Source organism: Phragmitibacter flavus, from assembly GCF_005780165.1.
Taxonomy (GTDB): Bacteria; Verrucomicrobiota; Verrucomicrobiia; order Verrucomicrobiales; family Verrucomicrobiaceae; genus Phragmitibacter; species Phragmitibacter flavus.
On sequence record NZ_VAUV01000004.1, the window covers coordinates 115343 to 173013 of the forward strand.

The following is a 57671-nucleotide window of genomic DNA, read 5'->3' on the forward strand; positions in this document are numbered from 1 at the left end:
GCGCCCCCTGCTCCACCACCAAAAACTCTGTCGGACATTCCATCTCCACCCAAATTCCCTTGGAAAACACCGCCAGCAGCTCCCCATAGAGTCCCCCCACGCTCACACTCGTATAAAAATCCCCCGACCGTCCAATCCGCCGCACTCCCCGCCGATAATATCCCACCCCTGGCGCATACAAAGCCTGATCCATCACCTCCACCCACGGCAATCGCCCGTCTGGCGACAACCGTAGACGTTCCAACAGCCACTCAGGCCCAATCATGTTTGCATTCGCCATCCCTTGAAACCTTGCTATAGTCCCGGCCTCGCAAAACGTAAATAAAGTAAACCCACAAGATGTCCGATCCTGACGTCAATCCTATCGCCAAAAAACTCACCAATCAGCCCCGCCCCACCGGCGAACGGCACAATGTGAGACGCCGCCGCAGCCGCCGTTTTTTCCTTTCCAAATGGTTCGCCATTTTCGCCATGTTGGTGCTGCTCGGCGGAGTCGCGACCTTTGGCATCGTCATGGCCTACGTCAAACCCCTGCGCGAACAGGCCGCCACGTTTGACCTCGAAGCGCTTCACAAAATCGAGAAAGCCAGCCTCATTCTCGACCGCCGTGGTGCCGAAGTCGGCCGCATCTACATGCTCAACCGCACCCCCATTCCCATCAATCAGGTGCCCCAAAACACCATCGACGCCCTCGTTGCCCAGGAAGACGAACGATTCTTCCAGCACAGCGGCGTCGACTTCATCGGCATCGTCCGCGCCATCTGGCTCAACTACCGGGCCGGCTCCGAAACCCAGGGCGCCAGCACCATCACCCAGCAGCTCGCCCGCGAAGCCTTCAAACTCAAGGACCTCGAAACCGGCGAAAAAAATTCCCGCTACAACCGCAAGATCGTCGAATGGTTCCTTGCTGAACGCATCGAGAAAAATTACACCAAGTCCGAGATCCTCGAACTCTACCTCAACCGCATTTATTTTGGAGGCGGCTTCTACGGCATCCAGGCTGCCGCCCAGGGATTTTTCGGCAAAAACGCCACCCAGCTCACCGTCACCGAAAGCGCCACCATCGTCGGCATCATCAAGAGCCCCAACAACCTTCAACCGCTCCGCCATCCCGAACGCGCCACCGCCGCCCGCAACCACGTGCTCAACCGCATGGTCACCGAAGGCACCCTTTCAAAAGGCGAACTCGAGACCCTCAGCGCCCAGCCCATTGTCACCGTCGAACGCATGACGAACCCCCAGGACAGCTACGTCTACGAAGCCGTCAGACAGGAAGCCGCCAAAATCATCGGCGGTGAAGCCGCCCTGCTCGGCGGATTCAACATCCACACCACCATCGACGCCAAACTGCAAAAAGTCGCCGAAGCCTCCGTCCGCAAACACCTTGCCGAAGTCGAAAAACGCGACGCCTACCCCCACCAAACCTACGAAAAATACCGCGCCCTCGTCCAGCTCTACGACGAAAAACGCAAGGCCGGCAAAAACACCATTTCGCCTCCCCTCCCCAAACCCGAATACCTTCAGGCCTCCGTCCTCGCCATCGACAACGAAAATGGCGGCATCCTCGCCATGGTCGGCGGACGCGATTTCGCCGACAGCGAATACAACCGCGCCCTCCAGTCCAGCCGCCCCCCCGGCACCGCCTTCACCCCCTTCGTTTTCGCCACCGCCTTCCAAAGCTCCGATTACTACCCGCCTCTCCAAATCGAAGACCGACCCATCGACAACCGTCGCGTCATGATCGGCGGCCTCCAAGGCATCCTTGGCGAATGGGGCACCGAAACCATGGAACGGACCGTCTTCAAAGGCACCGTCACCGCCCGCGATGCCCTCGCCCAAGGCCGCAACTCCGCCACCGCCGAACTCGGCGAACGCATCGGACGGGGCCCGGTGATTGAACTCGCCAAAAAAGTCGGCTTCCAGTCCACCATCAAGGACTACCCCAGCAGCTTCCTCGGAGCCAGCGAGGTCCGCCTCGACGAACTCTGCCTTGCCTACAGCACCTTTGCCAACAGCGGCAAACGCCCCCAGCAGGTCACCCTCATCAAACGCATCACCGACTACGAAGGCAAGATCATTTACGAGGTCAAGGAGGACACCCAGACCACAGTCGAAGCCATCGACGAAATCGCCGCCTTTCAGACCCACTCCTGCCTCACCGACGCCCTCGCCACCGGCACGGGCAGCGTCGCCTACTCCGAATACGGCCTTGAAAAATTCCCCGCCGCCGGCAAAACCGGCACCCATTACGAATTTAAAGACCTCTGGTTCATGGGCTACACCAGCGCCATCACCTGCGGCGTCTGGTCCGGATTCGACCAGCAAAAAACCATCTACGAAGGCGCCTTCAGCAACCGCATCACCCTGCCCATCTGGGTGGACATCATGAATGCCTCCAGGAAAGACTATAAACCCGAGGAAATCACCCCTCCCAAAAACGCCGAACTCATCGAAGTCTGCCGCACCAGCGGACAACGCGCCACCGACGGCTGCTACGTCAATGTCACCAAAAACGGCAACACCCAGTCCGTGCGCAACACCTCACTCGAAGTTCTGCGACCCGACAGTCACTTCGACAGCTACTGCACCGAGCACCCCCACTCCGGCCTCGACCTCATGCCCCCCCGCATGCGCAGTCCGCTGGCACAAAACTCCGCCAGCTTCAGCGGCAGCGAATCCACCAACGCCTCCCCCGTCCGCATGCAAGGCCTCACCCTCGTTGGCAATGACCCTTACAACACGGTGCTCCCCGTCCTCAAAGCCGAGCCCGTCAATCCCGACGGCTCCCGCGTCATCAAAGCCGAGCCCGTCGAAGAGCCCGAAGCCACCCAGTCCCCCATCAAACTCGCCCCCCCACCGCGCCTTGAGTTGGAGTAGTAGAAGGGAGCCCGGACATTCTTGTCCGCTGAACTAGACGGTCGGCCCAGCGCCAAACATTCGTAGTGGACAGAAGTGTCCGCATTCCTTGTCAGCCGAAACCAGCTACTCCAGCTTCACCCGCGGACGGATCTTCTGAAACGTCTTCTCGCCGATTCCTCTCACTTTCTTAAGGTCTTCCACCGACTCATACGGCCGTCCATTGACGATGTCCTGCGCGGTCACCGGACCCACCTCCGGCAAATACTGCAACTGCTCCATGCTCGCCTTGTTGATGTCGACGATCATCGTGTCCGGATTGTTTTTCATCCGCCACCAAAGAACGCCGAGCACCACGACCACCAGCAGAATCACCATCAGCACCGTCAACCAGCGTTGACCCTTCACCTGCTGCTGCAACGCCTGCTCACGCTTCTTAAAAAAATCTTCGTCAATCAGCTCGCCCATGGTGCCAACATAACCACCGACCAAAAAAAGTCGAGTCCGAGCCTGACTCAAGTCACTTCCCCTCCAACGCCTTCAGTCGATACCACGCCGCTTCCACGGGGAAAAACTGCGAATAATAAAGCTTCGCATAGTCATAGTGGCCCAACACTTTCTGAATCGCACCCGCCTGCTGCTTCACCAAGTCCGCATCTGGACACATCGTCACGATCCACGCCGCATACGCTGGCTCGCGCACCCAGGTAAACTCCTGATGCCGGCGCGGAGAAAGTTTGCCCAGTTCCTTCACCTGCAAAATCGCCAGATCCACCGCCTCCTGCTCGCTGTGCTGCGGTTTCCACCACTGATTCAACACCCGCCAGTCCGCCAGGAAAGTCTTGTTCTCCTCCGGTTTGAACTCCGCATACAAAGGCAAACTCGCCGACGCCAGCTTCGCACTTGCCACCAACCCCTCCGCATAAGCCGATTTCAATGCCGGATCTTTCTCAAGCTCCCACAATCCACGCAAACAAATCACCCCCGAAGCACAGGTCCAGGAATGACGCTTTTCGTGCTCAAACAACATCCCAATCCGGCAAACTTCCAGTCGCGTTTTGCCACTCAACGGACTGAACTCCTGCAACGCCTTGCCATAATAATCCACCCACTTTTGGTCCCCGGTCAGCTCATGCATGACCTTCAGCACGAACAAAAACCGCGGCGAAAACTCCCAGCCAATTCCCGCAAACGTTCCGCGATACGGCGACGGAGCCCCTTCATTGCAGGGCATCCGCCAGTCACTCGCCTCCAACGCTTCCGCCACTTCCACCATCTTCGCCACGATCTCCTCGCGCTCCGACTCATCGGCCAATCCCGTCTCCAAATAACGCCACAAGCCAAAAAACCATGGAGCCGTCTGGTCATTCGAACCCATCGTGTAGGGCGTTTTCCCATCGGTTGCCACATTTCGCGCAATGAACCCCTTCGTCTTCCCCACCGAGGCCAGCAACATCAACCCACGCATCAACCGCTGCGCCTTCTCCTTGTCCTCCACCGACTGCGTCAGCCGCCACCGCTGGCAAATCGCATCCATGTAAGTCCCGTTGAACATCGCCCCGTTCTCCGTCGGCGTCCACCAAGCCAGCGCATTCGGCTTGCCCGCCACGCACTCCTCAGGTGTCGGACGCGGAAACTTCCCTTCCATGTCCGTGTAATCCCCCACCAGCCCATACTCATCCACAAACCGCGACCACATCTGTTGGTGAGCGCTCGCCATCTTCGCATCCACCTCCGCCCAAGCAACCCCACCCAACACCATCAGCAGCCATGCCACCCCAGCAACCTTTCGAATCATCATAAAAAAACAAACCGAAATTACACCGCATTTCTTTCGCCAATCCAGGAGCTAAGAACCAAGAACCAACAACCAAGAACAGGAAACCCTACAAACTCCACTCCACTGCCACCACCTGCTCCCGGTGATTCCGATCCAGATACCTCACCTCGCCATATTCCACCCCGTGCTCATACAGACACTTCGTCACCTTCACATCGTAACAGCAATATTCCGCAATCTCCGCCACCTTGCCCTGCTGCCACCAGCGAATCGCATCCAAACCGTCCGCCGTCTTCCCTGCGCCCAAAGTGGCACTCGCCAGCGCCTCCAGCTTCAACCGGTGACCAATCTTTTTCTCCACCTCCACAAGGATGTCCAGACTCCGCAACTGCTCCGCCAGATCAAACGGATAATACCCTGCCAGCACCGAGTAATCAAAACTCACATGGTTGAACCCCACCACCAGATCCGCCCGCAGCAACTGGTCGATCAATTCCTTCACCGTCTGCTCCGTAAAAATGTGATACTGCCCCGTTTTGGTGCTGAACGTGCAACCCACCGACACCCCCATTTGATGTTTGTTCTGCCATCCGCCCACATCATTCGCAGTGCGCTGCGTCTCCAAATCAAAATACACAATGTCTCGTGGCATCCCGCTCTCTAAAACAGGACCACTTCCCATTCAAGCCCCACCGCCGCTTCTCTTATTTATCCCTTATCCTTTATCCTTTATCCTTTATCCTTTATCCTTTCAGAGTCCCCCCTGCGCCTTCATCGCTTCGACGAGCTCAGGTCGCAGAATGAAACCCATCGCCGTCAGCACCGCCAGCCCCAACACCATCGCTCCCAACAACACCAGACGCCACCGCTGCGGAGGTTCACTCGTGACGGCTGTCCCGCAATCCACATCCCACGAGGTCTGACCACGGCGCAACAACTGCACCCGCGACCACGACATCACCAGCAACGAAACCAGCGGCAGCCAAAGCCCCACCCCTTTCACATAAACCTGCACCGAACGCACCAGCGCCTGTTGAAAAGTCAACCTTCCCCCGGTCACCGAAACCACTTCCAGACGCAACAACGCCCGCCCCGGGGTCTTGCCAAATCGCGCCAGGCACCACGCCTCCACCGGCACATAACAAAGGATCAGCAGCGACTCGATCGGAATGTAATGCTGCGACGCCCACATCATCCACTGCACTGATGACACCGGCAGAATCGCCGCCAGGATAAAGACCACCACACCGGTGAACCACATGTAATCCACCATCCGCGCCCAAAACCGCAACCATGGCCTCGGCTTCTGCATTTCCACAAAATCAGAATCCAAGCCATCGATCTCCATGGGAGCCGATTTGACCGCTTTGGGTTCGGCGCGTTCCAGGCTTTTGGCTCTGGCAAGCCTCCCCTTCTCCGCTCTCGTCGGCGTATCCTCCTCCCCCTTCGCCACCTTCCAGTAACCCTCAAATTCCTCCACATCACCAACCCGACGCCATGCATCAAATCCCTGACGCCAGATCATCATGTCGGGCGTCACCGATCCATCCCGAATACGGTCGATGATCGTAAACTGCGAATGTGGCCCGCCAGGCTCCCCCGCGATGTTTAAATGGTATTGCATTTCTTTGGCCGCGCCCGGGAATTTATCACAAAACCCCGGCCTTTCGGCAAACCGACCTGTTAGAGTCGGTAAACAATACGAGCTTTTTCCGTGTCGTATTGCGACATCTCAAGCTTCACCTGATCACCAATCACCAGACGAATGAACCGTTTGCGCATTTTACCGGAGATATGCGCCAGCACCTCGTGCCCGTTGCGCAACTTCACCCGAAACATCGTTCCCGCCAAAACCGCCGAAACCACGCCATCCAGCTCAACCGCCTGCTCTTTGTCTTCCGGCACATCGCTGACAATTCCTGATCCACCCGGAGGACGGGCACCGCCACGAGGACCTCCACGCGGACCACCTCCACGACGACCACCACCTTGCGGGCGGCCTCTTCCACGATTCTGATCCAAATGGCCCGGGCCAGATGGGGTTTGGTTGGGTCTGGAAAAACGATCTTGGTCAGGAGTCATAAGGCAGGGCAGTCCCATTTTAGGACGACACGAACGTCAAAATGTCCCCAAAAGCGCAAGAAACAAGGGGAAACTTGCATTATTCCCCCTTCCGGCGTTTCAATAACCCCCATTGCTGCACCCAATTCGGGTGTCACAGATCGCCGATTTTCTCCAAACCATCATCGCATGTCCCCGAACCTCAAGTCCCTCCATCTCGCCCTCCAGCACTCTCCGGACAACGTCCCCCTGCTGCTGCACTTCGCCAACTCGTGTCTCGACGAATTTCTCGTCCCCGAAGCACGCGAAACCTTTCTCAAGGTCACCAACCTCCAACCCGGCCACACCGACGCCCGCCTCGGCCTCGCCCAGGTCGTCCACCTCGAAGGCAAAACCTCCGAAGCCATTGTCCGCCTCGACCAGCTCGTCGAAGAACAACCCCACTCCGCCACCGCCCACCTTGCCCTCAGCCGCCTTCTTGCCGGAGAAAACGAAATCGACCGCGCCCGCATCCTCTACCAGCGCGCCCTCGAACTCAATCCCGCCCTCACCGACAGCTCCCTGGAAAAACAGCTCGCCGAATCGCCGCCCTCGTCTTCATCCCATTCCAATTCCCAGCGCCGCAAAGCCGGCCTCACCTCCGACGGCGACTACTTCCAGGCCGACGACGAAAGCGATGACAACCCCGACTCCGATGACGAAGACTCCCGTCCACGCGGCGGCACCGCCTTCGACCTCGGCCTCGCCGACTTCGAAAAACCCAAACTCAGCTTCGCCGACGTCGGCGGCATGGACGAAGTCAAAGACGCCATCCGGATGAAAATCATCCACCCCCTCCAGCACGCCGACCTCTTCCGCGCCTACAACAAAAAAGTTGGCGGCGGCGTCCTTCTCTACGGCCCTCCCGGTTGCGGCAAAACTCTCCTTAGCAAAGCCACCGCCGGCGAAATCAAGGCCAACTTCATCGCCCTCGGCCTCCACCAAATCCTCGACATGTGGATCGGCAATTCCGAGAAAAACATGCACGAAGTCTTCGAACTCGCCCGCCAGCACGCCCCCTGCATCCTGTTCTTTGACGAAGTCGACGCCCTCGCTGCCGATCGACGCGATCTCCGCCAAAGCGCCGGACGCAACCTCATCAACCAGTTCCTCAGCGAAATGGACGGTGCTCAATCCGACAACGACGGCGTCCTCATCCTCGGTGCCACCAACGCCCCCTGGCACATCGACCCCGCTTTTCGCCGTCCCGGCCGGTTCGACCGCACCCTCTTCGTTCCCCCACCTGATCAGCCCGCCCGCGCCGCCATCGCCGAAGTCATGGCCAAAAACAGACCCATCGGCGAACTCGACCCCATCGCCCTCGCAAAAAAAACCGAAGGTTTCAGCGGAGCCGACCTCAAAGCCGTCTTTGATCTCGCCACCGAAAGCGTCCTCGAAGAAGCCATGAAGAGCGGCAAAGTTGTCCCCCTCAACACCAAAGACCTCATCAAAGCGGCCGGACGTCACAAGCCCACCACCAAAGCCTGGTTCGACAGCGCCCGCAATTACGCCATGTATTCCAACCAAAGCGGCTATTACGACGACGTCCTCAAATACCTCGGCCTGCTGAAATAGTGGATGGCCAGCCCAAGAGGGACCGCGAAGTTTTACTTCGCCCCGAAACCCAAGCCATCTGCTCCAAAACGATCCATCATCCATCAACCACCCATGGAAACCACCACCTTCGATTCCGCCTACCAGCGCGCCCAGATGCTCTACGAACGCAGCCGCTGGTCCGAAGCCGCCGAGTGGTTCCAACGAGCCCTCGAAGCCGAACCCAACCACCCCCACTCCCACGCCATGCTCGCCATGTGCTGGATTCAGGATCCGACCACCCTCGACCGCGCCGTCGGTGCCGCCCAACGCGCCGTCGCCCTTGATCCCGAAGACTCCCACCTTTTTGCCATCCTCTCCATCGTGCAGATGGACAGCAGCAAACCCGGCCAATACCTCAAACGCAAGGAAGCCCTCGCCTCCGCCAAAACCGCCGTCCAGCTCGATCCCGATTCCGACTTCGCCCACGCCGCCCAGGCCCACGCTCATCTCCGACTCGACCAGCCCCGCGAAGCCGAAACCGCCGCCCGCACCGCCCTTTCCCTGAATCCCGACAACACCATGGCCACCCAGGCCCTCTCTGCAGCCCTTCTCCAGCTCGGTAAACGGGAGGACCACCGCCATCTGATTCAAAACCAGCTCACCGAAAATCCCGACGACGACCAGGCCCATGTCAGCGCCGGCTGGCAGGCCCTCGCCGATGGCCGACATCAGGACGCCAACAATCACTTTCGCGAAGCGCTCCGGCTCGATCCCATGAACGAAGTCGCCCGCTCCGGCCTCGTCGAAAGTTTCCGCGCCCGCTCTTTCATCTACCGTTGGTATGTTCAATACTGCCAGTGGATCGCCCGCATCAGCGGCGGTCGCACGACTGCCATCATGATCGGCGGTTTCATCGCCTACAAAATCCTCGGCACCACCCTCAAACAATTCTCTCCCGGCCTCGCCACCGCCCTCATGGTCCTCTGGCTGACCCTGGTGCTGTGGAGTTTCCTCGCCCGCGGCATCGGCTCTGCCCTCATGTTAAAAGACCGCTTTGCCCGCCTTGCCCTCCAACCCAAGGAAAAATGGGAAGGCATCTGCCTTGGCCTGCTCATTCTCCTCGCCCTCACCTTTGCTGGCCTCACCTTCGTTCCCAACGTGGTCGCCGAACCCATGCACGCCCTCGTGCTGTTCCTCGCTGCCGTGCCCGTTGCGAGCGCCTTCTCCAACGACCACCACATCGGCCGTTGGATCTACGCCGCCCTCGCCATCATCGCCGCCGGTTGTGCCCTCATCGCCACTCCCAGTGCCCTCGTCATGTTCCAAGACGCCCCCGGCGCCTCCCTCGCCGCCGTCGCCCTCCTGATCGGCGTCGCCACCACCTGGCTCACCAGCCTGCGCATCCTCTTCGCCTGAACGCGTTCCGTGAGCGCACGCCGTCCCGTGCGGCTTTCACCTGACTATCGCGAAGCGACACAACGGCTCACACTAGGGGGGAGCCAGCGATTAGCATGGCATGAATGACTCATGTGGTGCGCCCCGGCTATTTTGCCCTCTCAATCGCAAGCCGACAGATGCGTTCACAAAGTTCGGTAAAACTGATCCCCACCGCCGCCGCTGATTGCGGCAACAAACTGGTCGCCGTCATGCCTGGCAACGTGTTTGCCTCCAGACAGTAAAGCTGATCGTCGTCCGTCAGCCGGAAATCGACGCGGCTGTAACAATCCAGCTTCAGCGCCCGATGCGTCAGCACCCCTAGTCGTTGCACTTCCAAAGTTAGCTCAGCCGAAAGAGGTGCCGGAAAAATTTCCTCTGCGCCACCCGCCTGATATTTGCTCGCATAGTCAAAAATCTCCGCGTTCAAAGGCCGGATCTCGCCCACCGCCAGCGCCTGTCCATCAAGAATGCCAACCGTCAGTTCCCGACCCGCAATGAACCTCTCAATCATCACCTCATCATCGTATTTGTTGGCTTCAGCAATGGCCGACTCCAACAAGCCCGGCTCACGCACAATCGTCAGTCCCACCGTTGATCCTTGTTTGTTGGGTTTCACCACCACCGGAAAACCCAACGCATTCTCCACCTGTTCCGCGCTTGCCGGAGCCATCAGCCATTCCGCCGTTGGAACCCCGGCCGCACGCAGCAAATGCTTCGACATGTCCTTGTCCATCGCCACCGCACTCCCCCGGTGTCCGCTTCCGGTATAAGGAATCCCCAGCATCTTCAAAAACGCCTGCACGCTCCCATCCTCCCCCGAGCCTCCGTGCAACGCCAGCATCACCACATCCACCGCTGCCAGATCAGGAGCATTGGCAATGGCCAGGGCCTGATTCTGCATCGTCGCCAACGCCTTTTCATCAGGAGGCAGCGGATCCACCTTCGCCGCGATCAACGCCTCCACTTCTGGTGCGGACAAAAATCCACGCGCCGTATCAATGGCGAGCACCTCATGCCCCGCCACCCGCAGTGCCTGGATGATCTGTCCACCACTTGCCAGTGAGACATCCCGCTCCTCGCTGGTGCCACCAAATAGAACTGCCACTTTCATCATGGCCACCCCATCGCGGAGCCGCCATAAAATTCAAGCCCAAGCCTCAACTAATTAAAATCTCCCCGCCAGCAACTCGCGTTGATACACCAACTCCTTCGGCAAGTAGTCGTAGAGGTCCAGATACAACTCCTCCGTTTTTAGCAAATCCTGACGCAGTTCCTTGTGGTCCACCTTCATGAGCTCATCAAAATGCTCACGTGACATCTCCAAACCATCAAGATTGATCTCGCTAAACCGCGGCATCCATCCCAACTGGCTCTCATGACCACGCCCCTGTCCGCGACAGCGATTCACGATCCACTCCAGCACCCGCATGTTCTCGCCAAAACCCGGCCACAAGAACTTGCCTTCGCTGCTCTTGCGGAACCAGTTCACATGGAAAATTCTTGGTAACTCACGGATGCTGCGGCGCATGTGCAGCCAATGTTTAAAATAGTCGCCCATGTTGTAACCACAGAAGGGCAACACCGCCAGCGGACCACGACGCCCCTGCCCAATCGTGCCCGCCGCTGCCGCCGTCATCTCGCTGCCCATGTTCGCCCCGACGAACACCCCGTGCACCCAGTTGAAAGCCTGAAACACCAAGGGCATCGTGGTCGCCCTCCGACCGCCAAAAATCAGCGCATCAATCGGCACGCCCTCAGGATTCTCCCAATCTGGATCAATCGTCGGACACTGGCTTGCTGGAGCAGTAAAACGTGAATTCGCATGCGCCGCCTTGCGTCCGCAATCCGGCGTCCAATCCTGACCCGTCCAGTCGATCAAGTGAGCGGGCGGCTCATCGGTCATTCCCTCCCACCACACATCGCCATCATCTGTCAGCGCCACGTTGGTAAAGATCGCATTCTCCATCATTGAAGCCATCGCATTCGGATTGCTCTGCCACGAAGTCCCCGGTGCCACACCAAAATAGCCCGCTTCCGGATTGATCGCGTGCAGCTTGCCCGTCGACCCGGGCCGCAACCAGGCAATGTCATCGCCCACGGTCGTCACCTTCCAACCCACATAACTCGCGGGCGGCACCAGCATGGCAAAATTGGTTTTCCCACAAGCACTCGGAAACGCCGCCGCCACATAGGTCTTTTTGCCGTCCGGCGATTCCACCCCGCTGATCAACATGTGCTCCGCCATCCAGCCCTCATCGCGACCAATCGCACTCGCAATCCTCAACGCCAGGCACTTTTTGCCCAGCAACGCGTTGCCACCGTATCCGCTTCCATAACTCCAGATCGACCGCTCCTCCGGAAAATGAACAATGTATTTGGTCGTGCTGCAAGGCCATGAAACATCCGCTTCACCTTCCGCCAGCGGCTTGCCGACACTGTGCAGACACGGCACAAATGCCCCGTCTTCCCCCAGCTGCTCCAGCACCGCCGTCCCCATGCGGGTCATGATTTTCATGCTCACCACCACATACGGCGAATCGGTCAACTGCACCCCGATCACACTGAACGGCGAGCCCACCGGCCCCATGCTGAACGGCACCACATAAAGCGTGCGACCTTTCATGCATCCCGCAAACAACCCCTTCAAGAGCGTCTTCATCTGCTCCGGTTCCATCCAATGATTGGTCGGACCCGCATCCTGCTGACGCTTCGAACAGATGTAAGTCCGATCCTCCACCCGCGCCACATCCCCTTGATCGCTCAACGCCAGAAAGCTGTTCGGCCTTTTCTCTGGATTCAATCGTTTGAATGTGCCCGCCGCCACCAGTTCCTCGCATAGGCGCTCCCATTCGGCATCCGAACCATCGCACCAGTGAATCTGCTCCGCTCCCACATGCGCGGCCGTTTCATCAATCCATTGTTTCAAAAGGGGGTGATTCGTCATAAAATTGAAGTGTCCTGAATGGTGAAAACTTCCTCTTCCGACTCACGGGTTGGACCAGCAGTTTTCGATGTTCTACGATGCAGCCCACTTGGTCAGTTCGCCAGCGATATACCTGTAAACTTCGCGATTTAATCCCCCTTTCCAAACAGGCCAACTACCACAAGATCCGCCCAACTTTTCGCAATCTCGCCCCCGCTAGACTTTTTATTGGATATTTAATGATTATGGAATATCAATATTCACATGATTTCTGCGGAACTCCCCGTTTCCAACCCCCTGTCTTTTGTCTACCCGACGCATCTGAATTTGGGAGAACAGACCTCCGAAGGTTTTCATCAGGAATTGCTGCGTGGTCTTACCCACAAGCTCAACAACATGCTCGCCATCATCCAAGGATTCAGCAGCCTGATCCTGATGAACAAGGCGCTCGACGAATCCGGCCTCGAGAACATGCAGCACATCAAGGAGGCATCGCTCAACATCTCCGCGCTCAGCGAACGCATTCGTGCCGCCGGTGGTTGTGCCAAGGTCAGTCTGCAATCCCTTCAGGTCGAAGACTATTTTAATGTCATTCAAGCCTCGTTTCGCGAACCCTTCCTGAAAAACGACGTCGAATTCGATCTCGAAATCGCCAGCCACCTTCCCTCCATCAAGGTCGATCCCACCAAGTTGAAGGATCTGCTTTTGGAGATCCTCAAAAACGCCGCCGAAGCCGCCAGCAAGGGCGGAGGTCGTGCCCTCATGCAAGTCACCGGACCCGGCGTCGCCAGTCCTGCCACCGACAACCGCGTCGACATCCTCATCACCAACACCGGCTCCCAAATTGCCGCCAACAAGTTGGAAGAAATTTTTAAACCCTTCAGTGGCACCAAAAACAGCCATCATCTCGGCCTTGGCCTTACCATCGCCGCCATGCTCGCCCATCAGATGGACATCCGTCTCGGCGTCAACTCCCAAGACCACACCACCACCTTCTGGGTCAGCGTGCCAGTGGCGTGAGTTGAAGGACAAACTGGCGGTGCCCGTTGGTGGGAGACCTGCAAAACGCAAGCGTAACGCTGTCTACGCTGCTGCTGTATCTGAACAGCCGCATGAGTCAAGCATAGCGGCAAGCATGTCCTAACCCAAGGACGCAATAGCCGTGGACTGCGGAGGCTTGCCGCCGCTGTGGGGAGCGCAGCTCGCTGCGCTGAGGCGGGATTTGCGGCGCCGATGGGGCGAAGGAGGACACTGCGGCTTGCACCTGTAGCTGACAAAAACCGGCAGGCCGGTTCGGGAACAGCGGCGACAAGCCTCCGCAGTCCATGGCGCTACGCGCGAAAAACGGCTTATCAAGACGATCTCTGAGCTTTGAGATGCAGGAGGAGTTAACAGCAGTGAAAGTGGCACGACGATGGGCTGCAACAAGCAACAAGCGCTCGATCAGGAATTGCCGATCATACAAAAAACGCGAACCCATAACAGGATTCGCGTTCTTCAACAGACCGCATGAAGCGGCCTCGATTAATTAACAAGGATCAATCTCACTCGTAGCTGGCTTGGGAGCCGCCGAGTTCGCGTTTTTTGACCCAGCTCATCAGGCTGCGAAGGCGGCCACCAACTTCTTCGATCGGGTGGTTTTTGCTTTCTTCACGGAGACGGTTGAAGTTGGGCTGGCCAGCGTTGTATTCGTCCGTCCACTCCTTGGCGAATTCGCCTGTCTGAATGCGCACGAGGGCGGCTTTCATGTTGGCTTTGACGTGGTCATCAATGATTTTCGGTCCAACAGAAACGTCGCCATATTCAGCGGTTTCGGAGATGGAGAAACGCATGCCGGCGATGCCGGATTCGAACATGAGGTCAACGATGAGCTTCAGTTCGTGCAAGCACTCAAAGTAAGCCATTTCTGGCTGGTAACCGGCTTCAACCAAGGTCTCGAAACCTGCTTTGACGAGGGCGGTGGTGCCGCCGCAAAGAACGACCTGCTCACCGAACAAGTCGGTTTCGGTTTCTTCCTTGAAGGTGGTTTCAAACACGCCGCCGCGGGTGCCGCCGATGCCTTTGGCCCAGGCGAGCGCGACGTCTTTGGCTTTGCCGGATTTGTCCTGATAAATGGCGATCAAGGTAGGAACGCCTTTGCCTTCGGTGTATTGACGACGGACCAGGTGACCAGGGCCTTTGGGAGCGACCATGATAATGTCGACTTCCGTGGGAGGAACGATGGTTTTGAAATGGATGGCGAAACCGTGGCTGAACAAAAGGGTTTTGCCTTCGACGAGGTTCGGAGCGATGTCGGCGTTGTAGACTTTCGGGATGACGGTGTCAGGAACGGCGACCATGATCACGTCGGCAGCTTTGACGGCTTCGGCGGTGTCGAGAACTTTAAAGCCGCGCTCTTCGGCGACTTTGCGGGACTTGGACTCAGGGTAAAGGCCGATGATGACGTTGACTCCGCTTTCCTTAAGGTTGAGGGCGTGGGCGTGGCCTTGGGAACCGAAGCCGATGACGGCGCAGGTCTTGCCTTGCAAAGGAGCGAGGCTGGCGTCGTTTTCCGTGTAGATTGTAGCTGCCATGGTAAGTGTTTGGTTTAGAAGGGTGCGAAGCTTGCCGCATGGGGGGCCGGACGTCAAACGGAAAGCCGGGGGTTTGCAAAGCAGCAATTTGTGGGGGGCGGTTGATTGCCGTTTATGTCCTGAAGGGACATCTCATAAAAGCCCGGCACCAGGTTCCGGGTCAGATGGGAAGAGGCACCGCGTCCTGTCAGGACGCTTCATGGACAAGTCGGTTTCGTCGGCCCTTGAGACGCCCATTCAGGACGCAACTTCATCCGTATGCCGAAACCCGGCACCATGTGTCGGGCTATGATGAGGCGTCCCGCCTGGACGCGAATTCGGCCATAAATTGTCCATGGTCGCGAATGTAATCTTCGTCCTTGAAGGCACAGGACGACAGGATCAAACAAACGGCCCCTGCGGAAAAATCGCTCAAGTGATGCCAGTGCATGGGTCCAAAGAGAAGGCCCTGATGCGGATTGCCCAGCGGAATACTCGCCTTCTGACCCAACCCGTTGTCGATATGCACGGTAAATTCACCGCTGAGGGCGATGATGATCTGCTCCTGCGCCCGATGGGCATGATGCCCACGGGTGGCCCCGGGGGCAACGTCGAGAATGTAATAAACTCGCTTAATCTTGAAGGGAAGCGGCTCAAGGTGTTCAATGAACGTCATGCTGCCGCGCGAGTCCCGCGCATGGGGCAGGTCGATTAAATTCCAACCACCGGGATCGGGTCGGGAGTCGGATTCGCTGTTGGCTTGGTCTGGAGTTGGGACATTCATCGGCTGGATTCCCCCAAATATCAGCCTCTCCGCCGGGTTGGGCATCGATTTCTTCCTTTTTTCTTCTTTGACGCGCCCTCCCTGCCGTGTGTAGGCTGTCTGCCCTATGAAATTCCGTTTCCTGTTCCCCCTTGTCGCCATTGCATTCTCGCCCGCATTGAAGGCGCAGGAAGCTGCCGCACCGGCCCAACCTGCTGAGGCCGCTCCGGCTCCGGCTCCTCCAGCTGAATTGACGCCTGAGTTGCTGGACAAAGTCAGCTACTTCTATGGCACCCGCATCGCCGGCGAGTTTGTCCAAAACCAACTTCCTGTGAACCTGGAAGCGTTCACCGCTGGCTTGAAGGACACCCTCGACAAAAAGGAGCCCAAGTTTCAGGAAAAAGACATCGAAGAGTTCATGACGCAATTTTCGCAGATCATGATGGCCAAGCAGGAAGCCGCTGCCAAAGAAGCCGGCGGCAAAAACACCGCTGAAGGCGAAAAATTCCTCACAGAAAACGGCAAGCGCGAGGGCGTGAAAACGACCGCCAGCGGTTTGCAATATGAAGTGGTCAAAGAAGGCGACGGCGCAGTGCCCAAGGCCGAAGACACCGTGAGCGTTCACTACCACGGAACTTTGATCAATGGCACCGTTTTCGACAGCTCGATCGGCAATGACCCTGCCACCTTCCCGGTCGGCGGCGTGATCCCAGGCTGGACCGAAGCGCTGCAACTGATGAAAGTCGGCAGCAAATACAAGTTGTTCATCCCTTCCGCCCTTGCTTATGGCGACAAGGCCGTGAGCCCTGAAATCGGACCCAACACCACCTTGATCTTTGAAGTGGAGTTGTTGAAAATCGACGACAAAAACGCGGCTCCTGCTCCTGCTCCAGCGAACTAAGCCTTTACGGCTCTGACATCAACGTTTGATGACTGCGGGTGGGGCTCTGGCTCCATCCGTTGTTGTTTAGCTAACCTCACCTCATTTCATCTGACCATGGCCAACCTTTTCCGCTGGCTGGCCAACGTGCCGTTCAAGCTGCATTGGTTTTTTGTATTGTTTCTGGCGTTCGTGCTGCCTTGGGCAACGCGCAAAACGCCCAATCCGGGAGAGTGGTTTCCGTTTTCCAACTTCCCGATGTATTCGAACTTCGCGGAGACGGCCTATTACGTGTTCATCTCGGATTTGGATGACAATCCGCTGCCGATGGCGGGTCTTTTTGCGGTTCCTTCAGGAGTCAAAAAAGCCTACGATCAAAAGCTGAAGGAGCGCGTGGAAGAACTAAAAGACGAAGCGAAATCGCGCGGGGAAAGATACCGCAAACGCATCGTTCAAATGGACGGGGAAGAGTGCCGGCCCGCCGGGGACGCGACTTTGCAGCAGTTGCTTGATTCACGTCGCGACAAGGGGCCGCTGGCGGGATATGCGGGTTTCCGACTGTATCAAGTGGACATCACGCTTGACGATGAAGGCCAGATTGTAAAAAGAACCAAACTGGTTGGGGAGGTGCGCCAATGACGGGAGCCAAACTCAAATCGCAAACCTTCGTGCAACGGGCGTGGCATTTTCTGTTCGCCCATGAGCCGATGCGGCATGCGTGGTGGGAGATGGTGCTGATGCGTTTTGGCGTCGCGATGGTGACCTGGTCATCCATGAAGTTCTTGCCGTCGCCTCTGCATTCCCAGCCGGTGCCCCATGGGTTGGCGGCATGGGGGGTGGATTTCACCTGGCTGAGCGATCCAGAGCTGTGCGCGTGGTTCGTGCCTTTTTGCGGGGTGAGTTTGCTGTTGTATATCGTGGGTGTCTGGCCAGTGCTGACACTGATCGCCCCATTGCTGGCCATCGTTGGTCAGGGCGTGTTGAGCAACTCTCAGGGTGCGATTCATCACACCAGTCAGGTCATTGCGGTCGCGCTTCTCGCAGGCTGGCTGGCCGGGGTGTGGTCGGTGGTAGCAAGGCGGTCTAACAAGCCCTTGCCAGGTGCATTCAACCCGCAGCAATTGGGCCTGGACTGGATGCGACAGATCCTGATCGCGGGTTATGTGGTTTCAGCCTTGATGAAGCTCATCGACAGCGGTGGCGACTGGCTGGGCAACACGCCGTATTTCGGCCTGCAGATTGAGAAATCGACTGGCATGGCTTTTCACGCCAATCTCGAACCACCGGAAAATGCCGCCTGGCTGGCCCAATATTTTATTGATCACCCGCTGATGGCGAAGATCACCATTGGTTTTGGTCTTCCTCTGGAACTGTTCGCCTTTCTGGCACTGTTGAACCGCCGCATGGCGTTGTTTTTTGGACTGGCCTTGTATGCTTTCCACACCATCATCACAGAGGTCATGCACCTGGGTTTTGCCTACAATCGGATGCTGCTGCTGTTTTTGTTCATCAATCCGGTTTGGTGGTTGGTGGAATTCGCACGCGCGATTCTTCGCCGATTTTCCCGTCCCCGCAAGTTCGATGCCGATGCTGCTGGCGTTCCATAAACCGTTTGGCGTGCTGTCGCAGTTCAGCAAGGAACATCCCTCGCACCGCACCCTCGCGGAGTTCGGATTTCCAAAGAACGTGTATCCGATCGGCAGGCTGGATGCGGATTCGGAGGGGTTGCTGCTGCTGAGCGATGAGGCAAGTTGGAACGACCGGTTGTTGCATCCGCGTCATGCGCACGAACGGACCTACCACGCGCAGGTTGAAAAGGTGATGACCGAGGAGGCTCTGGCGAGTTTGCGCAAGGGGGTGAAGTTGCCGGATTTCCAAACGCTGCCCTGCAAGGCAGAATTGCTGGCGGAGCAGCCTGCCCACGGACCACGAATTCCGCCGATTCGGGAACGCAAATCGATTCCGACCAGTTGGGTCGCGCTGACTTTGATCGAAGGAAAGAACCGTCAGGTCAGGCGGATGACGGCAGCCGTCGGATTTCCCACCTTGCGATTGATCCGCGTATCGATCGGTGGACTGAAATTGGAGGCGCTTCGGCTTGGCCCGGGAGAATGGAAGGAGCTTGGGAAGCCAGAGCTGGATAGAATTTTCTGATATCCGGCAGACAAAAACAAGGCGAATCTTTTTGCGATCCCCGTCCCGTTGGGACGGATGTTAACTTCTCTTTGGGCTTCGGCTCGTTTTTGAATCGCTCTCACCCCGTCTTGTGCCGAAACCCGGTGGGCGTCTCCCCGTGCTCGCGCACGAACGCCCTCGTGAATGCACTGAAACTGGTATACCCCACCGCCAACGACACTTCGCTCACCCCCAATCGCGTGGAGTGCAACAACGCAGCCGCCCGTTCCATTCGCTTGCGGCGAAGATACTGAGGCATGCTGCAACCGACCTCAGCAGAAAAGAACCGGCTCAATTGAAACGCATTGCAGCCCAACTCCTCCGCCAAAATTTCCAGCCCGGGAGGATTCTCCAAATCCCGCTCCAATAGAAACGTAGCCCGCTGCACCAATTCCCGGGCCGATCTTTCTCGATCCATCGATCCATTGCCTTCGTTTCCCATCTTCTGCTCGCCAAGGCAATAAAAGGACAACGCCGCCAGTTCCATCACCTTGGCCCGATACCACACCGGCAAAGAAACCAGATGGGATGGCGGTTGCGTCAGTTGCTGGGCCAACGACAGCACATCCTGCCCCACCTCAAATGGCCCCAACATCTGGCCATCGGCAGCCTCCAACAATCCCTCCACCTCCGTCCGCAAGGGCATCCCGCCACCCATTATTTTGATCGCCTCCTGGGTGACCTCCAAAATCAATAACCGATGCCCTCCGCTGGCCAACCAGACCGGTCGCGCCGCCCCGTTTAGCATCAACGCCTGCTCTGCTCCCAGGATCTTTTCGTCGTCAGCAATAATCCCTCCAAGCTTCGTCGCTCCAGCCAGGCTCAAAGCAAACACCGCAGCCGATCTGCTCAAATCAACATCAAGTCGCTGGTCCCGCCTACACCGCCCACGCCAGATCGACAAACAATAACCATCGTCTGCAAGGTCGCCCGCCATGCGATGCAAAGATAAAGAAGAATGTGACGGCGGGTGCATTCTTGCGATTGAGTCGCATGTGCATACCGATGTCAACAGGAATGCCTTCTTTTCCTCCGCTGAATTCTCCTCAAGCCAATCTAGCGCTTGCGCCAAAAGGCCACCCCTATTCCCGCAAGCATCAGCAACATCGCTCTCGATGGCTCGGGAATCACCGTCGTCGTCACCTCTATGCTGCCCATGCTAAACGACTTGAAACCGGTGAGCGGAGCGACCGCACCGGCATTCTGCACCGCCAGCAGCAAAGCCGAATTTCCCACGTTGGCCGTCCCAGTTCCCCACTCAGCCGCTGTGCCCAAGGACCAGGCTCCCTCGCCTTCATACAAAATTCCGCTGTCCGAATACAAAATCAGTTCCCAGGAATCAAAATCCACCACCAAATCAAAACCGGTGATTGCCGAAGCCAGCCCGCTCAAATTCACCGCTGAAGAATTTGGATCGGCCGAAGGCGCATTCAACTTCGTTCCCAGTCTTGCCCCAAGTCCGTTGTTGTTGATTTCCAACGCAAAACCGTCATTCGCTCCAAAAAACGATCCGTTTTCTGAAACCAGGCCCAGGCGAAACCTGCCCGCCGTCGCCGGCTCATAACTCCCCGTTCCAAACAGGTCAAATTCGCGCACCGAAATCTGCACGGTGGAAGTGAATGGATTCAACCCGGACGTGGTGTTGATCCGCAAATTGTTGGAAGTAGACGCCGTGCTGTTTTGAGTTCCTACCGTCAAAATTCCACCTGCCTCTGAAGCATTGGTCGCCGAATCCAATGACCAGTTTCCAACGGTCGAAAAATCTGGTGTGCTAATCGTCCCGTTGTTAAACCCATCCTGCAAAACCACCGCCCCGTTTGCGCCCCAAGCCACCATCACAACACAGGCACCAATCAAAGTTCCCAAGCGGAACCCCATGCAAAAACGACGCTTCATGATCAACTAATACGTTATCCAGCAACTCGGTGCATGCATAAATCGTTGATATTGAGGCAAAATCTCTCACCGCCTTGAGCCCAAGAGCCATCAACCGTTCCAACAATTTCTCTCCCAGCTTCCATTGCACTTGGCAACCGCCTCCCGTTCCGCCAGACTCGCGCCATGAATTCTTCGCCTCTCTCGCGTCGCCGACTTCTCCAGTCCAGCGCCTTTGCTGCCGTTGCCACCTCCCTCCACCACCGACTCTCCGCCGCCGACGTCGCTGCGGGTTCCGAGTTGAAGGGCCGAATCAATCATTCCGTCTGCAAATGGTGTTACTCCAAAATTCCGCTCGATGACCTCTGCACCGCCGGCAAAGCCATGGGCCTCAGTTCCGTCGAACTGGTTGATCCCCCCGATTTCCCCACGCTGAAAAAACACGGGCTCACCGCCGCCATGGTCAGCTTCCCAACCATTGCCGGGCCTTCTGATCCAAAAGTCGGCCGCATAGAAAACGCCTTCAACGACCCCGCCAATCACGACCTGCTCATCCAGGCCTACGAACCCCTCATCAAAGCAAGTGCCGAGTTCGGAGCCAAACAAGTCATCTGCTTCTCCGGCAACCGCAATGGCATGGATGACGAAGTCGGGCTGAAAAACTGCGCCGAAGGCCTCAAAAAACTGCTGCCCATCGCCGAGAAACACAAGATCACCCTCGTCATGGAACTCCTCAACAGCCGCGTGAACCACAAGGATTACATGTGCGACAAAAGCGCCTGGGGCGTCGCCCTCTGCAAAGAAATTGGCTCCGAAAACTTCAAACTCCTCTTCGACATTTACCACATGCAGATCATGGAGGGCGACATCATCGCCACCATCAAACGCGACCACCAATACTTTGCCCACTACCACACCGGCGGCGTTCCCGGCCGCGCTGAAATCGACGAAACCCAGGAACTTCATTACCCCGCCATCATGCGTGCGATCGTCGAAACTGGTTACAAGGGCCACGTCGGCCAGGAGTTCATCCCCAAACGCGAAGACAAACTGGCCTCCCTCAAACAAGGGGTGCAGATCTGCGACGTTTAAACCAAAGTTCTTGGTTCTTCGTTCTTGGTTCTTGGTTCTCAAACAGAACTCAATTCCAAACGCACCAATAGTTCCAACAACCCCCGCATCATCCTGCGTCCACATAACCAAGAACCAAGAACCAAGAACAGTATTTATCGAATGATCACCGCCACCGCCCTGCGCAAACGCTTCACCAGCGAACGCCTGGCGCTGGATGACGTCAGCTTCTCTGTCGAAAAAGGGCAAATCGTCGGCCTGCTCGGACACAACGGAGCTGGCAAAAGCACCATCGTCGGCATCATGCTGGGCATGGTCCGACCCGACCACGGCGAAGTCATCCTTGGCGGCATCTCCGTGCAACGCCACCGCACCCAGGCCCTCCGTCAGGTTGGGGCCATCTTCGAAGCGCCCAGCTTCTACGAATACATGACCGGCTGGCAGAATCTCCGCGCTCTCTGTGCCTTGAGCGGCTGGTGGATCGATGCCGAAGTCCATCGCGTGCTCGAACTCGTGCGACTCAGTGATCGCATCCACCACAAGGTCGCCACTTACAGCCATGGCATGCGTCAGAGGCTCGCCCTCGCCCAAGCACTGCTGCCCATGCCACGCATCCTGCTGCTCGACGAACCGACCGACGGACTCGACCCCGAAGGCATTCACGAATTTCGCTCCACCATCCTGAAGCTGCGTGAAGAACAAAACCTCACCATCCTGATGAATTCCCACCTTCTCAGCGAGGTCGAGCTGATGTGCGATCGCTGCGTCGTCCTGCATGGCGGTCGCAAGATTTACGAAGGCGAAGTCCCTTCCGATGGCGGACTCTCCGCCGCCCAACCTCGCTACCAACTCCTCACTCCCAACCCCAACCTCGCCGCCGCAACGCTGAAAGCCCTCGGTGCCCCCTACGATCCATCCAGCCACCTCGTTTCTTTGCCCGGAGGAGTCAGCGGTCCCCAGCTCCTCGCGCGCCTCGTTCAGGCAGGCGTTCCCATCGATTCATGGAGCCCCTTTCGCCAGACGCTGGAAGACTGGTATCTGCAACTCACCCATTCCGATCCTGCTTCAAACCAACAACCGCCTTCCCCATCCTCATGAAGCAATTCCTCTGGCAATGGGGTGCCGAACTCCGCAAAATGCTCGCCCGTAAACGCACCTTCCTCGGGTTCGGCGCGTTTCTGGCCCTTGAGGCCATCCTTCTGGTCGTGTTCCAACTCGATGGCGTGGAAAGATTCTTCCGGCGCATGATCTCAACCCAGGGCGAGTCCTTTGATTCCTACTTCTCCGCCCTCACCCTCGCCTATCTGGTGGTGCGCATGGCCATCTTTCTCCTCGGCGGCATCTATCTGACCCTCGTCGCCGGCGACGTCGTTGCCAAGGAAAGCGAAGACGGCAACCTGCGCCTGCTTCTTACCCGACCCATCAGCCGCACCCGACTGCTCGCCATCAAGTTCGCCAGTTGCCTCGTCTACTGCTTCGTTCTCATCCAGTTCATCGCCTGGAGCGCCCTGTTGCTCGGCGTCATCGTGCGCGGCTGGGGCGGCGGCCTGTTTGCCTTTGCCCCTGAGCAGGAATTCATGGCCTTTTACGATGCCCGCGAGGGTCTCTGGCGGTATGCCCTAAGCACCATAACGCTCTCGGTCAGCATGAGCATGGCGTGCTGCATCGCGTTCTTTTTCTCCTGCTGGCGCATCAAACCCTCCGCCGCCACCATCACCGCCCTTTCCTACCTCTTTCTCGACATGATCCTGCGCGAAAGCGGTTTCATGCACAACTACCGCCACCTGCTCATCACCCACTACATGAACGTGTGGAGCATGGTGCTGTTTGAAAACATCCCCTGGGCGGTGATCCTGCGTCATTACGCCATCCTCGCCGGCATCGGGCTCACCCTTTTCGTCGCCGGAGCCGCCATCTTTGAAAGCCGCGATCTAAAATCCTGACGCATCGACAACCACACTTTCCGAATTTCCCGCTGGCCAAGCCCGCAACCTCCGCCTACAACTTGAACGTTAGCAGATCTCAAAAAGCCGTTGTGGCGAAATGGTAGACGCAACGGACTTAAAATCCGTTGATGAGCGATCATCGTGTGGGTTCGAGTCCCACCAGCGGTATTTTAATTAGTTGATATTGAGCGACTTGCGCATCCTATCCCCGTGAGGGGTGGTCGTCGGATGCGAACCAACGCGAACTGAAAAGCATCAAAACGAACGGATTTAAGCGGACAATAAGCGGATGGTTTTTTCAAAGGTGCACAGACAGCGACCCCCAATCAATTTTTCGGTCACCGACGTCTCCAACCTCATTTCTCGCCTTGGAATGCTGTGAGGCTGTTGTGGCAGTAGGGATCTTGTTCTCAGAATTCGAATCGCTGAGCCTAAAGATCAGCTCGTCACCTTCAAATCCATATCTTTGCGCAAATCACGCAAGGAGCACAGACCACCAAAATCCGCTCCACGCATGGCCCGCGCCCCATCAGCACGCTTCGATCCAAATCGATCCCGCTGTGCATTGAACACCCGATCCACAAATCCCCGGCTGCCAATCACCGCCCCATCCACAAAATACCTCACCCGGCAGCGCAACATTTCCCCTCGTGTCAGACACCCCTTTCTTGCACGTTCCGCTTCCACTACCACACGATCAAATCCCTTCCGATTGCCTTTCGCTCCTTTTCCCAACGCCGATTGCATCACACGCGACTTCTCATCCCCCGTGTCGGCCGATCCGTAGATCTCCACTCGGTAAAGGGCCATTGCCTTCAAACCCTTCGGTAATCGCAAGTCTGCATGTGCCATCACCTTCTCGATGCCCCGCACCGCCACCTTCACCCCGGCCACGGCCGCTCCATAGCCACACCAGCGATAGTCCTTGGGATCGTCCACCAACCCCGCTCGCACCGGATTCAAATCGATATACGCCCCCACCATCGCCAAGGCATTCAAATCGCCTTCCACCAGCGTGCTGCGATAACGGTCTTCCCACAACGTTCCCCGCCGACCATGTCGCTTGTTATACCACTGCGTAAAACGCTGTTTTAGCGTCTTCATGAACTGGCTGATGTCCCACATGCGCGACAACCACCCATCGATCACCCTCTGTGCTGCTTCATGCGCACCTGCTGCACGGAACTGCCGAATCTGCTCCTCAATCATCCACGCCCGTTGTTTGCCGTGACACCCAGCAATCAGCTTTAACAAAGCCTCTTCTGACATTCCCTCCTCAGGCCGCTTTCGCACCTCCACCAAAAGATGGAAGTGATTGGACATGAGGCAATAAGTCAGCACCCGCACTTGGCAAACCCCTTCATAAAGCCGCATCAGCGACACAAATTCCGCCCTTTCTTCATCGCCAAGCACAAACTGCCGATCCACCACTCGCGAAACGCAGTGGTAATGGGCAACCTCCCACTCCTTGGGAGCTTTGAGCCGGGATTGACGCATGACGTGAGCGTAGCCAGATCAAACATTAAGGCAAGCGCTCTCTTATTAAGGGACAGACACTTACTTTCGGGCGAGAGTAGCGGTAGTGGGCATAAAAAAATTTACATCCTTGCCACACCGTCAAGTGATAACTTCAACTAAGTGTGCTGCACGGCATCGCCTCAGTTAGTTGGAGTGTTTTGAATCCCTGATGCAGCGACCCGCCTGCGCCTTCAAGAGTCCTCAAAAACCCCCGGTTGGCAGGAAATCGTTCCCAATATTGGACACTGTTCCATTTCTTATTAAGGGACAGACACTCTATTTTCAGCATAAAATACTCACCCAATATAGAGAACAGCGCATTTATTCGTCTGAAATAACGATGCGGGCAAGTAAGTCGCTGAAGGTGTCTGCAACTTTTCGGGAAGTTGTTCGCCCTCCATAATAGTTGATGAAGTGAAGGGAGTTTTCGCGATCGATCACATAAAGGTTACCCAACTCACAATCTGCGATAGGCAACACGCAGTCCCCTCTCAAATCAGCATGTATTTCTAATTTGGAGATCACTACATCGGCTCCGAAGAAAGCTAGAATAGGTAGCTCCACGTTGCCATCAACCAAGCCACCTACAAATGCGCCTCCATACTCACAAGCGAAGACTCGGTAGTCCTCTGGCAGTGTGCGTCCCAAAAACTGTTCGATACTAGTGATGTCTGTTTGAGTAAACGGAGTGGCTGGTTCAATTCGCGGGTCTAACATTAGGTTCCTCCTCGTAGTTGTTGTGCTCCTCCTGAGTGGTGAAGGCTATGAATGGGAGCGGGCACGATCTGAACTTCTTCTCCACCAGCATGGTGTAGGCGAACTTTTTGGGTCGAAAGCCACTCCTTCAGAGCTCGCTGCGTCATTTTGGCCTGAGATGCCATCTGCTGCAACATCAATGTTCGATCACCACCAGGATCTCCGGTTAGCCCGGGAACCCTAAATGTGCTCGAGATCCCACCCGGCCCTGGAACGGCGTAATCTCTAAAGTCGGGAATGCCATTTCGCCATGGGACAGTAGAACCGCGCGGAACTCCCATAACTGCAGCAATATTGTCCGACAACGCAAAAGCAGAGTTTCCAACATCTCCGACAAATCGACCATTGCCGACTGCTGGCATCTGGAATCCAGGGGGCGGGGTCCACCTTGCAGCACTATTTGCCGTAGTCATAGAGCTGGCAACTGTAGGGCCTCTTATTGCCCCGCTGTATGCAACCGCAGTGCCCATAACGGCGTCTCTTAGCCCAGTGGACACACCAGCACCTACATCGTAATACCCGTATCCAGCATAATGATTTTTAAGGGTTTCCAGGTCTTTAATACCCTGAGCACTTGACGTGTAGCTGCTGCCGTGCACTGCTTTATCTGCCCAATGAGTAATCTGCAACACTCCCTGAGCTCCGCCCACGGCAGTATTGATTACACCGTCACTCAGGTATGCTGCTGTTGCATTAAGATCACGCCAAGTGCCATATGCGAAATCGGCTGCCGAAGTCTTAACATTTCCCCAAAGGCCGCCACCCGAGGACAGACTGCTCTGAGTCGGTGGTTTATACGAAAAAGTCGGGATTTGCGGTGCTTCGTTTAAAAAGCGCTGATACCTCCCAGTAGGATCTACAAAATTCACCGGATCACCACCTGAGAACGAATAAAGATCCATGCTGGCACTATGTCCCAGCGGATCCGGCGACAAGAATCGACCGCCCGTTGCATCATAATACCGGGTGCCCATGTGGTAGTAGCCCGTTACATCCATCCTTCTGCATTGCCAGCCGAGGGTGTGAATGACAGCGGCCCCACTATTCAGAGTGTAGGTGGAACTGCCCGCAGCAGGTCCATACGCCTGCGAACGTGTCATGCTCCAGCGGGCCGTCATGGTGGCGACTTCTACATGAGCCGTGATGTGACCATAATAATTATCGATCACGGCGGTCTTGGCTCCATCGGTTTCTTCCACCAATGCCTCGAGTCCGCCTATGCCATGCAATCCCCCATAAGTTCCATTGGCATCCGGACCATGCACCTTCCAAGTTCGACGCTCACTGCCTGTCACCCCGATCTGCCGGGTCTCCACAGCGATTTCTAGGAACTCGACCAATGGGTCATACCATGAGCCTTCCTCAAATGCAGCTCCCTGAGCGACATTGGCTCGAACAATCTGAGTGATCGTGTTTACTCGGCGGCCTAGGCCATCATACCTGGCGGTCCAATCATAGCCGTGACTGTTCAAGTCACGCTCCAACACTTGGATCAGGCGTCCTTGACCATCCCAGGTCAGGCTCTGTGTGCGCACCGTGGTAGAGCCAGTGGTCCAGATTCGCTCAATGAGATTGCCCTCTTCGTCATATTGGTTTTGCACCTCAAGCAGATTCCGCTGCAGTGTGAAGGCGGTCTGTGTGCTGGTGCTAAAGTTTCCACTGGGATGATCCGCCCTGGCATGCAACTTGTAATTGCCCGGCCACAAGCGCATCGGCGCGCGCCACGCCCCCTGCTCATCTAATGGGCCCGGGTGGCTCACCGGACCGACGGAGGCTCGTGACGATTCCGAATTCGCATGTTCCAATGCGAGGCTGACCTTGAGCGCCCCCAGAGAAATTCCCTCTGCATCAAAATCGCTGGCTTGGTGGTTCGACTGCTCACGCAGGATTCGCGCGAAATTATTGGTGGCGCCGTTGTCCGAAACATTCACAAAGGATTTAAAATCCGCTGGTGCCGCTGCGCCCTGAATTGCGCTGGTTCGAATGCCCAGGCCAGGATGTCCTTGATCATAGGCATAACTCAGGCTGCTAGATCCACCTTGAGCAAGCGCAAATCCTTCATTAACCAACCGGCGGCGACCCAGATCATAATTATAGGAACGTCCATCGGTCCAGGCAGCCATTGCATCGTTCGGCAACAAACCGTGCTGTGCTGAGTAGGAAGCCTGACGGTCATCGTCCAACCATGTAAGCCCCTCCGCAAGCACCGTGCCCGTGACACCCGTTATCTGAGTAGTGGTCGAAGTCACACGACCGCGGACATCCCGACTGGTGACATTATAGTCCCGCCACGCGTTGTTGCGGGAACTGATAAGACCATTGGTCTGGTAACTGTAATTAAAATTGTTCCCGGCAGAGGTGACGCTTTTCAGCATGCCATTTGCCTGCCATCCAAAGGTGTAGCTCCCACCTGCTGCACTCCCCAGACGGGGAACGCCATTGCCAACTGCAAGTGAATCACGCCGTCCAGCAGCGTTGTAACCATTGGTCAAATGGCGCTGAACCGTGCCATCTAAGCTGACTTTCTCATCGCCAACGCGGCCTTGTTCATCGTAGACACGATTGATAATGGAATAGCCAGCTACCGTGTCCTCCCGCAATGCCGTCACGAGGCTGCGAGGATCATCATAGGCAAAAGTGCGTTTGACATAATCGCTCTGACCCGCAGTGCCGACAGTGTAGGTGTCTGGTCTGCGCCAGTCATCATAAGCATAGGTATGATGACGGTAGGCAGATGAAGTGACCTGCTGCTCAAAGTAATGGAGTAGACCTCCATCCTTGCCGACATTTGCCGGATGATAGTGATACACATAATTTCGCGTGCTGGAACTGCCTGATTTGAGTGATTTTTCTATAATGCGGCCTGCTGCATCAAACTTTTGGTGTTCCACCAGGCCACCTACAACCGGTGGCTGCGAACCTCCTGCTGCGGCCCCGGGCATTCGTCGTTCAACAATGTATCCCACAATATTGTTGGAGCCATCGCGGACATAGTCATAGAACATCGCCACCTTGGCTCCGTCCGGCATGGTAGTTCCCAGCGGGCGCCCCAAGCCGTCAAAAGTGCTCTTAGCCAGAGTGCTGTCAGCACCGCCGATACCGTCCAGATTCCCGGTGGTAAAAGTCCGAATTTCATTGGCCAACATGTCATATTCGTTTCGCACGTAGCCGCCTCCCTGTTTTATTTCCAGCACAGTGGCACCAGCAGTGTCTGTGAAGACGACCGAAGACTTGATGGCCTCGCCACCCACTCCTGAAACGGTCTGAACTGCATTTTGACCTTTGATCCTGCTGGAACCACCGGGGACAATAGGCTCATAGTCCGTGGTTAGCTGACTCACCACGGCACCCGCGGAATCTAGGGTTTGTGACAACACTGGACGCCCCAGTGCATCATGAGTGGTCACCGTTTTCTCATTCAAGGCATTGTAGGTCATGGCCACCACACCCGCCGCATCATAAATGTGCCCGACCGCAAGGGCAGGGTTAGGCGCTCCAGGAGTGTGCGGCTGCGTCGTCTGCAATACGCGCCCGAGTTTGTCGTAGGCGCTGGTTATCTGATAACCGGCTGCATCTGTAGCGCTCACCACTTGTCCACGGGCATTTGCAGCAACAACCTGAGGAAGTCCCAACGTTGCGCCTGTGACATTTTTGGTCGTCTTGGTTGCCGTGCGAGCCGCATCGTCATAGGTATGAAGCACATAAGTATGCGAAGTTAGTGGCTCCTTCTTCAAACGCCCGTCCAGATAATATTCCCAATACAGCACGGTGCCGTCTGGGTTCTCCTGCTTCCAAGGGCTTCCCGTCTGCGTATGGAAAGTTTTGGTGATGCCCCCCGTCGGGCTGGTCACAGTGACTGATTTGTCACGTGGAATATTGTTCCCATCCAGCTCATAATTAAAGCTGGCAAACGTTGACGCCAGCACAGTCCCGGCGGCCTGCCAGTCACCCTGATAGGCATGAACCTCTATATTACGACCCGCACCGTCATATTTCATGCGAGTGGTGTTCCCATGCGGATCAGTGACTTTAACCAGATCACCAAACAGGCTGTATGCTTTCTTGGTGGTGGCATACAGTTCTGGCCCGGGCACTTCTTCAACGCCCGTCCCATCCGCTTTGGCGCGGCTACGCCACATGACTTCCTCCACCACGCGACCCATGCCGTCATAGCGAGCAAAAGTGTAGTCTTCAGGGGCAAAACGCGGTCCGTCGGTCCACTCTACCTCACCGTTCTGGTTGTAATAAACGTAGTTCCAGCCCACCTGTTTACCGGCAGCGTCCAGACGCTCCTCCCAAATGCGGCGGCCCATGTTGTCATAAGAGTAACGTGTCTTTCTGCCAGCGGCGTCTTCGCTCTCCAATATTTCTTTGCGTTGGTTGTAACGATAGCGAGTCACCACGTTCGGAGCCACACTGCTGTCGGAGCCACTATAGGCAATCTGTTGGATCGGCAGACCTGAGCGGTCATAGGACCAACTAGTAACCGCCACGTCTCCATCGACCCCAGAACTGGTGGAGATGGTTAGTCCTCGACCAAAAGGCACAACTCCCCCCCCAACTTCGCCATAGGTGTTAACTGACTTCGTGATCACTGTTGAACCGAGCGAAATCGTCGTTTCGGTTGGCAGATATGGATCTAGCGCGTAGCCATAGATGACATTTGTAACTTTACCCGTAGCAGCGCCCGTGATTGGGTCCGGTGCTGTTTGGCGGAATGGCAGGTGTAGACTGTTGTATTCTGTGGTCGAAACGGCAGTTTCGGTGGTGGCTGGGTTGCCATCCAGATCACCTGTGACAGAAGTCTCAACAGGGTTCCCGCTGGCGTCGTATTTGTAGTTAGTGATCAATCCACGTTGGTCAATTGTGCGCTTAATGCTGCGACGATAGCCACCTGGCTCGGTTTGCGACACGGTGTCAGGATAGTATTCCGTAGTGGTAGTGTATCCCATGGGGTCCACCACCTTGGTCAGCCTGTTATCCACATAGTGATATTCCGTCTTGCGATCATAGGCATCGAAGACCTCCACATAACCGGTGCTGAGCTTGGTGGTGGTATCGGTCACCAGGTTGGAATAGTTGAACCGGGCACTGAGGCGAGGTTCATAGGATTCCGCCACCGGGTCATTGGCATTGGCCACCGGAACAGGCTGGTCCACTGCAGTGCCGGTGCCAGGTTTGCCGACGTTACTGAATTGGCGGAGCACCCGACGGGACTCAGCATATTTGGTCGGATCTGAAGCCTTTCGCTCGTATTCATTGATGAGGACACGGCCTTCCGGCTTGATTTCCTTCACCAAGAGGTGGGTCGAGATCTTCTCGGTCCGCACAGGAGAACTATTGGCTACCGTTTCATCCTGGAGAGCATACTCATAGACCTCTTTTGAGCCATCCGGACGCTGGACTTCAATGAGATCACCGTAGTTATTGTATCGGTAGTGTATTCGTCGACCATCGCTGGCGAAAGCTTCAGTGACGCAACCCGAGACATTATAATAGAAACCAACGAAACTTCCACTGCTACTCAAGATACGCTTGAGCATTCCATAATCTGAAGTGTTTGGGGTGGTGTAATAGCTAAACTCGTAATAGTTGCCGGAATGATCGTGCCAACGGTTTAAATAAGGACGCTGTCTTTGAACAGTAGTGCTACCGCTAGTGACAGGGAACGACCTCACTTCATACTCGCGCAGGCTGCCGTCATGGCCTTTCAATCGATAAAGCGTCTTACCGTTGGCTGTGCTCAATTCAATGAAATTGTGATGAAGTCGCCCGTTTTCGGTATTCTGCAATTCTGGGTTGTCCTCCCATCTGACCACCCATTTGTTGCTGGAACCGACACGGGTGTAGGCTACGACGTTTCCGTCCATTTCGGCGGCGTAGATGTTTGCCCCGGTTTCATCAACCAAGAGATACGGCATCAGCGACGATTTCCATCCGTATCCAAAGTCATTTCTCGTGGTATTGCGACTGCCATAGTTTCTCCGAATCTGCAGCGGCATGCCTCCCGCCAACGTAAGATCAACCGTGTCATGATAAAACTCACCTGTCAGCACGTTGACTGGATCGCTCACCATGTTGGATGCGGTGTTCACAATCCCTTTCAAGAAGTTGCCATGATTTGTCACATATCCTGCAATGGTTTGCTGCGCGGCAGCCGTAATGGAACCAACGGATTTATGAAACACCGATTGGGCATAGGATTGAACAACAACTGGGTCCAAGAGCGCGGCATAGTTAGCAAAGAACGGAAAATAGGAAATGAAACTTTTGACCGTCGCCACAGCGCTTACGATCTGTGGTATCGAGGGCGTTGGTGGCTCTTTATAAGTTACAACCAAGTTCCCCAAGCCCGTGAAGTGCATCACCGTGTTGACAACCTTAACGGCTGCCGCGGCCACATTCAAATATGCAGCAAACGCACCGTTGAGCGATTGACCAATCAGCGCCCCTCCTTCCGATCTGCTTAGAATCAACGTTCCTACTCCATTCCATTCAGACACACCAGATGCATTCTCAGCCCCATTCACCGGGCCGGGGGTCATATAAATCGTCGTGAAATCACGGTCGTTATTCAACGTTGAAAACGCTGACTGAACACTTTGCCACTGGGGACCCGCCCAGTCTTTTAGTGACTTTGTGGTTCCTTTGAATGTGATTTGTGTATTGCCTTTGGTGATGTAATCCTCAGGTCTCAATTCGATGATATTCGCAACAGGCGTTCTCCGAAGCAGATCGAGAGTCGAAATTGCATTGGCTTTCTGATCTGGAAAGAACCGGTTAATCGTTAAGTGCTCCTGAGCTGAAATTTCACTGATGATGAATGGAGTAAACCAATCAGCAATCATCTTATTCTGGCCACCTGAATCTGGCCTCAAGTCACTTCCGCCCGCAGCCACGTTTCTTACAAAAGACATGTCTAGGATTGGATAACCCTGCTCGTAAGTGACGGGGTTGGTGTTCACTAGCTTCGCCCCAAGAGTCCCAAATCCAAAGGCCCGAGTTGACACATGTGTCACTTTGAAGAGTTTCGAGGCCTGATCCCAGGCGCGCGCCATGTTCTGATAATAACTTAGGCCCATGGTGTAAGCTATATTGTTTCTTGCCACTTCGGCACTAGGGGACGAAGCAATATTGTTAGCCCAGCTTTCCTCAGCATGAACGCGCAGCATATGAGGAGTCACTCTACCTGCATTCAGGCACCAAGCATTGAGGTCATGCCGTTTGAAACTAAGAGTCTGCTGTTCAGAAAATTCGCTTACATTTAAGAAGCTTTCACCCAGCGGGGCTCCGGCAACATAACGATGCCTTTTTGAGGTGATTTGCACCTCGAATGCCGCATAGGTCGCTGCTGCGGCCGGCACAGTGATGATTTGATCCTGCCCTAGATCTCCCGCGACACTATACGTGCCTGTGCCTGTTATACCAGAATGGAAAGACTTGGTGCTAATAGTCAAGTTATTCGCGTCCGAACGGAAAATAGTGCGGCGGTTGTGCAGGTCCAGCAGGCGCAAGGGTCCCACCTTCTGCAAATCTGTCTTCACTCCACTTGCATTGATCCCTCTGAATTGGAACTCCACGGTGTCAAACATGCCTGGTCGCTGGCTGAGACGAGCAATGACCGTTGGAGTTTTGGCGGGATCAATATGCCACGGCTGGGGGAAATCCTCCCACATGGCAAAATTATGCTTCCGGTCAACAGCAGAATATCCAAAGTCTGAGATGTCTTTGCCAGGATGGTTAACGCTGATGTGGACCTGGAATTTCCGGATCAGCGTTTCCAATGGCGATTCATCAGCGGCCTGCGTATCGTAGACGGAGGGGTCACGCTTGATATACTTCTGGATCCACGCCATGGGATTGTTGATGTTTTCTGGCATATACTGCCAGAAGTTCAATCCTTCCTTAATCTCGGTATCTTTGAGCCAAGGGAACAGATGAACCCATTTTCCATCTACATATGCCGCCACCCATGGATAGTTCGTCGGGATTTCATGCGGAACATTGGAGGTTCCGTCAGCTTGGAGTGCTCCTTTCACCTGCATCCGTAGCATCTTCGAAAGTGTGCTATCCAATAGCGTCATGCTGTTGGTTTCAGGGAAGATGTAGGCGGCAGGATAGCCCGCGCGGCGCAGCAAATAAACCAACAACGCACATTGCTCTGCAGGCGATCCCTGTCTTTCCTGGAAGGTAGCAAGGGCCCCCCGGTTCATGCCACCCGCATTTACTGAAGCTTCCTGAAACTCGCCACGTTCGTTGTATCCGAGAGCGTCGGTCAACTCGATCTCGTTGAATACGAAGTTGGCTAGGGCCATAGGGTTGCGCCCCATGTCCGCCACAAAACCATCAAGAATAGGATGAACGCGTAGTTCAGGGGAATCTCCTAGCGTTAACAGTTCGGTGGTCGCCTGTTCCGATTGACTCAGATAGTCCAAAGCGGCATTCTCACTCACCCCACCCTCCAGGCGACATTCAGCTATTGTGCCGTTGGCACTATTTATCGCGGCGTCCGCGAAAAGCGTAGCGTTGCATGGCGTCAACGACTGATAAAACCGAACGTTATTCTTCCAGTAGCTCACGATCCCGCTCGACTGATCGCGTTGAATCTCAAGGATGTCATCTGCTGAATAGGAACCGAATTCCCCTAAATCCACGCCAGATTCGAATACGCGCAGCTTGCCAGCATTGTCCCCCGCGATTGCGTAATCAATGTCCGTCCGTTTGGTGCTCACTTTGTCAGCCTCGTCCTTGCTCAATCCCACAGATACATGAAGGTTAGATTGAGCAAATCGGAACCACAGTCGTCCTGTGTCCGACAACAGTTTCTGGCTTATGGCTCCAGAATATTGATTGCTAGAGTCTCCTGCAGCATTGGGGTTGCCACTACGCCACAGTGAGCCTGCAACTCCTTTGGTAGCACCGTTAAGATTGATCCAGTTTACTGGTTCCAACCATCCATTTGCAACCCCCTCACCGGTGTTTGTTGGGAGAGTAGCCCCATGAACAGCGCACATGGATACCCCCGCCCCCATGCTGTAGATAGCAGCGTCTGCTACTAAACCACCAAAACTTGGAACTGGTGATGTGTAAATTTTCACTCCATTCTTCCAGTAGGAAATCACAGAGCCTATTCTTCTAATCTGGAACTCATCTGACGGAACATAACTTCCAAATGCACCACGGTCTGCGCCACTCTCGTAAATACGGATCGTATTATTATCCCTAGCGGACATTCCGTATTCAATGTCTTCCCAAAAAGTGGAACGATCATTGACACCCAATCCAATGTTAACAAACTTTCCGGCTGAGTCAAAGCTGAACTTCATTCCTCCATCACCCAAGATGACCTTATCACCGACAGCACCTGAATGACTCAGTGTTGGATCGCCCTCTGCAGAAGGTGCACTGATTTTAATTAAACGTCCATTGGGACCCTCCTGGACACCATTTTCACGAATCCATACTACTGATTCAAAAAAACTTTCGATGTTATTCGGATTCGTTCCATCGCGATATTCTTGTAAATTTGACATTCCATCCCCATCCGCGTCCCCAGTGCCAAGAAAGTCTTCCAAATCGGACAACGTCGCTTCACTTCCTAACTGCGCTATTTCCCATGTGTCTGGCATACCGTCATTGTCCACATCGCCATTGATAATTCTCGCTTTAGAAATAACTGAGTTCACATGATAGAAAGCTGTGTCTATAATTACTGTCCCAGTTGATGACGACGTTGACGTATAAACCAATTGACCGTTTTTTAGGTATTTTACAGTGCTGCCAACTCGCTTGATGGTAGCAACAGTGTCAGCATTCCATGTGCCTAGATTGACTTTAAAAACTCCCTGCTCCCACACTTCAAAGGCACCTGTAGAGTGGAAGAAAATAGCGTGCTCTAATTCTTCAAAAGCCCGTGTCGTGTTCAAGTTGTTCAACCCTACAAGTAAACGGCTACCAGGAATTCCTTGGAAAGTCACACTCCCATCGCCAGGTATCAACTGTATACTCACAGCATCTGCGTCATACGCATTTCCACCAAACGTCTTCTTCAGCCCACCTTCAGCGCCTTGTGATTCCGTATTGATGTGTGAGGTCCACACAATTGATGACGATTTCGATAGATTACTAAGTGGATCGGTTTCATCCAAATATTCCTGCAGATTGGATACCCCATCCCCATCCGCATCCCCTGTGGCAATGAAGTCTTCCAGATCGGACAGCGTTACTTCAATTCCTAGCTGCGCAATTTCCCATATGTCTGGCATCCCATCATCATCCAGATCTCCCGTGATATAATATGCCTCCGTGAGCTCAGCATTTGTTGAGTCTAACGCTGCATCGACCAACAGGGGGCTGGTCGTTTTTGTTGCCGACACGTAAACGATTAATCCATCTTTCCAATATCTTATGGTGTCGCCAATTCGCTCAATGGCTAGAACTGTGTTTGCGTTCCAGTTGCCAACATTAAATTTGTGCGAACCGTTCTCATAAATGCCTAGTGTGCCTGAACTTTGTGGATGCCAGGCATAATCAAGATCTTGCCAAGTGTTGTCTAAATTGACCGCATTGAAACCTAATGCTAGGTGAGATCCGGCTAAACTTTTGAATCTGACTTTGCCATCACCCAAAATCTTCGTTCTCCCGACGGCTCCGCCGTTCCAACCGCCGCCACCTGAAATTTTCTTGAGCCCCCCTAAACTACCTTGGGCGCTATTGACGTGGGAAGTCCAAACAATGGGCTGGAACTGGGATAGATTACTTGATGGATCTGTTCCATCGCGATACTCTTGTAAATTTGACATCCCATCCCCATCCGCGTCCCCAGTGCCAAGGAATCCTTCCAAATCGGACAACGTCGCTCCACTTCCCAGCTGCGCCAGTTCCCAAGAGTCAAGCAACTCGTCACCATCCAGATCCCCCGTCACATAATACGCTTCAGTAGCACTGCTGTTAAGCGTATAGAATGCGGTGTCAACAATCAAAGGCCCTGTGGACTTCGTTGTTGACACATGAACCATATCCCCGTTCTTCCAATACCGCACTGTATCCCCCACTCGTTCAATGGACAGAACTGTATTTGCATCCCAAGTTCCGACTGTCCTAATGGTCGCTCCCGATTCATAGATAGATAGCATGGTTCCACCGTTCTGCGGATGCCAGGCATAATCAATATCTTGATATCCTTGATTCGTGTTCAACACGTTAAATCCCAGCAGAAAGTGGGACCCTGCCGATGCTTTAAATGTAACCCTTCCATCCCCAATGATCTTTTTCACGCTGATCGCGTCGGCATTGTATGTGTTATTGGCTCCACTTGTCTTCATCAGTCCACCTTCGATGCCCTGGCTTGATGTGTTCACGTGAGAACTCCAAACTATAGTCTCCACTTTTGATAGGGCGTTGGCAGGGTCTGATCCGTCCAAAAATTCTTCAAGATCACTGCGACCGTCTCCGTCGGCATCTGTCGACGGCAAATAAGCAACCACGTCGTCATATCCTGATCCCACGGGCAACTGTGCAAGCTCCCATTCATCGGCCAGGCCGTCGTTATCCGCGTCACCAGTGGAGTATCGGCACTGCAAGATTGTGGTGTTCACACTGATTAGAGAACAATCTACCCTAAGTGGCACTGCTGTTTTCTTGGGTGATGTAAACACTAAACGCTTGTCCAAATAGAATTTCACCACTTCATCTACTCGCTCTATCCGAAATTTGGAGGTGGCTGTGTAGGGACCTACGTTGATCACATTATTTCCATTCTCATAGACATAGGCTATGCCTGAGGATGCGGCATGTAGAGCGTATTCGATATCGGTAGTGGAAGCATTATCATTCGCTGGGGTAAGGCCGACAACGAAGCTGGCATTGGTTTGGCCAAAAACACACTCGATTGCCCCATCTCCTATAATTCTCTTGGATGACATCGCGTCTGCATCCCATGCACCAGAACCCGCACTTTTTCTCAGGCCTCCGTTAGTTCCGACGTTTTGCGTATTGCGATGATTAATCCAAACAACGGGCTCCATTTTGCTTAGAGCATTCAATGGCAATGTGCCGTCTTGAAACTCTTGAAGGTTGGACGATCCATCACTGTCAGGATCAGATGTCGGAAGAAACCCGAGAACATCCAGCGGGGTCGCATTCAAACCCAAGTAAGATGCCTCCCAAGCGTCTAGCATTTCATCGCCATCATTATCACCAGTAACGTATCGGCACTCGGCCACTTCACTTCCCGAAGTATAGAATGCTGTATCCACGATGATCGTTTGGAAGTTTTTGGCTGTCGAGGTGTGAACATGAACGTCATCTTTCCAGTAGCTAATGGTATCTCCGACACGCTGAATGGTAAAAACCGTATTGGCATTCCATGAGCCATAGGTCCCTACTGCCGTGGATCCCTCATAAATTTGAAGTGTCCCGTCTGACTTTGGATGCCATGCGTAGTTTAAATCAGAATAGTCTCGGTTGGTATTCACAATGTTGAATCCCACAAGCAAGTGACTTCCGGGTTTCACGCGAAAAGTGACTTTCCCATCTCCAATCAGCTTAAGGGTTCCAATTGCATCCGCGTCATAAGTGTTGTTGGAACCGGATGTTTTGCTCAAGGCACCAGTGGAATCATTGGAGGTAGTATTGACTTTTGAGGTCCAAACAACGGGAAGCGACTTGGAGAATGGATCTGCCGCGTCCGTTTTGTCTATATACTCCTGCAGATTTGTCGAGCCGTCATTGTCATAGTCTGCGCTTGGAGCAAATAGTTCAATATCGGTGATCTCATCCGATAAATCCGAGTTCACAAGGGCAAGCTCCCAAACATCTTCCATCCCATCATTATCGAGATCGGGATTCACTGCACCTTTATATCTTGCGGCTTGCAATATGGAACCCAACGATCTTGCAAATGCGTTTATATAAAGCTTGCCAATACTTGGGTTTAAGGATGAATAGATTGGTTCACCGTTCTTATAGAAGCGGACCAATACTCCGATCCTCTGAATGGAGAAAACATCATTCTCATTGTATGGCACAGCAGCAAGCCCGGGAACAGCAGTTCCATTTTGAATAACATACACTTGGTTTGAGGCGATATTCAAACCATGCACTTGTGTGACTGGTGCAGGCCCCAACGCAAGTGTTCCTGAAGCTCCGGCACGAAACCGGAATTGAACGATCCCGTCTCCATAAAAGACTTTTTCTGCATTCGCTGTTGCGTCCCATGTGCCAGAGACACCGGGAACAACTTTGGTTAACTCCGTTCCGCCTGACCCACCCCCCATCGACGAGAAGTTCCTTAGCTCGTTCCAACGAATTCCCTCGAAAAGATCACCAAAATCAAAATCCACCTCGGGAGCTTGGCTCTCAATCTCCTCAGGAGTTTTGCCATGGTAGGAAGGAGGTAGCGGTTTGCCGTTGAAGTGAGGTGTGTGCACCAGCGTCGAATGCCATGGCTGCGGACTATCGAAGTCCATTGCGTAGAGGTATCCATGCGCCCTCGAATAGACATCAAGGCCGCTTGTATTCTGTGATATGCTAGCGGAAAATGGGTAACTCGCTGTCTCCCCTACCGTTAATGTGCTATTGTAGGCAACGACAAAGCCGTATTCGTCACTCAAGGCTCGATGCGTGATGAAAAGCGGGTAGGTAGTGACATTTCCAAAGGGGCTAGTAGGGGAACCCCATTTTTCCCATTCCACACCGGTAGGGACATATTGAACGGTTGTCTCCAAGATGCCGGCTATCGTATCTTGCTTTTGGTATCCAGCATCCGCAAAGGCTTTCCAATCGGCCGCACGGGCCTCAGAATCAATACCGGGCGTAGCCGCTGGAATATTGGGTAATTGAATTACACTCTCAGAGACATATTGGCCTGTCGACTTATTGTATATTTTAATCACAAGCTCGTCGGCGGTCCAAGCGGGGGATTGACTACCTGCTACCGCCGCAAATCGATAAGCTTGTCCGACATACATAGGCGTGCCTCCAGAAGAGGCGCCGAATGCGGCGATCGGATACCGATATTTATGATAATCCAAGGTCCAAGTGCTCTCGTTGATTTTTTTATATGCGCGCGCCTGTGCCCTTTCAGGCAAACCACCGGCGACAACTGCCTTGCGATACCAAGGTTCGGGACCTTGAGGAATTACGTCTCGAGAGAGGTCCCACCCATTCTGAGCATCCAACGGCATCACGCTCCATGCGCCCACTGGGTTATCTTGAGATGGACTAAAAAGTGTGAAGACAAACACATTGCCCGGCGCAGGCATTCCTGAAGCGTTAATTTGCGGAACATCAACGTTTTCGTATTGCCCTCCAAAGGCAACGGTGAAAACAGGATTGGGACTTGCCGCCTCCTGAACCACGACGATGTCGCCCGGATCAATGTTATTCAGATTCTCTAGCGCACTTCGCATTGTGGATGCCGACGCTGTAACCAAAATTGGCGGAGTAGATTGGCCACCAAAGGAGAGAACAAATGTGCTTGTTGCAGAGCTGTTCCCGAAAACCTCAATATACTGTTTCTCATTTATAGCAGGAATGCCGGTTACGAGTTCAGCTTTCTCGATTGGTGGATCGCCATTCCAACGAGAAAACCACTTCGAGCCTGACTGTTGCGCAGTGGCACTGCTCACCCATAAAACGGCAAACAACGCTATTCTAATTCCCAAATGCTTAAGTGCTTTCATGCGTGGAGGATCAACTGGCTAAAATTATTGCTGGCGTGATTGTTTGAACTTGGACAGCGCATCACGTCGGGCTGCATCACGAGTGATGGGAGTCTCAATTTCTTCCTTAGGTTCAGCTGACTTATTCGAATCTGAAGCGGGCGGCGCTGCTGGAGGTGTGTCAGTCGGTTTGGAAGGCGCGACGCTCACCACCGTGCTGTGTTTCTCTTTGGTCGATTCAGCTGTGCTGTCTGAGTCTTTCTCACTCTTGTTAAGGCTTTTCTCTTCAGTGCATGCGGTCAGTGTTAGGATCAACGCCACCATGCAGGCAAACCGGATTATGATAATATTCATAGAAGGGCGTGTGGAGTCCTAAGGCAGGATAGTCCCAGCAGTCGGAAATGTAATAATAATTCCAAGCTCACCCACGCCCGGATCTCCCGGTCTTGCATCCTCGTTATCCGGGCTTCCATCGCCATCAGAGTCGGCTAACGTTGGGTTGCCCAACAACGAATACTCCCACCCGTCATTGAGACCGTCGTTGTCAAAGTCGCTACCTGCATTCTGCGTGAGACCGCCGAAATGCCGACTTTCCCACCAGTCAGGAAGTTTATCATCGTCGTGGTCGTAGGGAACCGTAATCACCACAGGCTCCGAACGCGCTGAATACGCCCCGTTACTGTCCACACCGATGGCGGTGATTTCAAAATCCCCCCATGTCCAAGGATTGAAGTTAAATTCAAAGGGCGCGGTATCATCCTGCCCCATTAGCACGTCATGATGGTAGAAATACACCGTGCCAGAGCCACCTGACGTAGAGGCAACAATGGTTTGAGAATTTTCCAAGGGAATCGTTGTGGTCGAAGTTGGGGCGGTAACAATGACTTGAGGCGAGGCTCCAAGGAGATTGAGACCCAAAACGCGTTTTGGCGTGTGATTAGCAAATATTTCGCTTAATTGATTGTCATTTGACGATCCCCACGTTATGATATGGCCATCCTCTTTGAGTGCTACACTAAATAGCGAAAACTCATACGATCCTCCAGCCGCGATTTGCAATGCGCTATACAGGCCCTGCACCTGCACCGGCGCGTTTTGTTGGTCATGAGAACCATCCCCTAACTGTCCATACCAGTTGTTCCCCCAGGCCCATGCCGTCCCGTCTTCCTTTAAGGCCAATGTGTGTGTGGCCCCTGCGTCCACCGCCACCACACCACTCAATCCGCTAATGAGTGTGGGTGTAGATTGATTATCATGCGTCCCATCGCCCAATTGACCAGCTCCATTGTTCCCCCAAGCCCATACCTTTCCATAGTTATCCAAGGCGAGTGTGTAATAATCTCCCGCAACCACCGCAACCACTTCGCTTAATCCAATTACTTGTACCGGCGTGGTTTGATCATCATGCGTCCCATTACCCAATTGGCCGTCCCCGTTCCCCCCCCATGCCCATACCGTCCCGTCGGTAGCCAATGCCACCGTATGAGAGTATCCCGCAGCAACTGCCACCGCATTGTCTATCCCAGTCACCTTCACCGGCGCATTATGATTGCTCGTATCACCATTCCCCAGTTGTCCATGCCAATTGGCCCCCCACGCCCATATCGTGCCATCGCTCTTCACCCCAACCGTGTGCGCTCCACCTGCAGCAACCGCCACCACATCACTCAATCCACTCACCTGGACGGGCGTATTTCGACTATTCGTCGTGCCATCGCCTAACTGCCCAGACCCGTTTGCCCCCCATCCCCATACGGTTTCGTCACGTCTCAAGACCACTGAATGGTAATGACCTGCCGCCACCGATCCAACTTCATTCAATCCAGTGACGGGAATGGGCGTGCTTCTATCATTTTGCGTGCCATCGCCCAATTGACCAACCTTATTGCTCCCCCATGCCCATGCTATCCCATTACTATCCACGGCCACGATGTGAGAATCTCCTGCGGCAACAGCGACTAAGCTGCTCAATCTACTCACCTGCATAGGTGCACTCCTATTCGCCACCTTCCCAACTCCTAATTGACCATGTCCGTTATCACCCCATGCCCACAATGTTCCGTCGCTCCTCAATGCGAATGTTTGAAAAAGGCCTGCAGCCACCGCCACTACATCACTTAATCCACTCACCTGGACGGGCGTGTATCGTTGCTCAGTCGTTTCATCTCCCAACTGACCATACCAGTTGCCCCCCCAAGCCCATACAGTCCCGTCACTTTTCGAAACCACGGTGTGATAACCTCCAGCTGCCAGTCCCGTTACATCAGCTAATCCACTCACCTGAATGGGTGTTGTCCCATTTCCCATTTGGCTCGAAATATAGGTTCCAAACTCCCAAACCGTGCCGTCGCTCTTTAATGCAACCGTTTGGTAATCTCCCGCATTAACTGCGATCACGTCGCTTAAGCCACTCACCTGCGTTGGCACCAATATCTGACCCGTAGCCGCAACGGACACATTCCCCCAAGCGAACACAGTCCCATCGTTTTTCACCGCCACTGTGTGGGATTCTCCAGCGGTGACCGCTACCACATTGTTCAAACCACTGACCTGCATAGGTGTCGCCCGCGGCGTCGTTGTCCCATCTCCTAGTTGGCCCGAACTATTGCTTCCGAACGCCCAAACAGTGCCGTCGCTCCTCAATGCAACCGTATGAGACCCGCCTGAGCACACATCTACCACCTCTGTCATTCCACTCACAATCCCCGGGAGGCTCCTTTGGAACGTTGTCCCGTCTCCCAACTGGCCGAATCCATTACTTCCGAACGTCCATAATGTGCCGTCACTCTTTAACGCTACCGTGTGGAAATCTCCAGCCGCCACAACCACAATATCGCTCAATCCACTAACTAACGCAGGCGACGGGCAATCTGCTGTCGTTCCATTGCCCAATTGGCCTGCATTATTGCGCCCAAACGTCCACACATTTCCATCGGCCTTCAATGTTACAGCATGGAATTTCCCCATTCCAATATTTCCACTACCCAGCGTTTGAGCATCTGCATTCGAAGTGCAGAAAAAGACAATTCCAACCAACACAAAAACAAGCCGGTTCAATCGCCTGCTCAGGGATTTACCCTTCAATCCAATACGCCATTCACCCCGATAGCCCCCCATTGCGAACCTTTTGCCCCCCCCAAAACCTTCGTCGTAAACCCAACGTGAATTGCCTTTGTGATCGTCAGATCGGCATTGATCTGCCAATCCGTGTTGAGGAGCGTTTTTCATATCCGGGTTCTTTTTATCAGCCCATAAGAACATACGCAAATTTAAATTTTCCAGCACCTCATCTCGCGGTGGTCGAGCTCGATGGTCATTGATGTTAATCAACGTTTTTCCAACTTATTACGCATCAAAGGTGTTCAAAAAGAAACTTGGACTAAATAGAAAAAATTCTTTTAACGTAATTTTTGGTGTATGCACATAAGAACAATATTCCACGATTTCAATTTGCTGCTGCTTATATAGTCTGTAATAATTCGTATTTTTCTGGGTACTACCGTTGCTCGGAGAGCACGATCCTTCATAAACCGATGGATCAGACGGACCATAGGCGTCTAGTCCTTGAGTGCTGAGATGATAGCACATGGAACAACTTCGGTCGGCCAGTGAGTAAAGTGAGCAAAACTTTCGTCAGATCGTGTTGCCAGTATGAGTTCATTTGAACCGTTGCAACCTATACAAGTCTGAGCCGCTTTGTCTGATAATTCCCCAATGCTATTCGTCAATCACGGCATGGTGTTTGAGTAGTTGTAGTAGTGTGATCGTTCCAGTAATCAGACTTCTATTTATGGGGGATTGCGGTCGGTTTTCGCGCTCTTGCTATCTCTAACGGCGAAGTTCTGGTTGGGAAAGTGCGATGATCTTTGCTGACTACACAAATGAACTGAGACTGTCCGTCGCCAATAATTTTAAATGATATCGTTGGCCCAGGGCGTCGCAGGCGATTCGAATGGGTCATGAATTTGGTCGATCGGCCATTGTGCAGCACCCCAGCCACCTGCGCCGATCTTTTGAAGTGCATCTTCGACCGATTCAATCCCGGCCTGTGGCGAGAAGTCGAGGAGCCTCGGAGTTGCTGCGATCACGGTTCTGGTGCGATGCCTTCCGCCGTTACAATAAACGGCCACTCCTCCCCCGTCCCGCAGAACTGCTGCAACACAGTTTGCAGCGTGCCAAATGTGTTCGCGATCTCTCTCCGGTTGTTCCGGAACTTCCTCGTCTGAAATGTCTTCGATTACGCAGGGTATTGTAGCCGCAACCTGATCTAGATGCACCCAACGAAACTTTTAGGGATGACCAAGGTTATGGGATGGGCAAGCACCGCAGGTCATTTCTTCGGTGCCCCACCAGCCTGATTCGGCTGTCTGCATAGTGGCACCATGCCTATATGTTGATCGTTGAAATGGACTTCTGATTTGTGTTATATAAAGTTGAACTACTGAATGATCGGTAGCTCATCACTCCTAACTCTTAAATGCCAAGACCACGACACTACGTGCCCTGCATTGCGCGGAACGTGGTGTGTGCCCTCTATCACGAAGCCAGACACCGACAGATGCCGATGACTAAGCTCGTGAATGAACTCCTTACTGCTGCCCTCAATGGGCGTGCCAGTTGGCAGACCGCACACGCCACGTCACCGCCACAGGACCAAAATGACAGCGGCTACCGTGCTCAACCACTGTAGTCATCACATCCTCCCTCTCCAGTTCACAGACCCGGCCTCGTGCCGGGTTTTGTCGTTTCTGGGGGCGGAGGTCTCACCAATACAAACCAGACAAACGAAAGGAACATCACATCATGGCAGTCAAACTATCCGCCAACTACAGCAAGAAGATCGGCCTCCCCAATTACAGCTCCCACAGCTTCATGGCCTCTGTCGAAATCGAACTGACCGACCTCTCCCAGGTGGAGAGCGAATGTCAGCGCCTCTACGAACTGCTCCAGCAGTCCGTGGACCGTGAGATCCAGCAGGTGGGCTTCCTCCCGGATACCAAAGGCCACGCCAAGAACGGTGTCAGCAATGGCAATGGCCACGTCAACGGCTCCGGGTATCGTAACGGCAGCAACGGTCATACCAACGGCAATGGATCCAATGGTCACCACCGCCCTGCCACCAACGGCAATGGGAATAGCAATGGAGACCGCTGGGTCTGCACCGAGGGACAGCGTGGGTTCATCCTGCGCATCATCAACGAGCAGCAGCTCGACAAGCAGGAGGTCGAAGACCTGGCTGGGCAAATGTTCGGCCTCGGGGTCAAGCAGCTCAACAAGATGCAGGCTTCCCAGTTGATTGACGAGCTGCTGGCCAAAGCCGGTAAACCTCGTCAGTCACGCTGGAGCAACACCGCGACCCAACCCGCATGAACACGCTCGCCCCATCCCCACCTGCTCTCCAGGTGACGGAACGCAGCGAGCACGAAGTTCTTCAGCGGCTACAGGAAACCGTATCCGCCTCCCGGTTGAACTGTTTCCTGCAATGCCGTTTGAAGTTCTACTTCCGCTACGTTCGGGCCATTCCCAAGGCGAAGACACCAGCCCTCCATGTCGGCAACTCGGTTCACGCCGCGTTGAAGGCATGGCACAAGGCGCGGTGGCTCACCAAACCGCTCACCCTGAAACAGCTCCACGAGGAGTTCGTTGAAGCGTGGGTGGAGCCGGACGACGGCAAGTTGCTTCCCGTGCAGTGGGACGGAGAAGAGGAATCAGCCAAACTCACTGGCTGGCGACTCTGCGAAGTCTACCTGCGCGAAAGTGGCATCGACTTGGGCGAAAAGCCCGACGCCGTCGAAGTCCCGGTGGAAGCCGATCTGGCCAAGCATGGCCTACCCCGGCTCATCGGCATCCTTGATCTGGTGCAGAAGCGCCGGATCATTGACTATAAAACCACGTCATCCACCCCCAACGCCGATAAAGTAGCTCACACACACGAGGTGCAGACCAGCATCTACGCCGTGCTCTACCGATTCAACACCGGGCATGTTGAGCAAGGGATCGAACTGCACCATCTGGTGAAGTTGAAAAACCCCAAGCTCGTCATCACCACATTGCCTCCCATGAGCGATCAGCAACGAACGCGGCTGTTTCGTTTGATGGAGGCCTACCTCGAAGGACTGGACGGTCGGGATTTTATTCCATCGCCCGGCATGGCCTGTGCCAGTTGCGAATACTTCAACGAGTGTCGCCAGTGGCATTGACCTGTTTAATCAGGAGCCATCTCTTTTGGCGTAGTGCTGTTTGAGCGTCTTTTTCATGACGCTTGGATCTGGCAACAGCTCCTGTGGAAACACGTGGAGTGCCTGCGCCAAGCACAACAGCTCAGCATCAACGACACAGCGTATTTGGGTTTCGATCTTGGTGATTCCATTTTCACCGATGTCCCAGCCCAACAGCTGGCAGCGTGCCGCAAGGTCACTTTGCGTCAGTCCCTTGTCACGGCGAATCGCCTTGATCTTCGGACCGATGATGTTCTGAGCAGCTGTCATACCTTCCGTAATTGGAAGTTGACGATAGGGGCTCGCTAGGCACAATGGCTTCCAATATCGGAAGGTTTAGTCCAGGTTCCGGCCCGTCTGCTTCCGCTCTTTGGATCTGCCTGTGCCTCGAAGAGACTAGCTCCCCAAAAACCTCAACCCTCAGTTCAAATCTTACTTAACCAATCTATGACATTCCCCCTTTACCTTATGCTTCTCGTATTGATGATCTCCTGCAAACCTGCGGGAGAACCAGTCAGCGTCTCCGAAGCTCCGCCTGAAGAGACGGCTAATGTTGTTCAGAGCTCACCGAAATCCGTTTCGCCACCACCAAGCGTGACCACTTCGAGTGAAGTCGTCGTAGCTCCAGTGGAGGCAGTGGTTACACCGATGCCTGAACCGGCAACGAAGCCGGAACAGGAACCAAAAAAAGAAGCGCCGCCAGCGCCAGTTTGGATAACACAGCGGCGCATTTCCAAGATCACTGACAGCGGGGTGCAAGCCATCCCGGCAGGAGTGGTTGTGGAAGTGGTTTCTTCTGACGGCGGAACAGTTCGAGTAAAATACAACGCTCTACTGATTGAAGCTCCGCAAGATGCAGTGATCCAGCAAACGCTGGAAACTGAATCCTCAAAAGGTGCTTCAGGCGGTGGGTCGGATACTCCTGCAAATACGTCGGCAGCGCCTGACAACCATGGCCGCCCAAACGATCTGGAAACCAACAACCAACTCAGTGCCGCCCAGGTGGAACTGAGGGCATTGGATGAAAAGCAAAACGCCGAAGTCTACAGCTACCATCAAAGCCTCAGCAAATTGCGCTCGGAAACCAGTTCGAGTCGTTCGGAAGATCGACGTGATCGAGCTTCAGGTAGAATCCTGGGACGCGGCGACAAAAGCAAAAAGACTGAAGATCTGGAAGCCAAACTTCAACAGGCCGAGAGTTATCTCGTCTCGTTGAGGGAGCGGCATGCAACAGAACGTGCTCCGATCGAATTGCGCATCAGTGAACTGCGTAATCAGATCAATCACAACCTCCTGCAATACCACCGTGAAATGAGTGAGCAACACCGGCGCACTCGTTTAGAAAACAACAACCCCACCATACCGACATCAGCCCCATAGTGGTCTGACGTCGAGACTGAAAAAAGCAAGACATCGCCGTCTCTCGATTCCGGGAGACGGCGGTTTTTGTATTCACCAATCATCATTCACAGAAAGGAAAACCCAAGTTTATGAAATCGCTTTTAACCATTATCAAGGTCATCCTGCTTGCTGCGTTTTTGAGCAGTTGCAAGTGGGCGACCACCTCAAACCTGTTGCCTGGGCAGCAGGACAAACAACAGCGCATCGAACATCTCGAAGAGCAAAACTACCATCAGGCCTCCTCCCTCAAACGCTGGCAACTCGCCAGTGTGTCGTTGGGAGCCGGATGTCTGGTGCTCTTGATCGTCGGAACCGCCCTTGGAGCAAAGACCCGCCATGATGCCGCCCTCCTCTAACCAACCTCCTTATCTCCATGGCGATGATGAGGATGACAACCACTGGAATGATGCCGCAAGTGATCCCCGCATGCGGCCTCCATCCAGTCTGCCGACTCAACCTGCTGGCCTGAAGAGCCTCGTCACGCCTCACTGGTCGCCCCAACCATTGCCACCACCCCGAGTGGACGTCGAGTTATCAAAGCTTAGTCTGCTGGAGCGCGCCGCAGAGGTATTGCGCTACATGTTCACTAAAGCTGAATATTGGGTCTCTCCAGGGGGCGCGTTACGTGAATGGGTAAAACTCAACTTGCGCCTGGGTTTGCTCATTGCCATCCCAGCGGTGTTGGTGGCACCAGTGGTTACGCTGTTCCTCGGACAGTTAAGCGCATGGGTGACCCATCTCACTGAAACCACCTCCAAGCTGGTGTTGTTTCCGCTGTCAGCATTGCTGGTGGTGGGGCTTGTTTGTGCACTGGTCTATCTGGCCCGGGCACTCCCTTGGGCATTGATGCGGCGACCCTCACGGCGTCCTCCTCATTACTACGATGATTGAGTTCTTCTGAGCCAGATCATCGAAACTGCATAGCAACCACAAACGCTCCCCGGCTGCCCATGTGTAGCCGGGGAGTTTTCATTAAAACTCAAACCCACTTCAATTATGAACCCCATCCCACTGCCCATCGCAGAACTTAAATCCGCCCTCACCGGGCTTTCCAAAATCATCAATCGCCACGCCACACTGCCGGCGTTGCAGATGATCCACATCGAACGCAACAAGGACGGCTGGCTGTGCCTCACCGGCACCGACCTTGACCGCTTTGTCACCGTTCGTTTCGAGCAGCCATCCCAAGGCGAGCCTCTGGTCGTTCTCGCTCATTACGACGAACTCCAGCGCCTCACCAAAGCCTGTGCGAAGAATGAAACCCTGCTCCTCTCACCCGGCTCGCCGAATCACACGCTCGTGAAGTTCAGCGTCGCCAATGGAACCGGAGAAGCCAAGATCAACTCCGTTCCCACAGGCGAGTTCCCTGAAATCCCCAAGGTGCGTGGCAAAGCCGTTCCCTTGCCTGACAACATGCGAACCAGCCTCCATGAAGCGATGGCCTGCGCCAGCACTGATGAATCCCGCTACGTCCTGCACGGAGCCTTCATCGACACCACCAAGCCCGACGCCCATTACATCGTCGCTACCGATGGCCGCCACCTCTACAGCAGCAACTCATTCAATCTCGCGATGAACGTTCCGCTCAACATTCCTAAACACAAGTTCCTGGGATGGCGCGACTTCAATCTGGACGGCGAGTGGCAACTCAAAGTCGGCGAACCTCTCAACAAGGACGAATCACCACTGGTGCAAATCAACAGCCGACGCTGGAGATTCATTACCAAACAAATCGGCGGCAACTATCCCAACTGGAAACAGGTGGTGCCCGATGCAAAACATACCCGATGCATACTCCAGCTTGATCCCGGGAAACTGGATCAAGTGCTTCAGATAATCGATTCACTGCCTTGTCACGACGACAAGTTCAGAACGATCGGATTGAGCTGGAGGAACAACCGCCTGTGCCTGAAGGCCAAGGAACAGATCCTCGGTGAATGGCTGGCGCGTCCGGTTCCCTTGCTCAAAGGCGAAGGGCCTGACATGACGGTCTTCTGCAATCGCACTTTGCTCACCAAGGCTTTGCAATTCGGATTATCGGCCATTCATCTCATTGATGACATCTCGCCTCTGCGATTCACGTCCGGGGGAAAACAGATGATCGTCATGCCGATACGCGCCCAAGCCGCGAACCCATCAGAGAGACCATCGACCACACCTCCACCACGGCGTGAATCCCCGGCACCATTGCCACCTCCATCAGCACCACGAACCCCATACCATCCAATACCTACACCACCGCAATCCCCACGCCTTCAACCAGAACCCTCACCAACCGAGGATCCGTTTGAGGAAGCGCTTCAACAGATCAACGCCGTCAAAGAAACACTTCGTAGTTCCCTTGGCACGATCAACTCGTTGACCAACACGGTCAAACAAATGCGCGCGGATCGCCGCAGCACCACGCGAGACCTGCAATCGTTCCGCAACACCTTGCGAACGCTGCAAAAGGTCCCGCTCTAAAATACAAAAACACCACCACATCCCCCAAGCCTGAGACCCGCCAGTGATGCCCGCGCATCCGGCGGGTCTCGGCGTTTTGGGGTGCTGCTTAAACACCCAACCCACCATGACCACCATGTCAGATCGAAAACACCAACTCCAGCAAACCCCCGATATCATCACCGCCCTCACCCGCGAAGGCGTGCTCATCCACGTCTCCGTGCGATATTGGCGCGGCTGCCGCAAACTCGACGCACCCGACCTTGGTATCGAGCCGGGACAGGTCAATGCCCGTCTCGTCAGCCTCGGCCACAAACGACTCCTCCCAAAGGAAACCCTCGCACCACTCGCCCTCATCGAAGGCCGTGTGCATGCGTTGGTCGACAACAACACGTTCTCGTTCCTTGGCGGGCTCGCCCGATTCATGCCCAACGGCAGAATCGCCGACGTGCAAAGCGCGTTGGCCCAGTTCGAACGCGAGTTCCAACAGGCCCGGCAACAGTTCCTCAACCAGTATCAGCACAATCGCGACACCGCCTTGCGGGAATGGACTGACATGGCCCAGCGCCTGTCTTCGGATCCCGACCAACTCATCCACACCATCCAGCAGTCCTACCCTCCAGCCCACAAACTGGAGAAGACCTTTGGGTTTGATGTGCGCATGTTCCAGGTCAGCGCTCCACAGGACATCTCCCTGCAAATGCTCGACCTCGGTGAGCAAAACGCCATCGCCGAAGCCCGCCGACTGGCAGCCAATGAAGCCAGCACGCGCATGCGTCAGGAAACCGAAACGTTCATCGCTGAGTGTGTCACCACCCTGCGACAGCAGACGGCACAGCTCTGCGATGAAATGCTCGCTTCCATGCAAAGCGGAAAAACCGACGGCGTGCATCAACGCACCCTCAACCGCTTGAGCAACTTCATTGACCAGTTCCGGCAACTTAACTTCGCCGGCGACGACGCCATGGAAGCTCAACTCGAAGGCATCCGCCGTGAACTGCTCAACCGCAGTGCCGCCGACTACCGGCAGAACCACGCCGCCCAACAAAACCTCACCCGAGGTCTTGAACGGATGCGCGATCACGCCCGGCACCTTGCCCAACAAGACACCCGTGAACTGGTGGAACGCTTCGGCCAACTCGGCCGCCGCCAACTCCAGCTCAAGTAGCAGATGCTCTGCCTTCATAACCCTCAGTTTTATCCTTTAGCCTTCATCCTTTAGCCTTTTGAAACATGTCTCACTTCGTCACCATTCAAACTCAGATCCGCGATGTGGCTGCTTTGCAAGATGCCTGCACCGAACTCGGTGTCGGCCTTGAGCAGAACGCCAACGCTCGCGGGTTCCTTAACCAGCAACGCCACGGCGATTACGTGATCCGCCTTCGCGGTCCCTACGACATCGCAGCCAAGAAGCTCACTGACTCCGACTCCTATGAACTCTCCACCGACTGGTGGGATGGCCACGTGGAGAAGGAAGTCGGCAAAGACTACGGCCACCTGCTTCAGCTTTACGCCGTCCACAAGACCATGCGTGAAGCCCGCAAGAAACACCTGCGTGTCACCCGACGCCAGGAACAGGACGGCAACATCAAACTCATCCTCGGAGGTTCATAACAATCCATGCCCACGTCACACCACCGGCACCGTCAGCAGCAGAAGCAAACCCTTGAAATCACCATTGCTCCCGGTGGCGCTATTGCCATCGAAGCGTCCGGGTTCAAGGGCAGCGACTGCGAACAAGCCACCCGCGATCTGGAACAAGCCCTCGGCATCGTGCGTCAACGCACACGCAAGCCCGAGTTCTACCAGAAAGCGGCCAACCAAACCCATCAGTCCAACCAACAAACCCAAGGCACATGAACCCACGCATCTCCCAAGTAAACTTCGACCGGCAGGAACGTCCGTTCCGCGCCGAGATCCGCACCCCGTTGGGTGTGGTGGAAGTGCAATGGCGCGATGTCAGTGGCGACCTGTGCTGGTTCACCAACGGCAGCGGCGAGGCCAAAAAGCTCGCCGTTCCCGCCATTCAACGACTCAACCGCATGCTCACATGTCTGGATCAAGTCACGTCTTAACCGTGCAACCGGGTGGTGTGGTGGTCAGCCTGTTTACGGAAGCCATCGACTTCCAACAACTAGGCAAACTCCACATCACCCGCGCCAGCACCATCGAGTTCAACCCGGACACCCAGCAATGGGAGGTCCGTCTTGAAAACTCATCCCAGGTTTCGTTCGCGAACCCTTCGCGTCAGACCTGCCTCGACTGGGAGCATCAGCATTTTAACACGCTGATGCTCAATCAACCTCCACCCCTTCCATCACCACCACCAACCACCATGCCATAAACTCATCATGAAAACCCAACTTGAAACCTATGTGAGGGCCGGTTATCCGGCCCTTTTTGTTATCACCGCTGAAGAGCAACGTGCCGAAGCGGAAATCAAATCTGCCGCCGAATCCCTCGACCGACGTCTCCACGTCTGGAGCGCCACCCAAGGATTGCTGGACACCAGCAACGGTCATGTCCGCGATGTGGCCGATCCCATGGAAGCCCTCGACGCCATCGAAGCCTTGGAAGAACGCCGGATCATCATCCTGCGCGACTTCGCTCTTTACCTTCAGGATGGCGACCCCATGCTGATCCGTAAACTGCGCGATGGCCTGCAACGAGCCAAAGCCCAAGGCAAAACGCTCATCCTGCTTGGCTGCGAACACCCACTGCCCAAGGAAGTCCATCACGACATCCTCAAGCTGCCGTTCGTTCTGCCCGACAAAACCCAACTCGCTCAGGTCCTCCAAGGCATCCTCAGTTCTGCTGAGCAACCAACGCTCAGCCCCGAACTCGAAGAAGCCGCCATTGCAGCCGCCACCGGCCTCACGACCATCGAAGCGGAGAACGCGTTCGCGTTGTCCCTGGTCGAGTCCAACACCATCACCCCGGCCATCATCGCCCGGGAGAAAGCCAACGCCCTCAAACAGGGTGGCCTGCTTGAAGTCGTCGACCACCAGCCATCCCTGGATGCCATCGGTGGACTCGACGCCCTCAAGAAATGGCTACTGCAACGGCGGCACGCGTTCAGCCAACGCGCCACCGACTTCGGCCTGCCTCCCCCCAAGGGTCTGCTGATCGTCGGCGTCCCCGGCACCGGCAAATCCCTCACCGCCAAAGCCAGCGCCTCAGCGTTTGGGTTGCCACTGCTCCGACTCGACGCCGGGCGCATCTTCGCCGGCCTGGTCGGTCAGAGCGAAGCCAACCTGCGTCAGGTCATTCAAACTGCCGAAGCCATCGCACCCTGCGTTCTTTGGATGGACGAGCTGGAGAAAGCCTTCGCTGGAAGTCGCGGTTCATCCACCGATGGCGGCACCTCCGCCCGCGTGTTCGGATCGTTCCTCGCCTGGATGCAGGAGAAACAGAAGCCGGTGTTCGTGGTGGCCACCGCCAACGACGTGTCTCAACTCCCACCCGAGCTCCTCCGCAAAGGCCGGTTCGACGAGTTGTTCTTTGTGGACCTGCCCAACCAGCGGGAACGCACCGACATCTGGGACATTGTCATCGCCAAATACGGACGCAAACCCACGGACTTCGACAGCGTCCGCCTCGCCCGCGGCACATCGACGTTCACTGGAGCCGAGATCGACCAGTGCTTCGTGGATGCCATGCACCGCGCGTTCGCCGAGAACCGCGAAGTCGCTGAGTTCGACCTTGGCATGGCCATGGTGGAAACCGTCCCCTTAGCGAACCTGATGGACGAAGACATTGCCCGCCTGCGCCGCTGGTCCGAAGGCCGCGCCCGCCACGCCACCCACGCGGAGCGTTCCCCCAACGCCACCCGCCAGCTGGATCTGTGATTGCCTAGACAGACCAGCACGTAACACAGAAAAGCCCTCTCAAAGGAGAGGGCTTTTCTTTAGCTATTGGGTTTGATCAAATTCTGCTGCTCGATTTCACCTCCAAAGTGAATTGCTTCCAAAGTTCAGGCTTCGATTCCCAATATAATTGAATATTTACTACCCAAACCCTATTTGACTGCACTACGTTTACACCCTTATAGAATCCCAACCAAATCCTGATGCCAGCTCGACACATAATTTGCGGTCCCTTTGCCAACCAGAGCGAAGAGCGGGCACTTGAGCGTTTAAAATGCATCCTCAGTAGCGATTGGGTGCTTTTGTCAAACCTGTCGCTCATTACTGGCCAAGACAGACAACCCAGTGAGATTGATGTAATTGCCATTGGGCCCCCGGGAGTTTACGTGATTGAGGTGAAACATTGGGACGCTGCCTGGGTGCGAGATAATGCAGACCGAGCAGAAGATGAGGCACGCATTCTGAAGTCCAAGACGGAACGTGTTGGCACACTTCTTCGCCGGGAATTGTCAGGGATCAAACTCCATGCTGAGCAGTGTTTCTTATTTACAAGAGAATCAAATCAAGCACCGCCCCCAAAGCTGGCAGGAGCACCGATATGGACGCTGAAATCTTCTCAGGCGGAGTTAAGCAAGCTCTTACAGAGGTCCTATTCACCAAATCAGGTCCAGCTTATCGTTGAAGCCATTCAACCAAGGGCGCGTCTTCATACTGATGGCAAGTTGCGCACAGTCGGCGACTACCAGAACATGGAACTCATATCGCCCAGAGAGGACCGATTTCACCGAATATTTAAGGCTCTGCATAGGCGGACCCGTGAAAAGGTGATTCTTCATTTGTATGATCTTTCGGACACACAAGACAAGGAACCTCGAAGGCTGGCCGAGCGTGAATTCAGGGTTCTTCAAGAACTGCAAAAGTGCCGCTACGTTCCCAAAACTCGAGATTCGTTCCAAGACGTCCCGGGATTTCCTGGTGAAGTTTGCATGTTTTCAGTTTTTGACCCGGGTGCCCCATCCCTGAAAAAACGAGGAGCTGATCCCAAATGGTCTTTAGAAGAACGCATCCAGTTCGCCGTAGCTGCAGCAGATGCCCTCGCGGAGATTCATGGCTCCAAGGATGAGGATGACACCCAGATCGTGCACCGGAATTTGTCTCCAGAATCAATTCTAGTGGGCGCGAAAAATCGACCTATCTTCACTGGCTTCGACGTTGCGAGAGCGGCGTTCACACGCACTTTGCCGCCGAGGCGAATAGACACCTTACCTCCGGAGTGGATCGCACCCGAGCTTGCCGGTGAGGACTTGTCGAAAGCGTCAATGTGTTCAGACGTCTACTCTCTGTGTGCCTCGCTAAGGAGTGCTCTGGGGGGTGAGGATGCCGCCGATTTGCTTTTGTCCAAAGGCCTCACCGACGACCCTGCATTGAGAATTTCTGCCGCTGATTTGAAAGCGGAACTGGAACTTTTGATCAAACCAGTGGAGGCTACAGCCCTTGTTCATAATAGAGAACCCCATGTCCCACGGGCCGAATTCTGGTGCGAAGGCACCCAAGTTTTATTCAAAGGACGAAAATTGGAAATCATTGCCAGTCTCGGAGCGGGTGGTATCGGGAGAACCTTCAAAGTTGGGGAATTGAGTTCCAATCCTGATGAAGGTTATTATGGAGAGTTTGTCGCCAAAGTGATTTTCACGAAAGAAGCTGGCGACAAGTCTTTGGAAGCATATCGCAAGGCAAGGCAACATTCTCAGCACTCTAGGTTGGCAACAGTCTTTGAGATTGCTGATGAGTGGCAACAAGACAGGGTAATGGCGCTGCTCCAATGGGTGGAGCGCGAGCCGTTGTCAGGTCTGCGGGATGGGCTGGCCGGGCTGGCGGTTCAAGAGGCCGGGCTTTCTAGTATTGCTGAACTTTGCGCACGATGGCTACGTGATGGATGCCAAGCGCTCGCCGCTTTGCACACCGCCGGGTTGGTTCACGGGGACGTAAGTCCTAGAAACATGATTTATAGCCCCGATGGGTTGGTTCTCACCGATTATGATCTAGTAAGGCCATCTGGCAAAGAGGGATGGACCACCGGAGCTCACCCATTCAGTTCCCCGGAGTCTGAGCAAAACGGCTTACATACCGGTTCAGACGATGTCTATGCGCTTGCTGCGAGTTTATACTCCGTGCTGTTCGACACCGACACCCCGTTCCGACAATCAAATGGAGCTCAACTAAAAGCGGGAGGACTTAACTGGTCTGGGGATGCCCGTGAATTACTCGGCGAGATGGTTGAATTTTTGGACCGTGCCACCAATCCAGATCGTGATCAGCGGTTCAAAGATGCGCTTGAGGCCGTGCAGTGGCTAGAGCAACACACTGTCACATCGGAGCCAAGCTCAACAGAGGAAAAAACACCTCCGCAACAAGAGCCAGTTCCCCCCGCTGATGTCAAGACGCCAAACGTTGTCCCGTGGCTGAATCAACTGCTTTCCGTCTACCCCGGTTCACCGGGAGGAAACATTGAGACGCGAGGCCTAGATAGTGATTTTGCGACCGCCACCTACGTGAGAACCGCACTTGAAGATGAGTTGGTCGGAGATATTCGATCTGGAAAACTCCGACTTCTGATTCTTTGTGGAAATGCTGGGGACGGGAAGACGGCGCTTTTGCAGCGCATCGGTCAGGAATGCGGGGCGGGAAAAGTTCCTTCCGACCAGCGGGTATGGACACATGTCACTTCAGATGGGATGGAACTCAGAGCCAATCTGGATGGCTCAGCCGCATGGAAAGAGCGCTCTGCCGATGAGTTGTTGGACGAAATCCTATTGCCTTTCCTCGACGGCGCACCCCTCGAACGGAGAACGCATTTGCTGGCCATCAACGACGGGCGCCTTCTCCAGTGGCTGGACGAAAAGCAGGCTACAG

Annotated in this window: 42 protein-coding genes and 1 tRNA gene (2 of these 43 running past the window's edge); 25 read left to right on the top strand and 18 right to left on the bottom strand. The window is 54.7% G+C overall.

Annotated elements, in window-relative coordinates:
• Nucleotides 1-265, bottom strand: the beginning of a protein-coding gene (locus FEM03_RS05690) for a class I SAM-dependent methyltransferase (RefSeq protein ID WP_206170887.1). The gene continues 887 nt to the left of window position 1, outside the view; the window shows 265 of its 1152 coding nt (coding positions 1-265); its start codon is at nucleotides 263-265; its stop codon lies beyond the left edge, outside the window.
• A gap of 74 nt (nucleotides 266-339) precedes the next feature.
• On the opposite strand from FEM03_RS05690, the gene FEM03_RS05695 reads away from it, so the two are divergent.
• Nucleotides 340-2877, top strand: coding sequence for a transglycosylase domain-containing protein (locus FEM03_RS05695; RefSeq protein WP_138085230.1), 2538 nt, complete (start codon nucleotides 340-342; stop codon nucleotides 2875-2877).
• Nucleotides 2878-2982: 105 nt separating this feature from the next.
• Here the strand turns inward: FEM03_RS05695 and FEM03_RS24700 are convergent, their stop codons facing one another.
• From FEM03_RS24700 to infA, 5 genes are all read right to left on the bottom strand, one after another.
• Nucleotides 2983-3324 (bottom strand): ComEA family DNA-binding protein, encoded by a 342-nt coding sequence (locus tag FEM03_RS24700; RefSeq protein ID WP_206170888.1) that lies wholly within the window; start codon nucleotides 3322-3324, stop codon nucleotides 2983-2985.
• Nucleotides 3325-3376: 52 nt separating this feature from the next.
• On the bottom strand, nucleotides 3377-4657 hold the full coding sequence (locus FEM03_RS05705) for a hypothetical protein (protein WP_138085231.1): 1281 nt from the start codon (nucleotides 4655-4657) through the stop codon (nucleotides 3377-3379).
• Between the two features lie 85 nt (nucleotides 4658-4742).
• Entirely contained in the window at nucleotides 4743-5288 is a 546-nt protein-coding gene (locus tag FEM03_RS05710; protein WP_138085232.1) for a ribonuclease H-like domain-containing protein, read from the bottom strand.
• A 99-nt stretch (nucleotides 5289-5387) separates the two neighbouring features.
• Nucleotides 5388-6260, bottom strand: coding sequence for an RDD family protein (locus tag FEM03_RS05715; RefSeq protein ID WP_138085233.1), 873 nt, complete (start codon nucleotides 6258-6260; stop codon nucleotides 5388-5390).
• Between the two features lie 59 nt (nucleotides 6261-6319).
• A complete protein-coding gene (gene infA, locus FEM03_RS05720) occupies nucleotides 6320-6541 on the bottom strand; it encodes a translation initiation factor IF-1 (protein ID WP_138085431.1) in 222 nt (73 codons plus the stop codon).
• Nucleotides 6542-6886: 345 nt separating this feature from the next.
• On the opposite strand from infA, the gene FEM03_RS05725 reads away from it, so the two are divergent.
• Together FEM03_RS05725 and FEM03_RS25525 are read left to right on the top strand one after the other, a co-directional pair.
• Nucleotides 6887-8311, top strand: coding sequence for an ATP-binding protein (locus FEM03_RS05725; RefSeq protein ID WP_138085234.1), 1425 nt, complete (start codon nucleotides 6887-6889; stop codon nucleotides 8309-8311).
• Between the two features lie 93 nt (nucleotides 8312-8404).
• Nucleotides 8405-9688: a tetratricopeptide repeat protein gene (locus FEM03_RS25525; protein WP_166442683.1), complete on the top strand. Its 1284-nt coding sequence runs from the start codon at nucleotides 8405-8407 to the stop codon at nucleotides 9686-9688.
• Nucleotides 9689-9815: 127 nt separating this feature from the next.
• Here FEM03_RS25525 and FEM03_RS05735 read toward each other — a convergent pair whose 3' ends face one another.
• Nucleotides 9816-10820, bottom strand: a complete 1005-nt coding sequence (locus FEM03_RS05735) for a D-alanine--D-alanine ligase (protein WP_138085432.1) — start codon at nucleotides 10818-10820, stop codon at nucleotides 9816-9818.
• Nucleotides 10821-10874: 54 nt separating this feature from the next.
• On the bottom strand, nucleotides 10875-12653 hold the full coding sequence (locus FEM03_RS05740; RefSeq protein ID WP_138085236.1) for a phosphoenolpyruvate carboxykinase (GTP): 1779 nt from the start codon (nucleotides 12651-12653) through the stop codon (nucleotides 10875-10877).
• 243 nt (nucleotides 12654-12896) lie between these two features.
• Between FEM03_RS05740 and FEM03_RS05745 the strand changes: the two genes are divergently transcribed.
• Nucleotides 12897-13652: a sensor histidine kinase gene (locus FEM03_RS05745; protein WP_138085237.1), complete on the top strand. Its 756-nt coding sequence runs from the start codon at nucleotides 12897-12899 to the stop codon at nucleotides 13650-13652.
• 524 nt (nucleotides 13653-14176) lie between these two features.
• On the opposite strand, the gene ilvC is transcribed toward FEM03_RS05745, so the two are convergent.
• Nucleotides 14177-15205 (bottom strand): ketol-acid reductoisomerase, encoded by a 1029-nt coding sequence (ilvC, locus tag FEM03_RS05750; RefSeq protein ID WP_138085238.1) that lies wholly within the window; start codon nucleotides 15203-15205, stop codon nucleotides 14177-14179.
• A 286-nt stretch (nucleotides 15206-15491) separates the two neighbouring features.
• A complete protein-coding gene (locus FEM03_RS05755; protein ID WP_166442651.1) occupies nucleotides 15492-15968 on the bottom strand; it encodes a sugar 3,4-ketoisomerase in 477 nt (158 codons plus the stop codon).
• A 106-nt stretch (nucleotides 15969-16074) separates the two neighbouring features.
• Between FEM03_RS05755 and bamJ the strand changes: the two genes are divergently transcribed.
• From bamJ to FEM03_RS05775, 4 genes are all read left to right on the top strand, one after another.
• Nucleotides 16075-16848 carry a BamJ family beta-barrel-assembly machinery protein gene (gene bamJ / locus FEM03_RS05760; RefSeq protein WP_138085240.1) on the top strand — a complete coding sequence of 258 codons (774 nt, stop codon included), beginning with the start codon at nucleotides 16075-16077 and terminating at the stop codon, nucleotides 16846-16848.
• Between the two features lie 96 nt (nucleotides 16849-16944).
• The gene (locus FEM03_RS05765; RefSeq protein WP_138085241.1) at nucleotides 16945-17466 is read left to right on the top strand and encodes a hypothetical protein; all 522 of its coding nucleotides are present in this window, start codon (nucleotides 16945-16947) and stop codon (nucleotides 17464-17466) included.
• A 29-nt stretch (nucleotides 17467-17495) separates the two neighbouring features.
• Nucleotides 17496-18434, top strand: a complete 939-nt coding sequence (locus FEM03_RS05770) for a hypothetical protein (RefSeq protein ID WP_138085242.1) — start codon at nucleotides 17496-17498, stop codon at nucleotides 18432-18434.
• Nucleotides 18415-18981: a pseudouridine synthase gene (locus FEM03_RS05775; RefSeq protein ID WP_138085433.1), complete on the top strand. Its 567-nt coding sequence runs from the start codon at nucleotides 18415-18417 to the stop codon at nucleotides 18979-18981. The genes FEM03_RS05770 and FEM03_RS05775 overlap by 20 nt, the downstream gene beginning before the upstream one ends.
• A 100-nt stretch (nucleotides 18982-19081) precedes the next feature.
• Here the strand turns inward: FEM03_RS05775 and FEM03_RS05780 are convergent, their stop codons facing one another.
• Nucleotides 19082-19855, bottom strand: coding sequence for an AraC family transcriptional regulator (locus FEM03_RS05780; RefSeq protein WP_166442652.1), 774 nt, complete (start codon nucleotides 19853-19855; stop codon nucleotides 19082-19084).
• A gap of 203 nt (nucleotides 19856-20058) precedes the next feature.
• Nucleotides 20059-20898: a PEP-CTERM sorting domain-containing protein gene (locus tag FEM03_RS05785; RefSeq protein ID WP_138085244.1), complete on the bottom strand. Its 840-nt coding sequence runs from the start codon at nucleotides 20896-20898 to the stop codon at nucleotides 20059-20061.
• A 165-nt stretch (nucleotides 20899-21063) separates the two neighbouring features.
• On the opposite strand from FEM03_RS05785, the gene FEM03_RS05790 reads away from it, so the two are divergent.
• The 4 genes from FEM03_RS05790 to FEM03_RS05805 all read left to right on the top strand — a co-directional run bounded on the left by FEM03_RS05790 (nucleotide 21064) and on the right by FEM03_RS05805 (nucleotide 24062).
• A complete protein-coding gene (locus FEM03_RS05790; protein ID WP_138085245.1) occupies nucleotides 21064-21969 on the top strand; it encodes a hydroxypyruvate isomerase family protein in 906 nt (301 codons plus the stop codon).
• A gap of 141 nt (nucleotides 21970-22110) precedes the next feature.
• Complete coding sequence (locus FEM03_RS05795) at nucleotides 22111-23046, top strand: ABC transporter ATP-binding protein (RefSeq protein WP_138085246.1); 936 nt, start codon at nucleotides 22111-22113, stop codon at nucleotides 23044-23046.
• Nucleotides 23043-23891 carry an ABC transporter permease gene (locus FEM03_RS05800; RefSeq protein ID WP_166442653.1) on the top strand — a complete coding sequence of 283 codons (849 nt, stop codon included), beginning with the start codon at nucleotides 23043-23045 and terminating at the stop codon, nucleotides 23889-23891. The genes FEM03_RS05795 and FEM03_RS05800 overlap by 4 nt, the downstream gene beginning before the upstream one ends.
• Before the next feature lie 86 nt (nucleotides 23892-23977).
• Nucleotides 23978-24062, top strand: a tRNA-Leu gene (locus FEM03_RS05805).
• Nucleotides 24063-24332: 270 nt separating this feature from the next.
• Here the strand turns inward: FEM03_RS05805 and FEM03_RS05810 are convergent.
• From FEM03_RS05810 to FEM03_RS05830, 5 genes are all read right to left on the bottom strand, one after another.
• Nucleotides 24333-25391, bottom strand: a complete 1059-nt coding sequence (locus tag FEM03_RS05810) for a transposase (protein ID WP_138085248.1) — start codon at nucleotides 25389-25391, stop codon at nucleotides 24333-24335.
• Between the two features lie 342 nt (nucleotides 25392-25733).
• Nucleotides 25734-26129 (bottom strand): SMI1/KNR4 family protein, encoded by a 396-nt coding sequence (locus tag FEM03_RS05815; protein WP_138085249.1) that lies wholly within the window; start codon nucleotides 26127-26129, stop codon nucleotides 25734-25736.
• The gene (locus tag FEM03_RS05820) at nucleotides 26129-40852 is read right to left on the bottom strand and encodes an RHS repeat-associated core domain-containing protein (RefSeq protein WP_138085250.1); all 14724 of its coding nucleotides are present in this window, start codon (nucleotides 40850-40852) and stop codon (nucleotides 26129-26131) included. The genes FEM03_RS05815 and FEM03_RS05820 overlap by 1 nt, the downstream gene beginning before the upstream one ends.
• A 24-nt stretch (nucleotides 40853-40876) precedes the next feature.
• The gene (locus tag FEM03_RS05825) at nucleotides 40877-41185 is read right to left on the bottom strand and encodes a hypothetical protein (RefSeq protein ID WP_138085251.1); all 309 of its coding nucleotides are present in this window, start codon (nucleotides 41183-41185) and stop codon (nucleotides 40877-40879) included.
• 18 nt (nucleotides 41186-41203) lie between these two features.
• Nucleotides 41204-44161 (bottom strand): RCC1 domain-containing protein, encoded by a 2958-nt coding sequence (locus tag FEM03_RS05830; RefSeq protein WP_206170890.1) that lies wholly within the window; start codon nucleotides 44159-44161, stop codon nucleotides 41204-41206.
• Nucleotides 44162-45634: 1473 nt separating this feature from the next.
• Here FEM03_RS05830 and FEM03_RS05840 point away from each other — a divergent pair.
• The gene (locus tag FEM03_RS05840; protein WP_138085253.1) at nucleotides 45635-46201 is read left to right on the top strand and encodes a hypothetical protein; all 567 of its coding nucleotides are present in this window, start codon (nucleotides 45635-45637) and stop codon (nucleotides 46199-46201) included.
• The gene (locus FEM03_RS05845; RefSeq protein ID WP_138085254.1) at nucleotides 46198-47031 is read left to right on the top strand and encodes a RecB family exonuclease; all 834 of its coding nucleotides are present in this window, start codon (nucleotides 46198-46200) and stop codon (nucleotides 47029-47031) included. Before FEM03_RS05840 ends, FEM03_RS05845 begins: the two co-directional genes overlap by 4 nt.
• Before the next feature lie 9 nt (nucleotides 47032-47040).
• Here the strand turns inward: FEM03_RS05845 and FEM03_RS05850 are convergent, their stop codons facing one another.
• Nucleotides 47041-47319: a helix-turn-helix domain-containing protein gene (locus tag FEM03_RS05850; protein ID WP_138085255.1), complete on the bottom strand. Its 279-nt coding sequence runs from the start codon at nucleotides 47317-47319 to the stop codon at nucleotides 47041-47043.
• Nucleotides 47320-47517: 198 nt separating this feature from the next.
• Here FEM03_RS05850 and FEM03_RS05855 point away from each other — a divergent pair, with 198 nt between their 5' ends.
• The 11 genes from FEM03_RS05855 to FEM03_RS05905 form a co-directional block, all read left to right on the top strand.
• Nucleotides 47518-48429: a hypothetical protein gene (locus FEM03_RS05855; protein ID WP_138085256.1), complete on the top strand. Its 912-nt coding sequence runs from the start codon at nucleotides 47518-47520 to the stop codon at nucleotides 48427-48429.
• A 110-nt stretch (nucleotides 48430-48539) separates the two neighbouring features.
• Complete coding sequence (locus FEM03_RS05860; RefSeq protein WP_138085257.1) at nucleotides 48540-48806, top strand: hypothetical protein; 267 nt, start codon at nucleotides 48540-48542, stop codon at nucleotides 48804-48806.
• Nucleotides 48787-49341: a hypothetical protein gene (locus FEM03_RS05865; RefSeq protein ID WP_138085258.1), complete on the top strand. Its 555-nt coding sequence runs from the start codon at nucleotides 48787-48789 to the stop codon at nucleotides 49339-49341. Before FEM03_RS05860 ends, FEM03_RS05865 begins: the two co-directional genes overlap by 20 nt.
• Nucleotides 49342-49446: 105 nt before the next feature.
• Nucleotides 49447-50913: a beta clamp domain-containing protein gene (locus FEM03_RS05870; RefSeq protein ID WP_138085259.1), complete on the top strand. Its 1467-nt coding sequence runs from the start codon at nucleotides 49447-49449 to the stop codon at nucleotides 50911-50913.
• Between the two features lie 106 nt (nucleotides 50914-51019).
• Nucleotides 51020-52060, top strand: coding sequence for a DUF3150 domain-containing protein (locus tag FEM03_RS05875; protein ID WP_166442654.1), 1041 nt, complete (start codon nucleotides 51020-51022; stop codon nucleotides 52058-52060).
• Between the two features lie 65 nt (nucleotides 52061-52125).
• A complete protein-coding gene (locus tag FEM03_RS05880) occupies nucleotides 52126-52506 on the top strand; it encodes a DUF1257 domain-containing protein (RefSeq protein WP_138085261.1) in 381 nt (126 codons plus the stop codon).
• 6 nt (nucleotides 52507-52512) lie between these two features.
• Nucleotides 52513-52752, top strand: a complete 240-nt coding sequence (locus FEM03_RS05885) for a DUF2997 domain-containing protein (protein WP_138085262.1) — start codon at nucleotides 52513-52515, stop codon at nucleotides 52750-52752.
• Nucleotides 52749-52967 carry a hypothetical protein gene (locus tag FEM03_RS05890; RefSeq protein ID WP_138085263.1) on the top strand — a complete coding sequence of 73 codons (219 nt, stop codon included), beginning with the start codon at nucleotides 52749-52751 and terminating at the stop codon, nucleotides 52965-52967. The genes FEM03_RS05885 and FEM03_RS05890 overlap by 4 nt, the downstream gene beginning before the upstream one ends.
• Entirely contained in the window at nucleotides 52943-53236 is a 294-nt protein-coding gene (locus FEM03_RS05895; protein ID WP_138085264.1) for a hypothetical protein, read from the top strand. The genes FEM03_RS05890 and FEM03_RS05895 overlap by 25 nt, the downstream gene beginning before the upstream one ends.
• 7 nt (nucleotides 53237-53243) lie before the next feature.
• Nucleotides 53244-54740 (top strand): AAA family ATPase, encoded by a 1497-nt coding sequence (locus FEM03_RS05900; protein ID WP_138085265.1) that lies wholly within the window; start codon nucleotides 53244-53246, stop codon nucleotides 54738-54740.
• Between the two features lie 221 nt (nucleotides 54741-54961).
• Nucleotides 54962-57671, top strand: partial view of a protein kinase domain-containing protein gene (locus tag FEM03_RS05905; protein ID WP_138085266.1) — the 5' portion only. 1289 nt of this gene lie beyond the right edge of the window; only the first 2710 of its 3999 coding nucleotides appear in the window; the start codon lies at nucleotides 54962-54964; its stop codon lies beyond the right edge, outside the window.

Coding starts and splice junctions, on each gene's coding strand:
- FEM03_RS05695 (WP_138085230.1), top strand. CDS start 340: ATGTCCGATCCTGACGTCAATCCTATCGCCAAAAAACTCACCAATCAG.
- FEM03_RS05785 (WP_138085244.1), bottom strand. CDS start 20,898: ATGAAGCGTCGTTTTTGCATGGGGTTCCGCTTGGGAACTTTGATTGGT.
- FEM03_RS05810 (WP_138085248.1), bottom strand. CDS start 25,391: ATGCGTCAATCCCGGCTCAAAGCTCCCAAGGAGTGGGAGGTTGCCCAT.
- FEM03_RS05790 (WP_138085245.1), top strand. CDS start 21,064: ATGAATTCTTCGCCTCTCTCGCGTCGCCGACTTCTCCAGTCCAGCGCC.
- FEM03_RS05895 (WP_138085264.1), top strand. CDS start 52,943: ATGTCTGGATCAAGTCACGTCTTAACCGTGCAACCGGGTGGTGTGGTG.
- FEM03_RS05800 (WP_166442653.1), top strand. CDS start 23,043: ATGAAGCAATTCCTCTGGCAATGGGGTGCCGAACTCCGCAAAATGCTC.
- ilvC (WP_138085238.1), bottom strand. CDS start 15,205: ATGGCAGCTACAATCTACACGGAAAACGACGCCAGCCTCGCTCCTTTG.
- FEM03_RS05850 (WP_138085255.1), bottom strand. CDS start 47,319: ATGACAGCTGCTCAGAACATCATCGGTCCGAAGATCAAGGCGATTCGC.
- FEM03_RS05845 (WP_138085254.1), top strand. CDS start 46,198: ATGAACACGCTCGCCCCATCCCCACCTGCTCTCCAGGTGACGGAACGC.
- FEM03_RS05885 (WP_138085262.1), top strand. CDS start 52,513: ATGCCCACGTCACACCACCGGCACCGTCAGCAGCAGAAGCAAACCCTT.
- FEM03_RS05870 (WP_138085259.1), top strand. CDS start 49,447: ATGAACCCCATCCCACTGCCCATCGCAGAACTTAAATCCGCCCTCACC.
- FEM03_RS05840 (WP_138085253.1), top strand. CDS start 45,635: ATGGCAGTCAAACTATCCGCCAACTACAGCAAGAAGATCGGCCTCCCC.
- FEM03_RS05735 (WP_138085432.1), bottom strand. CDS start 10,820: ATGAAAGTGGCAGTTCTATTTGGTGGCACCAGCGAGGAGCGGGATGTC.
- FEM03_RS05715 (WP_138085233.1), bottom strand. CDS start 6,260: ATGCAATACCATTTAAACATCGCGGGGGAGCCTGGCGGGCCACATTCG.
- FEM03_RS25525 (WP_166442683.1), top strand. CDS start 8,405: ATGGAAACCACCACCTTCGATTCCGCCTACCAGCGCGCCCAGATGCTC.
- FEM03_RS05745 (WP_138085237.1), top strand. CDS start 12,897: ATGATTTCTGCGGAACTCCCCGTTTCCAACCCCCTGTCTTTTGTCTAC.
- FEM03_RS05860 (WP_138085257.1), top strand. CDS start 48,540: ATGAAATCGCTTTTAACCATTATCAAGGTCATCCTGCTTGCTGCGTTT.
- FEM03_RS24700 (WP_206170888.1), bottom strand. CDS start 3,324: ATGGGCGAGCTGATTGACGAAGATTTTTTTAAGAAGCGTGAGCAGGCG.
- FEM03_RS05710 (WP_138085232.1), bottom strand. CDS start 5,288: ATGCCACGAGACATTGTGTATTTTGATTTGGAGACGCAGCGCACTGCG.
- FEM03_RS05890 (WP_138085263.1), top strand. CDS start 52,749: ATGAACCCACGCATCTCCCAAGTAAACTTCGACCGGCAGGAACGTCCG.
- bamJ (WP_138085240.1), top strand. CDS start 16,075: ATGAAATTCCGTTTCCTGTTCCCCCTTGTCGCCATTGCATTCTCGCCC.
- FEM03_RS05865 (WP_138085258.1), top strand. CDS start 48,787: ATGATGCCGCCCTCCTCTAACCAACCTCCTTATCTCCATGGCGATGAT.
- FEM03_RS05740 (WP_138085236.1), bottom strand. CDS start 12,653: ATGACGAATCACCCCCTTTTGAAACAATGGATTGATGAAACGGCCGCG.
- FEM03_RS05705 (WP_138085231.1), bottom strand. CDS start 4,657: ATGATGATTCGAAAGGTTGCTGGGGTGGCATGGCTGCTGATGGTGTTG.
- FEM03_RS05795 (WP_138085246.1), top strand. CDS start 22,111: ATGATCACCGCCACCGCCCTGCGCAAACGCTTCACCAGCGAACGCCTG.
- FEM03_RS05880 (WP_138085261.1), top strand. CDS start 52,126: ATGTCTCACTTCGTCACCATTCAAACTCAGATCCGCGATGTGGCTGCT.
- FEM03_RS05755 (WP_166442651.1), bottom strand. CDS start 15,968: ATGAATGTCCCAACTCCAGACCAAGCCAACAGCGAATCCGACTCCCGA.
- FEM03_RS05815 (WP_138085249.1), bottom strand. CDS start 26,129: ATGTTAGACCCGCGAATTGAACCAGCCACTCCGTTTACTCAAACAGAC.
- FEM03_RS05725 (WP_138085234.1), top strand. CDS start 6,887: ATGTCCCCGAACCTCAAGTCCCTCCATCTCGCCCTCCAGCACTCTCCG.
- FEM03_RS05875 (WP_166442654.1), top strand. CDS start 51,020: ATGACCACCATGTCAGATCGAAAACACCAACTCCAGCAAACCCCCGAT.
- FEM03_RS05855 (WP_138085256.1), top strand. CDS start 47,518: ATGCTTCTCGTATTGATGATCTCCTGCAAACCTGCGGGAGAACCAGTC.
- FEM03_RS05825 (WP_138085251.1), bottom strand. CDS start 41,185: ATGAATATTATCATAATCCGGTTTGCCTGCATGGTGGCGTTGATCCTA.
- FEM03_RS05775 (WP_138085433.1), top strand. CDS start 18,415: ATGCTGCTGGCGTTCCATAAACCGTTTGGCGTGCTGTCGCAGTTCAGC.
- FEM03_RS05820 (WP_138085250.1), bottom strand. CDS start 40,852: ATGAAAGCACTTAAGCATTTGGGAATTAGAATAGCGTTGTTTGCCGTT.
- FEM03_RS05900 (WP_138085265.1), top strand. CDS start 53,244: ATGAAAACCCAACTTGAAACCTATGTGAGGGCCGGTTATCCGGCCCTT.
- FEM03_RS05765 (WP_138085241.1), top strand. CDS start 16,945: ATGGCCAACCTTTTCCGCTGGCTGGCCAACGTGCCGTTCAAGCTGCAT.